Below are 57,671 nucleotides of genomic sequence, written 5' to 3' on the forward strand. Positions count from 1 at the left end.
TCAACCTCTGCCATCTGTGCCAGTTTCTGAGCGCTTTCTGCGAGATGAGACTCTTGCGGCTGCCATCGGGACAGATGACAGCATGCGCCTTCGCAATGACATCCTTGCGCAGGCAATGCTCCTTAAAGCCGAGATTTCCATCACCCGTGAGTATGATGCGGCAATCATCTGCTGAAAAGGATGCGGGGGACGCATCTCCTGCAACAGGCTCTATCCCGATGATGCGATGCACCACCGGATAGCCTTCTTCTACCCTTGCCATCACGATATCGCCCACCTTCAACTCTCCTTCTACCGGATAGAATTCAACGCAATCCCTACCCCCTACGATAAAGGGAAGCATACTGGTGCCCTTGACCGGAAACTTGACAGGACGACCTTCACGGATGAATTGTTCAAGCGCGGCTATTGCCTTATATTTTGAATCGGATGTATTCATCTTTCTGTTGTATGATTGTTTTTACTGACTGATGGTCTGACAGCAAAGGAGGGCTGCACCGGCATCGGGCAGACAGTCGAGCTGATAAAGTCGGGTGCCCCCGATTATCTTCTCTATCGTCTGATGCTGACCGTCAGCAATATTCTTCTCCCACGCCTTGCCGGAAACCGAAGACTTGAGAGACACATAAGCCTCTATGACGGTCTGTTTTCTGATTTTATTCTCTGGTGCCTGTCGCAACTGGACGATTCCCCCTACCGGATATTCCTCGTTCTTATAGCAAGGTGTCTTTCCGCTCCAAGGCGAACCACTCACCATGGGCGTTCCTTCGGGCGTTACATATACCACCGGGTTGTCATCATTCAGCAGTCGGGTTCCTGATATATGCTTGAGCCACAGACCGGAATGCGTACTCTTACCCGTTCCGCTCTTGCCCAGAAAGAGATAAGCCTTACCCTCCTTTACTACGGTAGAAGAATGAAACAGGAGTGTATCTCCGGTTGCCGAACGCATGGCATAGAGCAGCATCAGCGAGGTATCAACAGTTGCCTTGATGGCACCGAAAGCCGACTTCTGACTGAAGATGCCAGCAGGGACCTGAAGACTGGAATGCTGATAATCAAGACCGGTAACCAGTATGGATTTCATATCAGTCATCGCCATCAGAAACGCCTTCTGTGTTTCTCCCAGACTACCGCTGATAATGAGCTGTCCCTCTTCATCCTGTCTGCATTCCTCTCTGAATCCGGCAGGTTTCCTCAGTTCTTCCCCGCTTTCTGACAAGGTAAGCGTGAAGGAGGTTCGGGCAGCAGATGCGACCTGTTCATCGCATTCAAACCCCTGATAAGCCCCCAGCAAAGTATCCATAACCTTCTGACAGTAATCAGGATAAGAAAGGCTGAACCCGACATGGGCTACCTGATAATGCTTTATAATGGATTCCATTTTTATTCTTTCATTTATGCTCCCAATGAGGAGCGGTTCGAGATTTTCATTGCTGCAACGAAGGCCTCAGAACCCGCATTGTCAGCAATTTTGCAACAAAAATACAACTTTTATCTGAAAAAGCCAAATCTTTCTCTATCTTTCTTCAAATTGGAGCATTTGCAGATGGAAACCTGCGCACAAAAAAAAGAGATGAAACATTATTGATTTTGCTTCATCTCTTTTTAGAATCTACTGAACTTTCGCAAGTAAGCTCAGGATTTATAGTTTTGTTTATATTTATATCCCTACTGACGTGCATCAGCCAGTTCATTATATCCCCAAACCATGATGAGGACAACGATGCCAGCCAGCACCATCAGGAGATTCTGAGAGTGGGCGATGGAATCTGCCACATGCGTAAGGGCACGCGAACCGGAGAGGAGGAAATCTATCTTCATAGAGAAAAGCCATCCCTGAATCTGCTCCCATCCCTGACAGACTACTGCTATGATGATGCCTGCTGCCACACAGGCTGCCGTCCATAAATGTTCCAGACGCTGGCGCTTAACCAGCGACATCGCAGTATCAGTTTCGGGTAAAGCCGGCAATGCCTGCATCACCCTGTCGGAGAATCCGTCATCAGGAATCTCAGACATTTGGCAATCGGCAAAGAACATCTGCAAGAGTTCTTCATCCTGAGGGTTCAACGGTTCCCCTTTCATGCTATCCAACTTCTTATCATTTATCTTATCGGTCATAACCATTCTGTTTTAAGTAACTTGCAAGTTTCTGTTTTCCACGAGAGAGATGCGACTTGATGGTGCCTTGCGCCATTCCCGTCACCTCTGCAATCTTATCTATAGAGAGTCCATCCATCAGCTGCAGCGTGATGCATGTACGTTCATTTTCGCCCAATATCTGTAGGGCTTTCATCAAATCCATCTTCAATCCGGCATGGGCGCCCTGTGCATTCTTACTGGAAACGGCAGGCGTATCGATGTCCTGCGTTTCCTTATGGCTGCGGGTATAATCATACCATACATTATAGGCGATGCGGTAGAGCCAGGTGGAGAAGCTGGCTGTACCCCTGAAACCAGACAGATGGGTATAAGCCTTTACAAAGGTATCCTGAGCCAAGTCGTCACTCAGCTGCGCATCCCCCAGCGTCTGCCGTAGGAAGAACCCACGAATGGGTGACTGATACTTCCTGACCAGCAGGTCGAACGACTTGCGGTCATGAAGCATCACCACCTTCGTGACGAGAGAGATATCGGATAACTTTTCCACCTTATATATATTAACTAATAATTGTTGTTCTTTTCCTTGTGACTTCCCCTCCTATTGAGAAGCCATGATATATTGAATGTCGGCTGCTAGACCGGAGTACCATTATATCCCGTGCCCTGGTCGCCGTGACGGTTCTTCCACCAGTCCTTGATGGCAGGAAGCGAACCGATAACGGTCTGACCGATGCCATAGAAGAAGACCAGGGCTCCGATGCCAGCCAGAAAATCAACATCCCACCAGGCAAACATGGCGCATAAGCCGGCTCCCAGGAAGGCATTTCTCAATCCACGCTTTACCAGATACTCATCGCTCTGCTTGTCTATCGGCCGGTCGCTTTCCGGAACATTGATGCCCTTCTCCATCGCCATCTCTGCCAGTTTCATCCGGTCGTTGTGGCGGCGAATCAGATATCTGATAACCAGAAATACGATGATCAGCGGAGCAAAGACAAACAGCAGACCGAAGATGATACAGAAAATGATCATAACAGCCAGCGCTCCGCCACCAAATACCGAACCGATGAAATCGAACGGATCATCATAGTTGTCTAAACTGTATCTAGAATGAACAGACCTATTATCATTCTCATCATAATCATCATAGTTAGCCGAATCTGTACTGGTTGTATCAGAATAAGCCTCCAACGCCTCGTCGTCTTTATCTTTCGAAGCAGATGGCTGTGCGGCAGATGCAGGAGCAGCCTTTGGGTCTACCTGTTGGGTAGTTGGATGATAACGATGTTTTGGAGCAGAAGACGCCAAAGACACTTGGGTGGCTCCGATGCTCATAACGAGCGCTAATGCCAATATTGCTTTCTTCATATCATTATTTTTTTATTGTTTTTACCTTGTTATTTCATAAATTTCTGCTTCTTAGACGCATCTCTTCGCGATTTAGTTGCAAAGAAACGAAATTTTTCTTATTTTTGCAAACAAATTAAAGAAAAAGAGACAGAATGAAGACATTACCTGAAGATTTCAGAACATATACGCAGGCACTGATGGGCGAAAAGCTGTATCAGCGTCTGGAGCATGCTATCCTCGAAGAGGAGGCACCAACCAGTATCCGAATCAATCCTTTTAAATGCAAGGATGCAGTAGGCGAACCGATTCCCTGGTGTCCGGAAACCGGCCGTTATCTCTCTACCCGTCCCGGATTCACCTTCGATCCGCTGCTGCATGCCGGCTTATATTATGTACAGGAAGCCTCATCTATGTTTGTAGATATGGCCATCCGACAGTACGTAAAAGAACCGGTGATGATGCTGGATCTCTGTGCTGCCCCTGGCGGAAAGTCGACTGCCGTAAGAGCAGCCTTGCCGGAAGGGAGTCTGCTCTTCAGCAACGAACCTATGCGCACCCGCTCACAGATTCTTGCCGAGAACGTACAGAAGTTCGGTCATCCGGATATGATTGTTACCAACAACTATCCCCGCGATTACAAGAAATCGAAGTTGCAGTTTGATGTGATTCTTACCGATGTTCCCTGCTCCGGCGAAGGAATGTTCCGCAAAGATGAAGGGGCTATCGGCGAATGGAGTACCCAGAATGTGAACAACTGCTGGCAGCTGCAGCGCGAAATCGTATCGGATATCTGGAACTGTCTGAAGCCAGGCGGTATCCTGATTTACTCTACCTGCACCTTCAATGCACACGAAGATGAGGAGAACGTGGACTGGATATGCGAAGAACTTGGCGCTGAAGTGATGGCACTGGAGGGTGTAGAAGATGCATGGAACATCACCAGCAACCTCACGGGCACCGACTTCCCTGTTTACCGATTTATTCCTGGCGTTTCGCGAGGCGAAGGTCTGTTTATGGCAATTCTGAAGAAAGAGGGCGAATGGGAAGCAGGTTCTTCAGCCAAGGAGAACAGAAAGGATAAGAAGAAGAAAGACAAGAAGGTGGCGAAAGGAAAGGGACTGGAGATTCCGGACGGCTGGCTGAAGGCTGATACGGAATGGATGCCTGCAGAAAGCAACGAGACGGTTTACGCCATTCCGGGCAGATGGAAAGACATCTACGACCAAGCAGAAAAGAACCTGAAGGTGCTGCATGCCGGTGTGAAACTGGGAACAGACAAGGGAAAGGGACTTATCCCCGACCAGGCTCTCGCTCTCTCTACGATGCTCAACAAAGAACACTTCCCTCAGGTGGAGTTATCCTACGAAGATGCCATCCGCTACCTTCGCAAGGAGGCTGTGAATCTACCTGCCGATACGCCTAAGGGTTATGTACTGGTAACCTACAGACAGGTTCCGATAGGATGGGAAAAGAACATTGGCAACCGTGCCAACAACCTCTATCCGCAGGAGTGGAAAATTAAGAGTAGCCACGGGACGGGAGAGCTGTTTATAGTTAATAGTTTATAGTTAATAGTTTACAGCAAGAATGAATAATTCAACATGTAACATTTAACACTTAACATTAAAATAAAAAAATGTTCAGCATCATCGCCTGTATATCAAAAGTGCATAGAGCTATCGGCTATCAGAACCGGTTGCTCTACGCCATCCCATCGGACATGACCCGATTTCGTATGCTCACAACTGGACATACAATCATCATGGGCAGGAAGACATTTGAGTCGCTGCCGAACGGAGCCTTGCCCAACCGCCGCAATATTGTTATCTCGAAGACAAGAGAGCAGATAACAGGGTGCGAAGTATGCAGTTCTCTGGAAGAAGCGCTGGCAGCAAGGAAAGAAGAGGTTGGAAACAAAGAAGAGGTTGGAAGCAAAGAAGCATCAGATGAATGTTTCATCATCGGAGGAGCCAGCATATATGAGCAGGCTTTGCCTTTTGCAGACAAGCTTTATCTCACAATCGTTGAAAAGGAACCTGAACATGCCGATACCTTCTTTCCGGAAATCAATCCGGCAGAATGGGAAGTGACAGAAAAAGAAATGAGGAATGAAAACGGCTTACCGTTCACATTCCTCACCCTTTATAGAAAGCAGTAATCCCGCAGGGAGCTACTGCTTTTTTTCTTTTTATATCTTATTTCTCTGCTGCAGCCTCCTCATCAGTTTCCTCTTCATCATCGTTGAAACTCTTGAGATCCTGCATAGAAAGCTGACGGTTGATAGATGCATTGAAAGAGATGATGGTCTCGCTGCGAGACAATCCCAATGGCTGCAACTTATCATGGATGATTTCCAAGAGATGGTGGTTGTTCAGCGCGTAAATCTTGATAAACATATCAAAGCCGCCTGTAGTATAGTGACACTCCACAACCTCAGGAATCTTCTTCAACTCCTCTACAACCTGGTCAAACTTCTCAGGCTCCTTCAGATAGAGTCCCATATAAGCACAAGTTTCGTAACCTATCTTTTCTGGGTCAATGATGAATTGTGAACCCTTGATGATACCAAGATTTGTAAGTTTAGCAACACGCTGATGAATGGCAGCACCGCTCACATTGCAAGCGCGTGCCACTTCCAAAAATGGAATACGGGCATCCTGAGAAATCAGCTTCAGAATCTGCCTATCTAATGAATCTAAAATTTGTTTTGACATAATACTAATAATTTGGTTGCAAAGATAATACAAAAAATTAATAAAAGCAACTTTTTAAGAGAAAAACATGATAAATTAATATTATTTTCCTTTTTCTGTGGCAGAATAACTGATTTTTAATGCTTTTGCCTGGCGCAAAGCCTGCTTTACGTCGGTTATCACACCCATCTTTGTCTCTTGGTCTGCTTTAATGGATACGGTCATCAGCTTCTGGTCTTCCGGTGACATACGCTTCTTTTCTGCCGAAACGTAATCCATCACTTCGGGAGCCGAAGCAAACTTGTCATTCAACTGAATCTGGGTAGCGGTACCATACTTTGCCTGCATCTCTTTGGTTGGTTTACCTATATAGATATGGCTCACAGCCGATTTCTTGGTCAGGCGGGTGAGTTCCTTACCTTGTGGCAAACGGCAGTCTACCTTCAAGGTAACCTGGCGCATGTGGGTAACAATCATAAAGAAGAACAGTACGGAGAAAATCAGGTCTGGCAGAGAAGATGTATTCAACCCTGGCACTTCATGCGATTTCTTATGAAAATTCATCATTGTTTACCTCCTTTCTGCTGTTCAGTAGCTGTTTCTATAGAATTTTCTTCCCCTTGCTTTTCTTCAGCATTGGCATCAACACGCTGGTCGGCATGAGTCATCGCATTGGCATAAGACTCAGTGATGCGCTGCGGACAGATGTTGCGCACCTGTTCTTTCTGGTCATTGTTCAAGAGGGCATAATCCCTGTGATATTTCTTCTGGGCTGTTTCGTTGCGAAGCTGGCTGTATGCCTCCATCAGCTGGTTTTGCATCTGGAAATAGAGATTGTAGTCGGCATCGCGGTCACTCTCGATAGAGATGAGATGTTTCTTGCCCAAACGGTGAACAAAGCGGATGGTTTCTTCCTTGAGCTGGCTTACCTTCATCGGCTTGTCGTTAACCAAAAGCGTATCGCCAGCTGTCAGGCGTAGCGTCATCAGGTTAGCCTTGTCTACCATCGTCTGTTGCTGCTCCTTCTTCTGCGGTTCAGGTGAAGGGAGTTGGCGCAACAGTCCCTTATCCACATCCATTGATGTGGTGACAAGGAAGAATATCAACAGCATGAACGAGATGTCGGCTGTAGATGTGGTATTCAGTCCCGGGGTTTCGTGTTGCTTCCTTCTAATCAGCATATTTAATCCTTATTTATAGAACAGAGAGCCCAGAGAGCTCTCCTTATTTTTTCTTCCGAATATAACGTGTGGCACCGAAACAGACGGCACCGATTCCTGCCAACAGCATCAGGAGTGATGTGATGACAAACATATCTGAAAGCTTGAGCCAGAGCCAGTCGGCATAATTCTCGCCATTGATGAGCATCGGAGCAGAACCGCCCAAAAGGAAGGTAAGCAGCAAAACTGCCAAAGTTCCAATCCATGTGATGCGGAAGATGCGACGCACGGGAATGCCATTCACTACAGCCTCCGACTTACTGCTGCGATAATCTCTGATCATGGAAAAGACAGCCAGTCCCACACCTCCTATCAGGAAGAGCCACATCAGCAGGATGAGCACATCGGTAAAGAGAGGCGCATTAAAGTCGGGGTTCTCTTCGAAAGGCAAATCGTAGCCTACCAAAAAGAACAGACCGAAAACCAGCACCGCCAATCCTATCATGATATAGAACACCTGCTGCGATATCTTTTCGGCCGACTTCGTCTTCTGCTTTGAAAATTGAAATTTAACCATTTCTCTCTTCGTTTATTTATTCTTGGCAATAATATCCATTAAAGTAACCGCCGACTCCTCCATCTGGCTTGTCAGGTGCTCCACCTTAGAAAGGATGTAGTTATAGAAAACCTGAAGGATGAGGGCTACGATGATACCGAAGATGGTAGTGATGAGCGCCACTTTCATACCCGAAGCAACGATAGTAGGACTGATATCGCCCGCCTGCTGAATCTGGTCGAATGACATGACCATACCAATCACGGTTCCGAGGAATCCGAGCGATGGAGCCATTGCGATAAAGAGTTTGATCCAGGAACATCCCTTCTCCAGGTTAGCCGCCTGAACGGTACCATATCCGCTTACCGAGCGCTCGATGTCATCAAGACTCTCGCTGATATGCATCAGGCCCTGATAGCAGATAGAAGCCACCGGTCCGCGTGTATTCCGGCAGAGCGTCTTAGCCCCTTCCACATCTCCAGCCGCCACTTTCTGGTCGATATCCAGCATCAACTTCTTGGCGTTGATTTCAGAAAGACTCAGATAAATGATGCGCTCGATACAGAAAGCCATACCCACGATGAGGGCGATGGCAACGAGAGACATAAATCCCGCATTACCCTCTATAAACTTTGTCTTAAGAGCTTGATGAAATCCCATGTTCTCTTCTTGAGCCATCATAGGCAGAGAACACATCCAAGTGAAAACCAATATTGCAAAACGTGCAATAGCTGTATTATTCTTCATATACCTTATTATATATATAAAAGCGGAAAGAGGGGGATTCGAACCCCCGAACCGGTTTTGCCGGTTACACGCTTTCCAGGCGTGCCTCTTCAGCCACTCGAGCACCTTTCCATATTCCGAAGAACGATTCTCATTGCCACAACATACCGCTGCAACAATTTCGAAGTGCAAAATTATTGCTTTTCCTCCGAAATACCATAACTTTCATTGTTTTTTTATGTTTATTTAAGGAGTTTTGAACGCTTACTGCCTATACTGGGGATACGGATAGCGGAAAAACACGCTCTGCATTGAGATTGGTCTGCCGGGCAAACTCCTCTTCGCTTACGCCATAAGCCTTGGCGAGCGTCTTCATCACTTCTACCACAAAAGCGCTCTCATTACGCTTGCCGCGATAAGGAACGGGCGCCATATACGGACTGTCGGTCTCCAATACGATGCGATCCATCGGAACCACAGCCGGTAAATCTTCTCTGAGATGGCTGCTCTTGAAAGTAGATACGCCACCGACGCCCAATACAAACTTATCGAAGGAGAGCAGTTCTTCGGCTTCCTTCTGGTTGCCCGTAAAGCAATGGAAGACGCCACCCGGCAGTTCTTTCTCATACTTTCTGAGCAGATGTACCATCTCGTTCTGCGCCTTGCGACAATGAATCATCAGCGGGAGCTGGGTTTCTACCGACCATCTTACCTGTTCCTCGAAAGCCTCGAGCTGCTCGTTTTCGAACTCACGGCTCCAGTAATAATCAAGTCCTACCTCTCCGATAGCAATCACGTCTGAAAACTGAAGAGAACCACCCTCCTGACAGGCATTACCGGTCATGCGATGTTCCTCCAGAATCTTCCGGAGTTCAGCCAGCTGCTCCTTCCAGTCAGCCTTCACCTCTTCAGGATGCAGACCAATCATCGGATAAGCATAGCCAGGATATTCCTTAGCCAATGCCAGTACTGCGTGTGTGGTCTTCACATCGATGGCAGGCAAGAACACCTTGCCTACCCCCGCTTCCTTGGCACGAGCGAAAGCCTCCGCCCTATCCTCGTCAAACTCCTCCGCATCGAAATGCGTATGTGTATCTATTACTTTGAACATTGAACTTTAAAATTAGTACTGTCGCTTCATCATTTTCTGAGCATACTTAGCCAGTTCTTCCTTGCGTTCAGCAGGCACATTCACGGCATCGAGATACTTCTTGCTCTGCTCGAAATAATAAGCTATCTTATCCTGCGCCAGTTTGTCGATACCAATCTCGTTGTAAAGACGGGTAACGGCAGCCACCTTCTCCTTGCGGTCGAACTCCTCGGCATCCACCCATTTCTGCAGTTCTGCACGCTGAGCGTCGTTGGCATGGTTGAAGGCATTGATGAGCATATACGTCTTCTTGTTAGATGTGATATCGCCACCAATCTCCTTACCGAACACCTTGGTATCGCCGTAAACATCGAGGTAATCATCCTGCAACTGGAACGCCAATCCAATCTGCTCGCCAAACTTATACAGGTTCTCTGCATCCTCATCAGAAGCATCGGCAAGGATAGCACCCATCTTCAAGGCACAAGCCAGGAGTACGCTGGTCTTGAGGCGAATCATCTCGATATATTCCTCCTCCTTCACATCGTTGCGGTTTTCAAACTCCATATCAAACTGCTGACCTTCACCAATTTCCAGGGCAGTGGTTGTAAAGAGTTTCAGCACCTTGGCAAGATGCTTTTCATCACACTGTGCCATACGCTCATAAGACAACACAAGCATGCTGTCGCCCGAGAGAATCGCCGTATTGGCATCCCACTTCTTATGAACCGTTTCATGACCGCGACGCAAATCAGCATTGTCCATCAGGTCATCATGCAGCAAAGTATAGTTATGATAAGTTTCCAGGGCAACGGCATTCATCAGAATCTTTTCCGGATTGTCCTTGAAAAGATTGTAGCCCAAAAGCATGAGCGTAGGACGAATACGCTTACCACCCATAGAAAGTACGTATCTGATAGGCTCATAAAGAGACATCGGCTTTCTTTCGTAAGGCAAATTAGCCAGAAACTCATTTACCATACTTAAAATTTCTTCTGCTGTCTTCATAATAATGTATAATTTATAATGTATAATTTATAATGAACAATTTATAACTGGAACACTACCGGGATGGCAATCATCGTGCGACAGACCTTGCCTTTATCGATGCCCGGCTTCCACTTCGGCATCATCTTCATCACTCTCAAAGCCTCGTTGTCGAGCAATGGATCTACCGAAGTGCTTACCTTGATATTTGCCACACTACCATCCTTGTTCACGATGAAGCAAACCACTACGGTACCCTGAATCTTGCTCTTCTGGGCAGCTACAGGGTACTTCAGGTTCTTGGTAAGCCACTGCATGAAAGCAGACCAGCCACCAGGAAACTGCGGTATCTTCTGCACGACCGTCAGTTTGATAGGAGCCTCAGCTCCCGGATTCTCGATAGGAGTTTCAGGAACCGCTTCCTTCACCTCAGCTCCATCCACAACACCCGAGCCGTCGCCGATAACCAGTTCGCTGGTTGTAGAACTGATTTTCGCCGGAGCCTGCTGAGGCTGCTGTTCGGCAGCCTTCACTTCTTGGGTAATCGACTTAGAAGCAGGAGCCGAAACGGCCTCCGCACTCACCATATCTTTCTGGTCGGGACGAGCCGACATTTCCAGATCCTGTGAGAGATCTTCCATCGATTCAGACAAGTCATCTTCTCCCTGCGGACCTCTCTGATATTGGAGTCCTACGAAGATGAAAGTAAAAGCCAGCAGCAAACCTAGCAGGAAAAATGTAACCCGCTTATCTTCCAGTTGTGCGCTATTTGATTTCTTAATTTCCACAATAAATTCCGTTTTAATTCGTTATTTTCTACGAAAACATTGCAAATTTACTTCTTATTATTGAAAAAAGCAGTATCTTTGCCAAAGAATTAGAAAATTTAAATGAAAAAATATGTAATTTCCGCAATATTGACGCTTTTTGCGACAATTATTGATGCTCAAGAGAGCCAAACGGGGTATAATTTCCTTCGCTTGCCGGTGAGTGCTCATGCAGCAGCTCTGGGTGGCGACAACATCACCTTGATAGAAGATGATGAGGCACTCATATTCCATAATCCGGCTCTCCTGGCTTCGGTAAGCGACAAGACGGTCAATCTCAATTATATGAACTATATGTCGGGAGTGAATACAGCTTCGGCTAGTTTCAACCGTACTGTCAACGACAAGGCTTCGTGGGCTGTTTCGGCTCAGTTTGTTGACTACGGCAAGATGAAAGAGACGGATGAGAACAATATCCAGATGGGTGAATTCTCTGCAAAGGATATTGCCGTTGCGGGTTACTTCTCTTATATGCTCGGTGAAAAGTTTGCGGGTGGTATTGCTGCCAAATTCGTCACCTCGTATATTGGCGATTACAATTCTATCGCTGTGGGAGTGGATCTGGGCATCAACTATTACGATCCTGAAACGGAATGGTCGGTTTCATGTGCGGCAAAGAATCTGGGTGGACAGCTGAAAGCCTACGATAATGAATACGAGAAGATGCCTATCGACCTGCAGTTGGGTGTTACGAAACGATTCGTCAACGCACCGTTCAGGGTATCAGCCACACTGGTCAACCTGAACCATTGGGACAGCGGTCTTCGCAATCATGCCGTAGTAGGCGCCGACATTCTGCTTTCAGAAAGCCTGTGGATAGGTGCCGGCTACAACTTCAGGAGAGCCAACGAGATGAAAATCAGCACCTCAGAAGATGAGGAAAGCAGTCATGGAGCCGGTTTCTCTGTGGGTGGCGGTATCAACCTGGAGCGCTTCCATCTGAACGTTGCCTACGGCAAATATCACGTCAGTAGCAGCAGCCTCATGCTGAACGTAAGTTACAGATTATAAATTCTACATTATAAATTATACATTATAAATTATACATTATAAATTATACATTAAAGTTAGTTCGAAATTATGAAGAAAATAACAATAGCAATAGACGGATACTCTTCTTGCGGTAAGAGTACGATGGCAAAGGATCTTGCCAAGGAAATAGGTTATGTTTATGTAGATACGGGTGCGATGTACCGCTCGGTAACTCTCTATGCGCTGCGTCATCAGCTCTTCGAAGCAGATGGAGCCGTAAAGACTGAAGAACTGCAGAAGGAGATGAAGAACATCAGCATCTCATTCAAGTTTAATGCAACAACCGGTCGCCCAGACTGCTATCTGAACGGAGAACTGGTAGAAAAGGAAATCCGTTCGTTAGAGGTTTCCAACCACGTTAGTCCGATTGCCGCCGTTCCTTTCGTCAGAGAGGCGCTGGTAGAGCAGCAGCAGAAGATGGGCGAAGACAAGGGCATCGTGATGGATGGTCGCGATATCGGTACCACCGTGTTCCCAAATGCCGAACTGAAGATTTTCGTAACAGCCAGTTCACAGGTGAGAGCACAGCGCCGTTTCGATGAACTGAAGGAAAAAGGAATGCCAGCCGACTTCGATGCGATTCTGAAGAATGTAGAGGAGCGCGACTATATCGATACCCACCGCGAGACTTCCCCACTCAGAAAGGCTGATGATGCCATCACGCTCGACAACAGCAACATGACCATTCCAGAACAAAAGGCATGGCTGATGGAACAATATCAAAAAGCAATAGCAGAATAAGCTACAGAGAAGAGACTGCCGGGTTGTTTATGTAAAAATACGTTAAAGATTGCATTTTTACCGATAAATTTATTTTATTCGATGAAAGCGATTTGGAAAAAATATTTCAATATAGTATCTTTGCAAGCATATTAACAAGGTAGTAATGATATAGATTATAAATTTTGAGTTAATTACTGTTTTTTGAAGGTGATAGGTCTTCGGGAGAAGATTTATCACCTGTTTTATTTTCAGACAGTTTATAAAAAAATGAACCCACTTGACGTCGTAAAACACGACACCAAATGGGTTAACTAATTAATAACCAGCATATTAAGCTTTCCAATCAATGATAAAACCATTCTATACCCTTGCTACCGCAAAACGCGGTAACAAGTGGGTTAACAAACTAATAGCCAACACCTTAAGCTTTACAGCAAAAGAGCCGAACTATCGTTGATAATCTTCTCCCTGCACTCTTCCATCAACCACTTCGGCGTACTGGTAGCACCACAGATACCTACCGTTTCCACATCCTTGAACCAGTTCATATCTATCTCGTCGGCACTTTCTATCTGGTAGCTGTTGGCATTCACACTCTTGCATTCCTTGAAAAGCACCTTACCGTTCGAACTCTTTCTGCCACTCACAAAGAGGATGACATCATGCTTGCTGGCAAAGGCAGCGATGTTAGGCATGCGGTTAGCCACCTGACGGCAGATAGTATCGAAACTCTTGAAGACAGCACCCTCAACAATATGCTCCTGGCAGTATTCGATGATGCGGTGGAACTCATCGAGGCTCTTGGTAGTCTGGGAGTAAAGATAGATATCTTTCGAGAAATCCAGCTGACCGGTTTCCTTCAGCTGCTTCACATCCTCAAACTTCTCTACCACGATGGCATGACTCTCCGTCTGCCCCACCAGTCCGAGCACCTCAGCATGACCATTCTTACCGAAAATCACGATCTGTGCCTCCGGATTGTTGACATACTGCTTCTTGATGCGGCGCTGCAACTGGAGCACCACAGGACAGGTAGCATCGATGATTTCGATATTGTTCCGTTCGGCAAGGGCATAAGTCTCAGGCGGTTCACCATGAGCACGGAGCAAGACCTTTACGCCCTGCAGTTCCTCCATCTGCTCATGGTCTATCGTGATGAGTCCCGCTTCATGCAGGCGCTCCACCTCCATACCGTTATGCACAATATCACCCAGGCAGTAAAGTTTACCGCCCTTAGCCAACTCCTCTTCAGCTTTCTTGATGGCAGTGGTTACGCCAAAGCAGAACCCACTGCCGTTATCTATTTCTATCTGCACGATATTCGTTTTTAATTCATTGTACATTAATCTTCACCACCACCTTAGCATGGTCAGGATCATTCGTAATCATGAGGATACGAGGGTGTCTGACACGCGATTTCTTCAAGTCGGCAGCCACAGCCGTCACCTTCATCTTAACGGTCTCTCCTGGCTGAATCTTACTCTTCTTCAGGTTCACCTGCAAGCCCATCGTAAACATCTGCATGCTGCGGATATCCAGTTCCGACTTACCCTTGTTGGTAATCAGAATCTCACCCTTCAGCTTCTTCTTTCCATTGAAACTACCCAGATTGAGGTCGGTGGCAGACATCTCTATCTTCGGAGCCAGTGCCTTTTTGGCTGGAGTCATGTTCTCGAAACCAGGAAGAAGAACGGCTGATACCACGATTTCCTTCTCAGGCGCAATCTTATCGCCAGGACGCTCACCGAGATAAATGGATGTCTGGTTCAAGCCCAGGTCACGCAGTTTCTTGGAATCCAGCACGAAACTGATTTCGGCTGAATGACGCGGAGCCACCTTGGAAGGCGATACGAAAGCATGAAGATAGTCCGGAAGATGCATCACTACCGGCTCCAGTAATTCGTCGGTAGGATTGAAGATATGAATGCGCTGAACCGGACGGTCGCCACGGTTCACGTCATCAAACTCTACCTCCTGGGCATCACTCTTGATGGCACCCAGCATCTCATCGTAAGGACCAGCGAAATCTACTACGCTGCCCACTACCTTTCCCCTCATAGAGAGGATGAACGGCTCTTCATCCGCATTGGTATAGAGGCAAACCTGCTTGGTGAAAGTACCCATCTGCTTGGCATCGTATACCGCCTTGATGACGAAACTTTCGCCAGCAGCAATGCTCGTCTTCGGATAATCAACCTCCGTACAGCCGCAGCTTTTCAACACATTGTTGATAACCAAAGGCTTGCGCCCATCATTCTTCAGCACGAATTCGGCAGTTACAGGCTTGCTGAACACCACCTGTCCGCAGTCTACCACCTCGTGCTGGGTTGTAATCTTCTGTGCTGATGCAGGCAGCGCCAACAGCGCTGAGAGCATCCATATATTCATCCGTTTCATACTATTCTATTTTAAATTATCAATCTATAAACTATAAACTTTTAATTGTTAACTCTCAATTCATAAGCCTCTGTGCGGCCACCAAACTCCGGACAGTAGGTACACTCAGCAGTGCAAGTTCCGCTCTGGTAGTCGCCCTTTCTATCCACGTAATACTCCATTTCTACGATGTGCTTACCTTTAGATAAACGATCGAAATAGAAATTTGTTGCATAATCTCTTGGAGAAACATAGCAGCCTATGCCCCACTGATAACCGCTCAACTGGTTAACTGGTTCCAGACATGCCGCACGCTTATCCGTAATCTGCACGAAGTCGTAGTCGCGGTCGGCGGTGATGATCAGCGTTACCTTCACCTTCTCGCCTACCTTCGCCTGCGCCTTGCCCTTGCCCTCAGATTCGGCAGGAACGATGACACGGCGAATCTTGATGCCCGACTCCATGGAACCGATTTCGCTGACAGGCTGCTTAAACTCTGCATAGACAGCACCCCAGCTGGTATAATCGCTCTTTTTGTCGATGCTCAGTCTAGATGCCTTGCCCGTTTTTTCGGTTTTCACATAGCCCAAAGTAGTGGAATCCTGCGGCATCGGCAGCAGCTTGCCATCCAGTTTCAGCACGGCATTCTCAGCCTTCCTGCTCCAGTTGTTCTCATTGCCTTTCATAAAGGCGTAAACAGCATCCACGGTGTTCACCGGCGTATCCCAAACCTGGGTGCGTTTCGACATCAGGAGCCAGCGCTGCAGTTCCTCTATGGTCTGCTTGTCGTTCGGCTTCAGCATCTGCATCGCCTCTATTACGGAAACCTGGGTTGGTATCTTGTAGTTTCTCCAGCTGTAGAGTGCCTTGCGGGTATCGTAGTAGCGGCCCATCTCCTCACGGTAAACGGCATATTCGTTCACGCTCTGCAGATATTCGCCTGCCTTCTCGCGGTAGGCAGCATTCTGCTGGCTGTTCCTGGCGAGCACCACGGCAGCCCGCGCCTTGCCATAGATGGAGAAATCACCGGTCATCTTCGACATCTTGTCCAGGAGATAAGCCTTATCCTGCTCCAGATTCTGCTTCATCTTTCTGCCATCCATCGAAAGAATGTAGAGATAATGCAGCGCCTGTTCGCTAGGATTCACCTTCTGCTTTTTCTCCTCCTGCTTCTTCATTTCTCTTACTTCCTGAGCGGTCTGCAGAGAGAGATAGTTCAGAGCCGAAGTCAGCATCCGGGCGGTTGATTTCTGCACACCTGCGATGGCATTCAACCGAACCATCATTTCGGCTACCGACGTAGTCATATACCGGCTGCCCTTCATGCCTTTCCACCAGGAGAAGGAACCGTTAGGGTTCTGCAAGTTCTTCAGCTTCTCCACCTGATTCTGCAGACGGATGCTCTCCTGAGAGAGATTCTTCTGAGAATGATTATCCAAAGAGAGAGTCTTCTGGATATGGGTGGTGATGGTATTGGCGTAGATGGCAGACATCAGCGAGATGGCGTCCTCCTCATCCGGATTACTGATGGCTGGCAGCGCCTTCACCATCAGCCAACTAGGATTGTTGGTGTACTCGATGGTTACCTTTGCATCTTCAGCGCCCTTCGCCTGCTTGCCCTCCTTGTTCAGGAAGAGTTTGCTCAGGTCGAAGTTCTGCTCACCCTTCTGATGCAGGGTGATAGGCAGGGTGTTCACCACGAGTTCACGGTTGCTCAAAACCGGCAGATAGTGCTGTTCACCATCGCTGTAGCCATTACCGGCAGCCACCACCTTATTAATATATACGCCTTCTTTCAGTCCCTGGACATCAAAGGAGATGGTAGCAGAGCCCTCGGCATCGATGCTGTAGTTCTGCGTCTTCTGCCAAACCACCTTGTTGGTCTCCGGGTCGAGAATCTGCATACGGGCGTTGCCACTCACCTTCTTGTCGGAAGTATTGAAGAGTTTCACCACGATGGTGCTCTTATCGCCCTCACGCAGGAAGCGAGGCATGTTAGGCTGCACCATCACGGTCTTCTGAGCCACAGCCTCATCCACCAGCAAACCGTTGCGCATCTCCTTGTCATGAGCCAATCCCATGAACTTCCAGGTAGTCACGCTCTCTGGTAGGGTAAATCTGATGGCTACGTTGCCATTGTTGTCGCTCTCCAAGGCAGGATAGAAGAAGGCAGTCTCGTTCAGGTTCTCGCGCACCTGCACCTGGTCGAGGAACAGTTCTGCATCAGAGCCAGAACCGCCGGCAAACTGCGGCATCTCCTCTACTACATCAAAAACCTTGTTGGCAGATGGAGCAGCCGCTGCAACACGGGTCATATTACTCCCACGAATTTTCATGACTTTCGCTTCCTCTCGAACCAGCTCGTCTTTCTTTATACGAACAGCCTCTACGGTTCCGCCAAGAGAACGTTCCAACTTGCTCAGCTCCACCGCTTGCATATAAGCATAATAGCTAAAGAATTTGCCATCAAACTTATCCACATCCAATTGCTTCTCATCATAATACTTGGTAGGATAAACGCCATTCAAGTAAAATGGGCGGAAAGTGAGGTTGTGCTTCCAGTAGCAGTCTGGCAAACTCTGATAGAAGCCCAGGGAGAGATTCCAGGAATGCGGGGCTATCTGGTCGAGCGACTTGTCATAGAGTACGCTCATCAGCTGCGCCTTGGCTGGCTTGCCGTCAGGGGTGGTAATCTTCAGCGTCCACTCCTCCTTCTGTCCAGGGGTCAGACGGTTGCGGAAGGTCTTCCAGGCGATATTCAGTTTCTTCTCAGGCAAAGGACGGGCGATGCTCATCATTCGGGTATAGCACTTGCCTTGCTTCACGAAACTATAGTTCAGCACGATGCCCGATGCATATTCCTCCTTGTAGGTGAAAGGCAGAGTCACGATACTGTCGCCCAACTCCCAGGCGCCCTTCTCCAGCAGTTTGTTGCCGGCGATGATGGAATATACGATGTGCGCTCCGTTCTCCGAAGAGCCCACCTGGATATAGACAGGCTTGCCATCACGAGGGAAGGTCTTCGCCGTCTGATAATACCATTCGGTAGTTGGCTCCACCGGATGGGTATCCTTCATACTGAAGAGCGTGAACTTCTGCTGTAGGGTATCCTGTCCGCAGATTGCCTCCAACTGATGAACGCCAGATTTCCAAACAAAGGCAGAAGATGCAGAAGAAGCATATTCCTTGATAGAAACCGGTGCATTCGCCTCGGCATCCTTCCATTCGCCCTTATCAATGCGATATTTCAACCTGCTCGAAATCGGCATACCACTGGCATTGCGGTAAGCGAAGGTAACTGTCTTCAGACTGTCTGCCTCGATACGCTTAGGAAGATTCACCGTGAGGATGGTTGGCTTGGTGCCCAGAGGCAGACTCATCACGCCCTCGTGGCTTTCGCCGCTGATGTCGGTAACGATAGCTGAGACCTCGAAGTTGAAGAAACGGGCGATGCGCATGAAATCGCTCATATCAGCCTCGTCTTTTCCTGACAAGGAAGCCTCCAGCGGAATTTCCACATCGAAGGTTCCGTCCTCACGAGTCACGCAACTGTCTGTCTTTACCAACTGTCCGGCAGAGCCTGCGCCCCACCACCAAAGCTGGTTTCTGCGAGTCACCTGATACTCCACCTTGGCACCCTGCACAGGCACACCAGAGTAGGTCTTGGCTGTAGCCTTCACCACTACAGTATCGCCCCAGTTATATTTCTCGTTCACCTTCGGGAAGGTAATCTCGAAGGTTGGACGCTTATACTCCTCAACTCTGAAATATTCGCTTGCGGTACCATTCACGGAGATGGAATACAGTCCCGTCTGTCCCTCCTTCGGCAATTCGAAATCTACGGAAGCCGTACCGTATTCATCGGTCGTAGCCTTCTGCTCAGCCACCTGCTTCCAGTTAGGATCTCGCAGGATAAAATTCAGTTCCATGCTCTTGCCAGGCACACTGGCATCCAAGCCCTTCTTCACGATGTAGGAAATGGCTGAGGCATGCACGGTCTGACCCGGGCGATAGATGCTGCGGTCGGTAAACAGCTGATGTTCAATCTTATCATCCTTCCGTTCGTAATAGCGGTCACGAGAAAGATAGATGCCCTTGGCAGGCGTAAACTTATCATTGCTGGTGGAAATCAAGATGTTTCCATCCACATTCTTGAAGTAAGCCTCTCCGTTCTCATCGGTCGTCAAGCGGGCATGAACCGTTCGTTTGTCCTTCTTCATGTTGAAACCATACCACTGGTCATAGAGTTCTATCTTCGCCCCAGCGATAGGCTGTCCGTCAGTAGCATTCACCACCACATAGCGATGCTTATCATCAGGCAACTGCTGAATCATCACCGCCAGATTGCTGACATAGAAGAGTTCTCGCTGCGGAGCGATGCCGGTATTATCCGAAGTCACCTCCATCAGATAGGCACCCAGCGGCAGATTGCCACCGATTTCGATGGAATCCTTCACCTCTTCGTAATCCGGACGACCATAGTAGTTGCGGCTGAAATCCTTCTGATGCAGCTTCGTAGTCTTCTTCAGGAGCATCTTATAGGTAGCCTCATTCTGCGCATTATAATCGTTATCTGCCGTAATATTGAGGCGGGAGATGCTGATTTTCAGGTTCTGGAGATTGCGCACGTTCAGCTGTACCCACGCCTTCTCCCCAGGTCGCAATACCTGTGGCATATCCTTCACCCGGAACATCGGTTCGGTGAGTCGCTTCTGCGCATTTCTCAGTTCGTTCATTCTCGACCATCCACCCCAGCGGCTCAGCGCATAGTTGATATAGTTGAGCTTATCCTGCGGTTTGGCATCGGTAGCACCTTCCATGAAGCGGAAATGCTCCACGGCAAGTTCGCCTGCCTCCGGAATATCCTGATAAACCTGGATGAGCGAGTCGATGGTCTGCAGATACTTCGATTTCTTCACCTCTCTCACGTCGTCCTGGCGGTATTTCTCGATGAGCTTATAGGCACAGAGACATGCCGCACCCCTATTTTCCACCTTATTATAATAGGTGTACAGCTGCAGATACGCCTCCTTGCTGTCTGCCTCGAATCCGATGAGATGCAGCAGATCGTTGTTAAAGGAACTGCCATCCACGCCCTTCAGCGTCAATGGAACATACTCTGTAGATGCATGTCGAGCTAGAAGTTCAGGCTGTTCCAAGGCCTTCTTGAAGAACTCCTGGCTTTTCTTTTCGTTCATATCACAATACACCTTACCCAGCACGGCATATCTCACCGCCTTCAATGCCGGGTCGTTCACCTTCAGCACCTCGGTTTCCATCCGCTTCAAGTTAGGCGAAAGCGAGTCAGCAGAAATCTCTTTCCAGAGAGTCATCTGCCTCATCTCAGCCGCCAGCAGCTGCCCGTAATCTTTGGCAGCCGAAGCCTTGGCGATGATTTTCTTCATCACCGCGATTTCGCTCTTAGGCTGGTCCTTCTGAGCAATGATTTCAGCTTGTTTCCACAAGTTGTCGTATGTCTGAGCCGCTACCTGCATCGTAGCAAAGAGGGCTATCAGAAGTGATAAAATGTTTCTTTTCATAAGCCAACTGTATAAAATGTTTATAGAATGATGATAATCATCAAACTTTTCATTGCAAAAATACAAAAAAAAACTGTTTTCTAACCTCGAAACTGAAACTTTTTACTATCTTTGCACCAAATTATTATATTTTACTTAGAAATAAACATTAAAAAAACAATGGCAGAGAAAAAGTACGGTCATTTTGATGACGCCAATCGCGAGTACGTGATTACTGACCCAAAGACCCCATGGCCTTGGATCAATTATTTGGGTAACGAGGATTTCTTCTCGCTCATATCCAACACAGCAGGTGGTTATTCCTTCTACAAGGATGCCAAGTTCCGTCGCATCACACGTTACCGCTACAACGGTGTGCCGATGGATAACGGCGGTCGCTATTTCTATATCAAGGATGGTGATACCGTATGGAACCCAGGGTGGAAACCTTGCAAGACACCGCTCGACAGCTACGAGTGCCGCCACGGCATGAACTATACCCGCATCACGGGCAGCAAGAACGGCGTAGAGGCAAGTGTGCTCTTCTTCGTTCCGCTCCATACATGGGCTGAGGTGCAGAAGATGACGCTGAAGAACCAGTCACAGGAGGTGAAGACTCTCAAGGTGTTCTCCTTTGCAGAGTGGTGCCTCTGGAATGCTGCTACCGACATGGAGAACTTCCAGCGCAACTTCTCTACGGGCGAAGTAGAGGTAGAAGGCTCTACCATCTATCACAAGACCGAATATCGTGAGCGCCGCAACCACTATGCTTTCTATACAGTGAATACCGAGATTCAGGGCTACGATACCGACCGCGAGAGCTTCATCGGACTCTACAACGAGTTTGCCGAGCCGGAAGCCGTGATGGAAGGCAAGCCACGCAACAGCTTTGCCCACGGCTGGAGCCCTATCGCATCTCATTATATCGAGGTTACCCTGCAGCCAGGCGAGAGCCGCGACCTCATCTTCCTGCTGGGCTATGTGGAGAACGAGCAGGACAAGAAGTTCAGCGCCAAGAAGGTAATCAACAAAGAGAAGGCTCATCAGCTTATCGCCCAGTTTGATACCACCGAAAAGGTGGATGCTGCCTTTGCAGAACTCAACCAGTACTGGGATAACCTGCTGAACATCTTCACCGTGAAGAGCGGCAACGACAAGTTAGACCGCATGGTGAACATCTGGAACCAGTATCAGTGCATGATCACCTTCTGTATGTCGCGCTCGGCAAGTTTCTTCGAGAGCGGCATCGGTCGAGGCATGGGCTTCCGCGATTCCAACCAGGACCTCGTAGGTTTCGTTCATCAGATACCTACCCGTGCCCGTCAGCGCATCATCGATATCGCCAGCACCCAGTTCCCTGACGGTGGCTGCTACCACCAGTATCAGCCGCTCACCAAACGCGGCAACAACGATATCGGTGGCGGTTTCAACGACGACCCATGCTGGCTCATCTTCGGTACCGTAGCCTATATCAAGGAGACGGGCGACTTCTCTATCCTCGCTGAGCAAGTGCCTTTCGACAACCAGCCAGGCACAGAAGTAAGCCTCTTCGAGCACCTCAAGATTTCGATGAACCATGTTATCAACAACCTGGGTCCACACAAGTTGCCACTCATCGGAAGAGCCGACTGGAACGACTGTCTGAACCTGAACTGCTTCTCCTGGGACCCTAACGAGAGTTTCCAGACCACCGAAAACAAGGGCGAAGGAAGCAAGGCAGAGAGTCTGATGATAGCCGGTCTGTTCGTGGTTACCGGCAAGGATTATGTGGCTCTGTGCAAGCAGCTTGCCAAGGAAGCTATGGAAAGCAAGGAGGGCGAAATAGCCGGTCTTGCAGAGGAAGATTATTTGACAGAAGCCGAGCGCATGCAGCAGGCTGTAGATGAGATGAACGAGGCTGTGAAGCAGCATGGATGGGACGGTGAATGGTTCCTCCGCGCTTACGATTTCTTCGGCAACAAGATTGGTAGTGATGAGAACGAGGAAGGCAAAATCTTCATCGAGAGCCAGGGCTGGTGTACGATGGCTGGTATCGGTCTGGAAGAAGGACTCTGCGATAAAGCACTGGATAGCAGCAAGAAACGACTGGAATGCGAGCACGGAATGGTGCTGAACAACCCAGCCTACACCACCTATCATGTAGAAATGGGTGAGATTTCTTCTTATCCTGAAGGCTACAAGGAGAACGCCGGTATCTTCTGCCACAACAATCCTTGGGTCATCATCGGAGAGACTGTAGCCGGTCGAGGCAACGATGCCTGGAGCCATTATACCAAGATTCTGCCTAGCTATGTAGAGGAAAAATATCAGACACTTCACAAGGTAGAACCTTACGTAAACTGCCAGATGGTAGCCGGTAAGGATGCAGCCAAACCGGGCGAAGGAAAGAACTCCTGGCTCACCGGTACAGCGGCATGGATGTGGTATACAGTATCAGAATTCATCCTCGGCATCAAGCCAGATTATGAAGGTTTGCTCATCGACCCTTGTCTCCCAAGCACCGCTAAGGAGTATGAGGTAACCCGCAAGTTCCGTGGTGGCGAATACCATATCACAGTAAAGAATCCTAGCGGAAACCAGAAGGGTGTGAAGCAGATTACAGTGGATGGCACTCCTATCTCAGGCACCATCATTCCTTGCTCTGAAGGCAAGCATGAAGTAGTGGTTGAGATGTAAAATCAGCCAAATTTCATCAAGTTACGATTTGAAAGTTCAATGTAACGAAACTCCTTTTCACACCCATGCCCCCTGTTTTAGGGGGCATGGGTATCACAATAAACACTTGACGCCCTAAAACAGGGCGTCAAGTGTTTTATTTATCTGATAATCTGATACTTAACTTTTAACATAAGCACATATCCAACACTATTAAGAGAAAGATTCAAAGTCCCTATCATTGACTCAGTTCCTCAGTTACTCAGTTCCTCAGTTTTTTTCTAGGGGGTATATAGCCCTTATAGTTCAAAATTGTTTTAAATTGTTATATATTATATATTATTATATATATATTTATATATATATAATAAACTTCTAAATAAAGGAAAAAGTGAAGGGTCAGAGAAAAACTGAGGAACTGAGTAACTGAGGAACTGAGTCATTGCAGTAAAAACATCATAATCCTCGTAAACACCTGATTTACTGCTTAACTCTATACTTTAAGAGAGCAAAGCTATGAGTTGCTACCCGTAAAACTATGAGTTGTCACCCCGAAAACTATGAGTAAGGAAGTTTAACGACTTTCAATCTGAAAGCACATTTCAAACATTTTCTTATCACACCCCCAAATTTGGCAGTATCAGAGAAAAGTTGTATCTTTGCACGGAATTCCATCCATTCCTTCCATTCCATCCATATCTACCATACCTTCCAACTCCTTCCATACCGTTCCTTCCATACCGCTCCTTCCATGCTATCCCCACAACTCCTTCCGCCCAGCTTCAGCACGCGTCTCTCCATCCGAAGTATTAAAAGGAAAAAGATAAAAAAGGTATGGCTTTTCGAGTTATTTTTTGTACTTTTGCAGCCGATAACGCATTTTGCGAACAAAACAGGATTCTTTAAAGAAAAGAAAGGAAATAACAATGAAGAAAATATTATACTTTGTGGCAGTCCTGGCTGCTGCATCCTTTATCACTACGATGGGTACCAGCTGCAAGTTTGCACCCGATCAGCATGACGGCGACACGGTAGCTGCCAGCGAGTTTTACCCGATAGATACCTCTGCGGCTCATGCCAAGAAGATGGCGAAGATTGCTGCCATCAAGAACGGAAAAGACAGTGTAGGCATCTATTATGTGGGCAGCAATTCTACCAAAGACCTCATCGAGCTCGTATCCTATCCTTCACGCCGCGACACGATGATGTACAGCAAGACCCGACACATCAAGGTGAAAGGCAATGCCGACATCAACCACGTGGTTCGTGTAGACTTCTATCTGCATAACGGCAAGGATTCATTAGTGAAGTATGTGGAGGAGGTTAAGGCAAAGAATTAACCTCAAACGCCCTATAAAGCCCTTATAACAAACAAGTAGCCTACCCATGTACGGCAAAACGCCGTACATGGGTAGGCTACTGGGAATTCAAATAAAACAAGCAAAAAAAGCTAGCATGCACGAAATGCATACTAGCCTATTTAAAAATATCTAACCTGAATTTCAAATCACTAATAACTAATCACTAATCATAGAATCCCGGCTGCTTATACTCAATGCCCAGTTCATCATCTACTGTTGCGATGACACCCTGAATCTGACCCATGGCAAACATACGGCCGAGGAGAGTGTAACCGGCATTGTGACCATGATTGCTCTCATCGAATACGCCACCTGGCTCATCAGTGAAGGTCATACCATGGTCTACTCGCATTGGCAGACGACGGCCGGAATTGCACTTGCCTTCCTGCTCAGCCTTCTCGAAGATGCGGCAAAGTTCAATGAGATGGCCGCGACCACCCAAGTGAGAAGCCTCTGTAAAGTTGCCGTTAGGGAAGATGTAGCAAGAGCGCAGATGAACAAAATGAGTGCGGTCAGCAAACTGCTTAGCCATTGCCACACAGTCGTTGTGCTCGCCGGCAGAGAATGAACCTGCACAGAAAGTCAGACCATTGTGCTTGTTTGGCACAGCATCGAGCATCCACTGGATATCCTCGGCACGACCGATGATTCTTGGCAAGCCGAATACAGGATAAGGAGGATCGTCTGGGTGAACACACATGTTGATGTCGTACTCATCGCAGATAGGCATGATAGCCTCCAGCCAGTACTTCATGTTCTCCTGCAACTTCTTCTTGTCGATGCCATCATAAAGCTTCAACAGGTCGCGGAACTTCTGGACAGGAGCCGAATCGCCCTCGCTGAAGTTACCCGATACGAAGCCCTGGGTCTTGATGATGATATTCTCTACCAGGGCATGATCCTGCTCTGGTGTAGAAGTCTTCTTGATTTCATCAGCCTCAGCCACGAGGTCTCTGCCCCACTTGTGCTCCTTAGAGAACTCAGCCCAATCCTCACGAGCGCCTTCACGCTGCAGGATATAGATATCAAAGTAGGCAAATTCGCCCCAGTTCATATAGAGGTTGTTGGCTCCGTTAGGATTCTCATGTGCCAAATCGGTACGAGCCCAGTCTAATACAGGCATGAAGTTGTAGCAGATGCACTTGATGCCTTCTTCGCCCAGGTTGCGGAGGCTCTCCTTGTAAACCTCAATCTGATGATCACGGTCAGGACCACCATATTTCAGGGTTTCAACAACAGGCAAAGACTCTACCACGCTCCATTTCATACCATAAGACTCGATGTACTCCTTGAGTTCATGAATTTTCTCGCGTGTCCAAACCTCACCCAGAGGAACATCGTGCAATGCTGTTACGATACCCTCAACACCTATCTGTTTCAACTGTGCAAGAGTGATCTTATCTTTCTTGCCAAACCAGCGCCATGTTCTTTCCATATATATTATATAATGTATAAGTTTAAAAATGAATTATCTTGCAGCAACATACTTATGCAATGTCGCTCTTACTGCACCCTTACCGGCAAAGAGTTCCTTCACCATGCCCTCAATCTGCTCGCCGAAGCCAGCCTCATAGAGATCGAGACCGAACACATCCTTGCGGGAATAGAGGTTCTTGAGGCAAGAGTAGTCCTGATCAGCCTTGCCTACCTCAAGAGGAGCTACGATAGCCTGGAGCTCTGCCAACAATGGGTCAGAAGATGGCTCAAATGGCTTCAGGTTATCATCCAATGCCTTGAGATAACGGGCATAACCTGCCAATACCAGAGGAATCAACACAAGGTTGCTCTTGTCGAGACCGCGATCGATATACTTCTTGATAGTCTCACCGAAACGGATAGAGAGTTTCTGGCTGGTATCGGTAGCGATACGCTGAGGAGCATCTGGCATGAATGGGTTAGGCAGACGCTTGTTGATAACGGTGCCGATAAACTCGTATGGGTTCAATACACCTGGATCTGTCACTACTGGCATTGCCTCGATATAACCGATCTTCTGGATGAATGAACGCAAATCCTCATCAGCCATCTCGGCAGAAATCAAGGTATAGTCGAGCATGCAACCATAGATTGACATCGCTGTATGGAGAGGGTTCAGACAGGTGGTTACCTTCATGGTCTCAACCTCATCTACAGTCTTGCGGGATGTATAGAGCGCACCGCCTAACTCCAATGGCGGACGACCGTTGGTATAAGTATCCTCGCAAACGAGATACTGCACTTCCTCGGCATTTACGAAAGGAGCGGTGAAAGTATGCTTCTCGGTGATAATCGTATTGTTATCCTCGAAACCATCCTCAGCGAGCATCGCCTGTACCTTCTCGTGTGGACGAGGAGTAATCTTATCAATCATAGACCAAGGATAGGTAATCTTGCTGCTGTCATTGATATAATCTACGAAACCAGCCTCTACGATACCATCCTGTGCCCAGCGCTCAGCATAAGCCTTTACGCCAGCCTTCACATGGTCGCCGTTGTGAGAACAGTTGTCGGTAGACTGAAGAGTAAGTGGCAACTTGCCTGCCTTATAACGCTCATAGAGAAGAGCGGTAAGCTTACCCATAGCAAATACTGCATCAAGACCACGTGCCAGATCAGCATCATTATAAGAATATCCCTTCTCGGTGATGGTGAAAGTAACCATCTGCAAAGTTGGAGCCTGGAAAATCTGAACCAGACGCGCCCAGTCGTCAGCAAACTGCTTGTCAGCCTTGATACTTTCGGTAATAGATGCGATAACCTTCTTTTCGATAGTACCATTAGACTGGAGGCTTACGAGAAGAGAAAGATTATTGTAAGGACGATAAACCTTATCGATAATTTCGTAGTCGAAGCTTTCAGCAACAATAACACCACGATCGTACTTGCCGGTGTTAAGTGCATCGTTAAGAATAGCAGCAGGGAACGCACGGAAGATGTTACCTGCACCAAAGTGAACCCAAGTAGGTTCATCATGTGTCTTCTTAGCTACAGCAGCAATATCATACTTAGGGAGCTCATAACCTTTGGCTTCCCATTCTGCAGCTTGAAAGTTGTTAGAAAGAATGTCATTCAGTTTCATAATTAATAATTATTGATGTTGTTTTATGTAAATTATTACCTTTTTATAAGCAATACAATGATTCCTCTTCTGTTGAGTCGGGGCAAAATTACGAATTTAATCTGAAATACCGCTCCTTTTTAGAGATTATTTTAAAATATTGAACAATCAGAAACACAAATTGAACAATTAGAAATGTTACGGTAACAAAAAAAAATACTTTTCGCCCTGTTTCCATTTTAACCGGTAGTAGACTATTTGTATACATTTTACAGATTATCCAGTTCCTTGATCTGCTTTTTCGGTGTCACTCCAAGTCCCTTCAGGCTCTCTACCCTTCTCATCACATTGCCGGTGCCGTCATAGAGTTGCTTCTTAGCCTTATCAAAAGTACCCGAAAGGCGGGTTATCAGATCTCCGATGCCCAGGAAAGTATCTTCGAAGCCTGCCACCTTATCATACAGGTCAGCAGCCGTCTTCACGATTTTCTCCACATTCTTGTTCTGCCGGTCATACTGCCAGAGATTATACGCCAACTGGAGCGCCATGAGCAGATTGCTTGGTGAGATGATGATAATCTTCTTCTGATAAGCATAACGGCTGAGATCAGGCTGCTGCTTCATGGCTGCGATATAGCTGGTCTCGTTAGGAATAAACATCAGTACGAAGCCGATGGCATCATCCACCAGTTTGGAATAGTCTTTGGCTGCCAGTTCATCGATGTGCTTTCGTACGCTCAACGCATGTGCCTTCATCAGGCGTTCCTGTTCAGCCTCATCTTCAGCTGCCAGAGCATCGGAATAGGCGGTAAGCGAAACCTTGGAATCGATGACCACACTTCTGCCTTCCGGGAATCTGACGATGACATCCGGACGGTAGTTCTTTCCCTCTTCATCTTTCGTATTCTCCTGAATGAAGAATTCCTCATCTTTACGAAGTCCGCTGTTCTCCAGGATGGTTTCCAGCACCATCTCGCCCCAGTCGCCCTGCATCTTGCTGTCGCCCTTCAATGCCTTGGTCAGGTTGGCAGCATCGGAGCCAATCTTCTCGGTCTGCTCCTTCAGGTTCAGTACAGCCTGCTGCTGTTCCTGCTGGAAGAGTTTCATCGTTGCCTCGAAGGTGTTCTGCAGTTCTTTCTTGTTCACTTCGTTCTGGGTCTTGCTCTCCTCTACCGATTTCTTGAAATCAGCAAACTGTTCCTTGATAGGTTTCAGGAGTTCATCCATCTGCAGACGGTTGTTTTCCTGCAGAGCCGACTGCTTGGCAGCCAACTGCTCAGCCGCCACCTTCTGCTGTTCTATCGTCATTCGCTGCATTTCCTGCTTCAGGCTCTCGAGTTTCTGTGCCCACTGCTGGTCGCTTTCCGCCCTGAGTTTCGCCGCATACAGCCGCTCGTTCTCCATTTGAGATTTCATTGATTGAACCTCAGAAGCATGATGCAGTTTTATCTGTTCGATGTTAGCCGCCAGCACCTGAGCCTTCGCTACGAGCTGGGTTTTCTCCTCTCCCGCACTTTTTGCTTCCATCAGTTTCCCCACGAAGAATCCGATGGCAAGCCCTATGATGATTCCAATTACTATTTCCATTTATCCTTGTTTTGAATGATTCTGTAAATCTGCAAAAATTATGATTTGCAAAAGTAATCATTTCAAGACATAACACCAAACATCATAGGGGATTCTTGTAGATATTTAACTCTTCTGCATTTAACTATGCAAACAAAAAGAGCGCACCACTATTGGCACGCTCTTTTCTTTAACTCATCTTTTAAATATACATTATCGGTTGGCAGTAGGCCACTGATAAGTATCAGTGCAATGGATATCAGCACTCTGGTCGGCAATCATCAACTTGAAGTCGCCTTCCTCCAATCTCCATTTGCCATTCCAACCTACGAAGGCCAAATCGTCTGCCTTTAATTCAAATGTCATGGTCTTGGTCTCACCAGGCTGAAGTTCCACCTTGTCGAAGGCACGGAGACGACGGCCATCAGGCACCATACTAGCGATGAGATCGCTACTGAACAGGAGGACACTCTCCTTGCCTGCCACCTTTCCCGTATTCTTCACATCCACGCTCACCTTGATGATGTCGCCGTGGCGGAAATCAGACTGAGAAACCTTCAGGTTGCTATATTTGTAAGAGGTATAACTCAAACCATATCCGAAGCCCCACTGCTGGGTAATCTTCGCATTGTAGTCGTAAGCACCTTCCATCGTACCTACCTCCTCACTCTTCTTGAAGTCATAGTTGGCGAGTGAATTGATTTCCTTAGGATAGGTGTAAGGCATCTTACCACTGAAGTTTGACTTGCCCGATACCAAGCCTACCAAGGCATCTCCGCCCATGTTGCCAGGAATAAGGATGTCGATGATACCCTGTGCCAATGGTTCGATGTCAGCGATGAGACGAGGGCGACCTTCATTCAATACCAAAACGACAGGCTTACCGGTCTTGGCGAGTTCCTTCACGAGATTGCGTTGGTTCTCTGAAAGCCAAAGGTCGGTCAGGTTGCCCGGAGTCTCTGTGTAAGAGTTCTCACCGATGCAGGCAACGATAACATCAACATTCTTTGCTGCATCAACTGCGCCCTGAATCTGAGGTTCGTTCTCCTCCCAGTATTTTCCCTTCTCATTATAGGTAACACCCTGGTTCAAGATGACATTCTCCTTGCCATACTCATTACAGAATGCCTCATAGATGGTATTGTACTTGCCGGCAAACTCATCGGCACGATGTCCCTGCCAGGTATAGCTCCATCCACCGTCCAGACAACGCATCTGATTGGCATTAGGACCCGTGAGGAGAATCTTCTTGCCATGCTGTAAAGGGAGGATATTACCCTCGTTCTTCAGGAGCACCATACTCTCGGTAGCTCCCTCCAAGGCGAGCTTGGCAAACTCCTCGCCACCAAACTTAGGATAATTCTTCAGTTTCTGGGTTGGGTTCTTGAAGAGGTCGAGACGGTACTTCATGCGAAGCACACGACGACAGGCATCGTCGATGCGACTCATCGGAATCTTACCTTCCTTCACCAATTCTATAAGATAGCCACAAGCATCGCAAGAATAAGGTTCCATAATCATGTCGATACCGGCATTGATGGCGATGCGGAGCGCATCCTTCTTGTCCTTTGCCACCATCTCACGAGTATAGAGATTGTTGATATCTGCCCAGTCGGTGATGAGCACACCATCCCATCCAGTCTCTTCCTTCAGCCATCCTGTCAGGATGTCCTTGTTGGCATGCATCGGCATACCGTTGACGGAAGCGGAATTCACCATCACGGTTAAGGCTCCAGCCTGCAGACCCGCCAGGAAAGGAGCGAAGTGCTTCTCTCGCAAGTCGGCTGGAGAGATATAGGCTGGCGTACGGTCTTTACCAGTCCAAGGCACACCATAGCCCATGAAGTGCTTCATTGAAGTGGCAATGTGATACTGGTCGATGTTGTTTGGGTCCTCGCCCTGGAAACCATAGACCATCGCCTTGCCCATCTCTGAACTGAGGTAGCAATCCTCGCCAAAGTTCTCCCAGATGCGAGGCCAACGGGCATCACGACCGAGGTCAACGGTAGGACTGTAAGTCCAAGGCACGCTCACCGCACGAGTCTCATAAGCGGTAGCCTCAGCCGAACGGCGAGCAATCTCACGATTGAAGGAGGCAGCCACATTGATGTTCTGCGGGAAGAGGGTTCCGCCCTGTGTATAAGTAGAACCATGGTTCTGGTCGAGACCGAAGACACAAGGGATGCCGATGCGCTTCATCGAGATCTTCTGAATCTGAGAGATATACTTCTCCCACTGCTTGGCTGTAGGAGCGCAGGTATTTGGAGCGTTGAGGATAGAGCCAATCTTATAGCGGGAAAGGATAGAATCGGTCTTGTGCTCGTCGATATAGAACACACCGTTCTTGTCGTTGGCACCAAAGAGGTCGGTCACCAATTCCATCATCTGGCCTATCTTTTCCTCCAAGGTGAGTTTCTTCAGGGTTTGTTCTACCTGAGCCTCTATCTTAGGGTCGCTCTTGATAACCGGAACATTGGCACTGGCTGTATAAGCCAATGCCAACATTGAAATAGATAATAATATTTTCTTCATAAACAGTAAAGGTTTGACGTTTTATGATAAAAACGGAAATCTTTCTAATATATTATTCAATAGTTACTTTATCTACATAATAGCCATGTCCCACACAGATGAACCCATCCTCGGCAGCCATCTTGTCGAGTGCATCCTGGGTCAACTCAAACTTCACGACATTGCCCTCACCAAACTCGTATGGAGAAGTCAAGTCGGTCCACCAGGTGGTGGCAAGCTTGATCTGATGGTAAGTATCGTCATCCTTCATCGAGCAGTAAACTCGGAGGGTCTGCCCCTCCTTCCACTTAGCTACCTGGTCCTTGGTGATGAGGTTGAAGCTCTTGTTAGGGTCACCATCTCCCAAGTCCCAAGATACATAGTGATGACCTTCCCAGAGGGTATTCTCCATAGATGGCTTAGGCTCGGAGGTTACCTTGATGGTGCCGCCAGGGAACTCCACTCCATCGCCATCCACGAGCATGATATCATAGTCGCCATTCTCCAAATCGGCAGGAGCGGTGAGCTTCATGGCTGTGCCCTCTTCCAAGATTTCGAAGGCCACTTCCTTGCCACCTACCATTACTTTAGTAACTGTACCGAGATTCTTGCAATTATGGATAGTGGTCTCAGCACCCGGAGCTACCCAAAGCTCGACGGCATTGGTACCCAAGGCTGGATCATCGGCAGCAGGAGTCACGGTAACGTTTAAGGTGCGGGATGTGCTCTTGCCCTTGGTGGTAGTTGCCACAATCTTCAGTTCATGATTACCTATAGGCAAAGTTTGGTCGATGGTGGTACCTTCATAAATCTGAGTGCCATCGAGCAACCATGTCACATTGGTGTAGTGAACAGGAGTCACCTTGATTTCCAACTTATAATTAGTCTTGCGGTCTATCTTGGAATCAGCCAAGTCGGTGTTCAAGATACGTGGTGCGTCATCTTCGCTGACGGTGAAGTATGGATCATCGTCAGAAGAGCAAGAAGACAAGGTAGATGTACCAGCCAGTGCGAAACCCACGGCTAAGAGCATCATCATAGCCTTCAAGACTTTTCCCTTATATTGTTTCATTGTCTTATTCATAATTAATTATTCTATTCTATTGTCCTATAAGACTTAACATTTAACACTTAACATTAAACACTACTTGCTATATCCCTTTCCGAATGGAGGATTGAAGTCTGGCTGAAGGTTTACATCAGCCTTGTCCCACCAGAGGCGCTTGTGCCAATCGTCTGTACCACCCATGCGGTCGATGGCAGCCTTGTAGTTGGCATTGTTGTACTGAGCTTCCAACTCAGGATACTGCAAGCGGACAGGCATTGACCAGTTAGAATCCGTATAAGTGAAACCATTCTTGGTCAAGAGATCACGATTCAAGATGGCAGGATAGTCAGAGCGGCGCATGTTAGCCCAACCCTCAGAAGGGTTCATCATGTGGAGAATCCAAGCCTGGGTGTTGATGGTCTCCTTAGGATTGTCACCCAACTTGTTGTTGGCAATGAACTCATTGATTTCATCCTCAGAAATCTTGTTGGACGTGAGATAATAGTTGTTGAGCAACTCCATGCTGGCACGAACACCAGCCTCGTAGTGACTCTCAGCATCACCACCACCTACATTCCAACCCTTGGTGGCAGCCTCAGCCTTGAGGAACTCCACCTCAGCATAGCTCATCAAATCGCCAGGACAAGAAGGCATCTCGAAGTCGATGTTCAGGCAAGGACGACTAGCTCGGGCTATATAATCAGAGTTGGCATAAGTGTTCTTGTCTATCTCTGCATACTTCTTCAAGGTAGGAAGGTCATCCAACGTAGCTGGATTCATCCAGTCTGTGTACCAGGCTGCACCAGGGTTGCAAGGCTCCTCACCGAGGTTCTTGCTCTGGAAGTAAGCCAGGAAATCATCGGTCAAGTCGATGTTCTGCTCCTTATCTGGCTTCACCTGACTACGCTTGATATTGTAGTAGTGACGGCAGATGCGATAGAGACGAGGGTCGTTGGTATTCTGCAACTGATAGAACAAGGTAGAGCATACCATGGTAGGCGATGTGGCATCCTGACCATAGAGAGTCTCGCTCAATGCATTGGCACGGAAATCGTAATCGTTGGCTCCATCATAATAGGTAAATGGAGCATCAGCATACTTGATATAAGCATCATCTGCTGCACTGGCGATGGCACCGGCAGCTACAGCCTTCTCAAACTCCTCCTTTGCCTTCTGTGGATTAACATCGGAAATGCGCATGGCATAGCGCATACGGAGTGCATTGGCATACTTCTTCCACTGAGCTACATCACCACCCATGCTGGTGACATCACCAGAAATGTGGTCGGTACCTGTGCCAAGCTGCTTCTCGCAAGCGTCAAGTTCATCGAAGAACCAGCTGTAGAGTTCCTCTACGGTATCATACTTAGGGGTGGAGATACCTGAGATATAACCCAGACCTGCCTCCGAACAAGGCACATCACCGTAGGTATCTGCCAAAACTGCCGTGATATAGACACGATGGATACGAAGTGCTGCATTCAAGTTTGCCTTGTCAGCAGAATTGTGGATGGCATCCACAAGGTTCTTGATACCGATTTCATAATAGCGGTCCCAAACTCGACGGGTCATATCATCTTCTCTGAAATTAGAACCAGCGTAATTGGTTACATTCCAACCACCAGCGAAATACTGTGGAAAACCAGTTATATAGTTACGGTAGGTATCCATCAGACTGAAGTCACCGTAAGTCTGCAACAAAGCTGTTGTCAACTGTGCGTTAGGGTCGAGCTCGCTCACCTTGGTCTTGTCGGTATTGATGTTGCTCAAGGTATCATCAGAGCAAGAAGTCATCGCAGTGCCGGTTGCCATCAGGGCAAAAGCCATCATCAGGCTGCTCTTACCTATATATTTCTTGATTATATTGTTCATTTTCTTACCTTATTATATATTAGAACTCTTCTAAAGAAATTGATTCATTTTTTCGAGACTAGAACTTCACGTTCACGTTCAAACCATAACTCTTGCGAGATGGCAGGGAACCATATTCCAAACCGAGACCTGAGGTGTTGTAGCTGGAGTCTGGGTCGATGTTAGGAATGTTCTTCCAAACAATGAATGGGTTACGAGCCACGAAGGATACGGTCAAGCCTTTGACATACTTGCCCAGGATGCTCTCTGGGAAGGTATAGCCGAAAGTAATCTCACGACACTTCACGTAAGAGTTGTCGTAAACGAAGGCACTCTGCACGCCATTTGCCACATGCTTCCAGTAATCTTCAGGGTTCACGGCGATGTCGTTCTTGCGATAAGTACCGTCGCCATTGTCGATAACACCCTCTACGACAAGTCCTTTGCAGTTACCAGTCTCACGCCATGCGGCAAGATCCATCCCCGAAGCCTTGCGAGCCTCCTCGGAAGTGTACCACTCCTCACGGCCTGCCAATGTTCCCTTTGCCTTACCTGTCTGGTATGCAGAACGCATGGACATAGAGTAGATGTCGGCACCTACCTTCACATCGAAGGATGCAGAGAGGCGGAAGTTCTTGTAGCTGAAGGTTGAGTAGAAACCACCTGTCCAGTCCCAAGTAGAATTGCCGATGGTCTTGACCTTCTGGTCAATCTTTGGAAGACCAGTAGCTGCATCGACAACCACCTGTCCCTTGTCGTTGTAGAGGAAGTCGTGTCCACGGATAGCTCCATAGTTCTCGCCAACCTGAGCACCTACTGATACACCACACCATGTGGCCTTGGCAAGCTCAAAATAGTCCATGCCATCGGTGAGCGACTTCACCTTGTTGGTATTCTTCGAGAAGTTGACACCCAAGTCCCAAGCGAAGTCCTTGATCTGCAAGGCACGGGCATTGAGGGCAATCTCGACACCCTGGTTCTGAATCTCACCGGCATTGATGAGGCGGTAAGCATAGCCAGAGGTGGTGGTTGAAGCCAAACTCAAAATCTGGTTCTTGGAGTTCTGGTTGTAATAGGTGGCATCCAAGCCCAAGCGTCCGTTAAGGAACTTCATCTCCAAACCTACCTCGTAAGAACCTGTCATTGTAGGCTTCAAATCCTTGTTTGGCTGTGTTGAGTTGGCTATCATACCGATGGTATAACCCGAGTAGCTGTACTTGCCCGTGGTATAGTTGAGTGCCAACAGGTATGGATCGGTATCGCTACCTACCTTTGCCCAAGATGCGCGAATCTTACCATAATTGATGAACTTCTTGTTCTTGATAAACTCAGAGAAAACCAAGCTACCAGATACAGAAGGATATACGTATGTATTGTTATTTGTAGGGAGCGTAGACGACTTATCGCCACGGAGGGTTCCCTCCAAATAGTAAGTATGCTTGTAGCCGAGACTTGCGCTGGCATAGAGAGAGCTGATCTGTTTCTTGTACATGCTCTCACGAGTATTCTGTTCCTGATAGTTCATGATATTCTGGATGCCATTCATCTGCTGGTTGAGACCGATGTTTGTAGTGGTCTTGTTGTTCACCTTGAAGATGTTACCACCAGCGGTAGCGTTGACATCGAAGTCGCCCCATGAGTTGTTATAGAGGGCGAGTATCTCGGCGTTGAGTGTGCGGTTGTTGAAGATTTGGTCGGTAAGCTTTCCGGCAGGAGTTCCTGGAGTTGTCTTGGCGATGAAGTCCTCGAAGTTCATGCTGTTGATGTCGGTACCAATAGTACCCTGCAACTTGAGGTGCTTGTTGATGTTCCAGATTGCCTTACCCGTAAAACGGAACACGTCCTTGTCGGATGTATTGCTGTTCTTATAGAGATCCCAGTATGGGTTCTTGTTATACTGATCATTACCATTCCAGTTGGAGTAGTTGCCGTCGGCATCCTCATAGTGCTTCAACCAAGCCTGGTCGTAGGTACCCACCAAGGTCATGAGGTTCTTACCCACGTTGCTCTGGGAGTCACCAAGGGCAGGACGGTTCTTTACCTTCTCACGAGTATAGTTGGCGGTGAAGTCGAAGTCAACAGGACCGGCAGAGGTATTCACACGGAGGTTGAAGTTGTCACGACTCATATTGGTATTTGGCAAGATATCCTTGTTGCGCATATCGGTAACAGAGAAACGCATACCCGTCTTACCGGAATTTACTGAGAGGATGGCAGAGTTCTGGGTAGTGAAACCTGTACGGAAGAAACCAGAAGCATTGTTAGGATGCATCATGAATGGACGTTCCTCGCCATCGAAATATTTGAACATGAAGTCATCGGCCTTAGGTCCCCAACTGGCATTGGTACCAGAAGTGCTCGAATTAGGAAGCTCACCATTGTAGCCAGCACCATATATCTCCTGGATGTCGTCCCATTTAGCCAACTGAGTATCGATAGTATAAGAACCATTGTACTCCACGGAAATTTTATCCTTCTCCGCCTTCTTGGTCGTAATCAAGATAACACCATGGGAAGCACGGCTACCATAGAGGGCAGAGGCAGCAGGACCTTTCAATACGGTCATCGTCTCGATATCGTCAGGATTGATGGCAGAGATACCATCACCGAGGTCATAACCACCAGCTTCACCAGCACTGCCAAAGTTGGTATTATCCAAAGGCACACCATCCACCACGTAAAGAGGCTGGTTATTGCCTGCCATTTCTGTATTACCACGAAGAAGCACGCGGGTAGAACCAGAAGCACCGCCAGCGGTGTTCTGCACAACGAGACCAGCCACCTTACCTGAAAGAGAGTTGATGACGTTGGTTTCCTTCGCCTTGGTAAGTTCCTCACCTTTAACCTCCTCCAAGCCATAGCCCAAAGCCTTGCGGTCGCGCTTGATACCAAGGGCGGTAACAACGACCTCATTCAAGGCCTTACCATCTTCCTGCATCTGTATTTTCATGCCATTAGCAGCTTTCACGGTCATCGTCTTGTAACCGATGTAGCTCACTTCGAGCGTTGCTCCAGGCTTACAGTTCAACGTAAAGTTACCATCAATATCGGTAACGGCACCATTGGTTGTACCAGCCACCTTCACGCTAGCGCCAATCAAGGTTTCGCCAGTGGCATCCACCACTGTACCCTTGATGCCTTGGTTCTGCTGAACGCTCATCGCTGCATTGTTCATCTGGGCAGCGAGAATGGCAGAAGTAGGCATCCACATCAAACCTGCACCGAGCAGGCCGAGAAACATAGTTTTCTTTCTCATAATTGATATCTAGTTTTTAATTTAACATTATTCTTTCCCAAAGATTCCTTCGAGAATCCAAGGAGCATTCACCTTCATACTCTTGAAACGGTCGAAGATGCCATACTTCTCAGAGCCGTTGCCGAAGTGGTTGTTGTCCCAAACGAAAGTAGAGAAGCCTCGTTTGCGAGCCTCCGTAGTCAAGAACTTACAGTAGTAGGTCATGTTTTCATGCACTTTCTCTGAGTTTGACTTATAGTGATCGGTTACTCCCCACTCTCCTATTACGATACCCAGTCCTTTGTTGCTCCAGGTATTCACCGCCTTGTCGAAGAAATCCGTCATCGTCTTCTCGTTTTCTGCAGGTATCTTGCCAGCATCCTTGTAAGCATCCCCCCAGTAATCGTAGGTGCAATCGCCGGCGTAGCTCCATGGCTGATAGTAGTGAAATTCCACACTCATATAGTTGTTGCCATTGCCTTCGGCATCCTTCGGAATGATGAAATCTCCATTCTCGATGCCAAACCATGGGTTACAAACGTAAGTCTGTAAGATGAGGTGGCGCTTGGCATTGTTGCCGCCTGTAGCACGAACCATATCCACGAATATCTGATTGTAAGCATTCTGCACTTCGAGGTTCTCGGCAGTAGGTTTGCCCCAGTTATCTTTGATATGCACTTCGTTAGTTCCTGCGAAAGCAAGACGATAATCATAATTGGCAAACTCAGAGGCGATATTCATCCAGAGGAGCGCAAGCTTCTGGCAGTTTTCTTCCTTATATTGATAGGTAGGACGACCTTCGAGCCATTTTTCATGATGCACATTGATGATAACCTTCAAACCGTTGTCAAGGCACCAGCCCACCACCTCCTTGATGCGAGCAATCCAAGCCTTGTCGATGCTCATCGCCTGAGCGTTGGTAATGTGGCACTGCCAACGGATTGGAATACGGATGGCATTGAAACCTGCCTTCTTCACGGCTTGTATCATCTTCTTGGTAACAACGGGATTGCCCCAGGCTGTCTCTGCATGGATAGAACCATCAGGGTTGCCAATCTGCATCGACTCACCATCCTGACCAGGAGCAGAACACTCAAATTCGTTGCCAAGATTCCATCCCACAACGTCTTTATTCCATTGCTGGGCAGTAGGCATGGATTCACCTACACCATCTGAACTGCTGGATGATTGCAACGTACTTGCTTCGCATGAGAAACATGTGAAGACGCCTATTAAAAAGAGGCTAATTTTCAAAAAGTTCCTTTTCATTTTTATGTTTATATTGTTATTGTTTCGTTTTTTAAATAACTGTTTAACTTACGTAACAGAATCTGGCTGCAAAGATAAAGAAAAGGAACTTTCAGAGGGTTAGATAACAAACAAAAAAGGTTTCGATTCAGACATATTATCTAAACAGAAACCTTTTCTTTGAATTTAAAACTCTAATTTACAGATACTTACTTGGAGAGACTCCAAAGTGCTTTTTAAATACAGTACTAAAGTACTTCACATTTACAAAACCGGCTTTCACAGAGACCTCCAGCACACTATCCCCCTGTTTCAGGAAGATTGCAGCCTGCTCCAGACGTATCAAACGCATAAAATCCTGCGGACTTTGACCCGTAAGAGTCTTCAGCCTACCATAGAAAAGCGTTCTGCTCATCGCCATCTCTCTACAGAGTCGGTCGATATTAAAGTTTGTGTCGCTCAGATGAGCCAACACCAAACGGGTCGCTTTATCTACAAAAACCTGGTCTTGCGGATTCAGAACAGCTTCTGCCACATTTTCGAATGTCTGGCCTTGCTTATTCAAGACAGTATCATCCTTTTTCTCTTCAGAAGCTCCAGTAGGTTCCAAGAGTTCATAGGAAGAATCAGAACCCACAATCTGCTCGGAAGAAGCAGACTCAGAAGCAACCTCTCCTCTAACAAGAGCAAGGCTTCTGTCCATATAATACTGACTCAACCGGCGACGATTCTTCAAAATACTGGCAACCTTACTCGCAAGAATAGCAGTATCGAATGGCTTGGCTATATAGTCATCAGCACCCAGTCCGAGTCCCTCTATCATAAAGTCACGACCAGCCTTAGCAGTCAGCAGGATAACAGGCAGCCATGATGTTTCCTTATTTTCCTTGATGCTGCGACAGAACTCATCTCCGTGCATTCCCGGCATCATGACATCAGAAACAACGATATCACATACTCCGCCCTCTTTCAAATATTTCAAGGCAGCCTCTGCACTCTCCACATCAACTACCTGATAAGAATCACCAAAAGTCATTCTGATATATTTGCGAAGATCCTCATTGTCATCGACAAAAAGAAGTGTATCCGTTGAAACGTCAGCATCCTGCAGAACCGCAGAAGACACAGTCTGGCAAGTCTCATCATGCTTATCTTCAGCTAAAGAAGATTCAGTTGCAACATTTTTCTTTTCTCCAACAAGCCGGACAGCAGAATCTGTTACATGACCTAATGGCATCTTCACACAGAAAGTAGTACCCTTTCCTTCCTCACTTACGAAACTAAGCTTTCCTCCTAATTTCTCTACGAGCTTTCGTGTAAGCATCAGTCCTAATCCACTTCCCATTTCCTGAGAATTTATCGCATTAGAAGCCCTGAAGAAGGTCTTGAAGATACTCTTAATTTCGGCCTTTGGAATACCTATACCTGTATCACATACATGAATCATAGCCATCTTGCCTTCAACAGAAGCCGACAACGTAACCTTTCCACCTTGAGGTGTATATTTGATAGCATTCGAGAGAAGATTTTCCAATATCAGATCCATCATTTTGACATCAGAATGAATCTGTTGCTGCGGACACGTTTCAATACACAGTTGAATATGCTTCTCCTGAGCAGCCAATACAAACTTTTCCAACTGCACACGTAAAAGCATCGGCAATTCTATATCTTGCAGGCGAACCTGTTCGGCAGACTGCTCTACCTTTTGGAAGTCAAGCAATTCTGTAACCATCTTCAATAGTTTGTTGCCGTTGCGATGCGCCATATCCAAGAATCCACGACTTTTCTCACTCAAGTTGGAATCATTAGCCAAATTATCAAGAGGAGCCAACACGAGACTCAAAGGAGTACGTATGTTATGGGCAGTATTAACGAAGAAATTGATTTTTTCATCATAATACTTTCGCTGTAAGCGCTCTTTGTAATACTGCCAGACAAAATATAAGATGGCAGCAAAAATACAGAGATAGATAATCCATGCCCACCAGGTATTCCACCAAGGTTGGGCTATATGAATTTCCAAAGTTGTTTCTCCCAATTCTCTACCATTACTTCTGCAGATAGCCTTTACATGAAGCACATAGCTGCCCGAAGGCAAATTTACAAATCGTGCCAACTGATTAGAAGATGGTTTACTCCAATTACGGTCGTATCCTTCCAAATAATATTGATATTGAATATCATACTGGTATTGATAATTGATACTCTCGAAAGAAACAACCAGCGTATTCTCATTATGGCTAAGACTCAATTTGCCTTTCTTCAACATTTCAAAGAGACATTCATTCCAGTAATCGGAACGTTCGACACCTTCAACCTCAACACTATGAATACGAAGTGGAGCGGCATAATTCAAACCTTTGGCAAACATAGGAGCCAAAGCGACAACTCCATCGTTGCTGCCAAAAAGCACCCTGCCATCTGAAGTACACGCAACAGACATTCGGTTATACTCACGTTCCATTCCCTTAAAGATGTTGAGGTTTACTATCTTCCCCTGTTTCATGAACGCCAAACCTTTATCCGTACTTATCCACAAATTGCCATTAATACCTTTTATAAGTCCATAAACAGTATTAGAAGGCAAAGCGTCCTGATTAGTATAACGCTTAAACTTCTTTGTCAGTAAATCATAATCATAGAGTCCTCCTCCATCCGTTCCAATCCAGATATGACGGGAATCCTGAAAAGCCATACTGTTGACAAACAAATTAATGTCTTTATCGGGATACTGTTCAGGATAAAAGAAATGACGAGGATGCAAAGGTTCGCGCTTATCAATCAAATAGCCTCCATGCGAAGTTCCTACAGCAATAAAACGCTTATCCAGTGATTCCGTGATGCATTGCACTTCGTTGACTGGCAGATAGAATACCGACTTTCCCGTTCCATTCAAATTATATTTATCTGAAGGGAAACAAGCCATATCTCCATCCAAACATCCCACCCAAACATTACCATCGCTATCAGTTAAAAGACTGAATACGTAATCACTCTTCAACATTCCTGTTTCCACAGAATAAGCAGGCATACTAGTGCCATCAGCATAAACCTGATATACGCCATTACCATAGGTACCAACCAGAATTCTGCCGTCTATAGTCTGACAAATCGTAAGCGCCACTTTATTATATAATCCATGATGCCAAAGACGAGTCTGCGCATCATAAACACTTACTCCTTTATCTGTGGCATACCATATTTTCCCATCACGGCTTTGGAAAACATCGTTCACACAATTATCTATCAGTGATTGATTGTTGAGATATTCATGTGTGATATATTCCAAAGTATGTTTCATCGGTATTGCCAAATCTACTCCTCCCGAGTAAGAGCCTGTCCACAAATCGCCAAAACGATCGCAGCACAAGGTATATAATCCATTACCATTCAACACGTTACCCGGACGTCCATCTGTATCAAGCAAGAGCTTGGTTTGTTTATTCGAACTGTCATAAGCATATATTCCAGCTCCATCTACAGCCATCAGAAGAGTCTGCTTATCATATAAAATGATTGAACGTACGGGAATTTTAGGAATGTTTTGCAAAGATTGGAAATCAGCAGATTTTATCAGCTTCCAAGTACGATCATCCAGCACTTTAACTCCTTCGTGAAAAGTACCCAGCCAGATACGATGTCCCACAATATCATGATAAGAGGATACTACAGAACTGCCACTAATCTTCTTTTCTAACTTCCGGGCAGACATCGAATAGCAATAAACATCTTTAAATGTTCCTATCAAGAGTTTCTCACCTATAAATTGGATATGATTAATATAGGTATTTTTCAATACAAACCTACCCTTAGCTGTCTCCCGAACTATCTCCTTTCCATCAGTAGCTGCTGATAAGCAATAAATGCCTCTATCCATAGCTAACCAGAAATTGCCCTTTTCGTCTACCAACAGTTCGTTCAACACGATACTTCCACCTAAAATATTCTGAAGATTACATTTCAAGACAAATGCATCTTTCCTCCTATCATATATATACACCTTTCCCTTGTTGTCGTAGGCGTAAATCAGATGTTGCGCATCCTTAGTCAGTTTAATACTTCTACCACTAGCATCACTATACGGCATCTCTGTGTATAAAGTATAATTGGTTACCTGTTGCCCATTATATCGGTCAACTCCACGCTTAGTACTTATCCACATGGCACCATCCTCTGCCTCGACAATAGAATAAACTCGAGGGCTGGAAAGACCATTGTCAGCATTGAGATTGGAAAGCATGAACATATTTCTGGAAATATGCGCATATGCCTGAAGAGCCGATGCCAACAGCAGCAATATAATGAGAGTGCAGGATTTATATCGTTTCATAATTCTTTCATTGATATAATTTGGGGACAAAGATAATACAAAAAAATGAAAAACAAATAGAATAATGAGATAAAATGAAAAAAATCTATTATCTTTGCAAGATATTAATATAAAGATATAGACTATGATCAAAAGATTATTATCCTTTCTAGACGCATCGCCAGTGAATTTCCTGGCAGTAAAGAATATCTCCGAGGAATTGGAGAAGAACGGGTTCCGCCGTATGAACCCACAGGAGCCTTTGGGCAAGATTGAAGCGGGTGAAAAGTTCTTCGTTACCAAGAACGACTCTTCCATCTACGCCTTCCAAATCGGAAAGAAGCCTTTGGCAGATGCCGGTTTCCACATGATCTGCGCCCACTGCGACTCGCCTACCTTCCGCATCAAGCCAAATGCTGAGATGCTTTGCGAGGGCGGTATCGTAAAACTGAATACCGAGGTTTATGGTGGTCCTATCATGTCAACCTGGTTCGACCGTCCGCTCACTTTGGCAGGTAGAGTTATCGTGAAGGGCGAGAATGCGATGAATCCCCAGACGCTCCTTCTTCATGTGAAGCGCCCATTGCTGCAGATCAGCAATCTCGCTATCCACTTCAACCGTCAGGTGAATGATGGCGTGAAGTTGAGCAAGCAGAAGGATGTGCTCCCTATCCTCGGCATCATCAATGATGAACTGGAAAAGGGCAATCTGCTGATGAACGTGATTACCAGCGAACTGAATATCCAGAAAGAGGATGTTCTTGATTTCGATCTCTACCTAGCTGATGCCACTCCAGCCTGCACCTTCGGTGTACACGATGAGTTTATCTCTTCAGGCAGACTCGATGACCTGTCTATGTGCTGGGCTGGTGTAGAGGCGATGATTGCATCTGATGCCAATGATACCACCCAGGTTCTCGCCATCTTCGATAATGAAGAAACGGGGTCTCAGACCAAACAGGGAGCCGGAAGTCCATTCCTTTCATATATGCTCCAGCGCATCGCTCTGGCACAGAGCCATACAGAAGAGGCTTATTATCAGGCAGTAGAGCGTGCCTTCATGATTTCAGCCGATAATGCGCATGCCTGGCATCCTAACTATAGCGAAAAATTCGACCCTACGAATCATCCTAAGTTGGGCGGTGGTCCGGTCATCAAGTTCAATGCAGCCCAGAAGTATGCGAGCGATGCTGTATCAGCAGCCATCTTCGCCAACATCTGCAATGCTGCCAGTGTACCATGCCAGCGTTTCGTAAACCACAGCGATGTGGCAGGTGGCAGCACACTGGGCAATATCCTCGCCTCTTCCATCCCATTGAAGGGTGTGGATATGGGCAATGCCATCCTCGCTATGCACAGTTGCCGCGAAACCGGTAGCGTTATCGACCACGAATATTGCGTGAAGGCTTTCACCAAGTTCTATCAGTTGTAATAAAAAACAAAGAGGGTGTGTCTGTATTTATGACACACCCTCTTTGATTTTATATATTAACCTTTTCCTTTTATCGTTCCTAATTCTTTCACATTTTTCTCAAATTCATTTCTTTCACCAATAGCTCCATTACGCAGTTTTGCCCGATAATTATATATCGTATTAACTGCATAATGCAGGAATTCTGCTATCTTCGTACTGTCATCAATACCCAGTCTTATCAAGGCGAATACCCTCACCATTGCCGGTAACTTTGTTGCATCGGTAAGATGGATTTGTGCCTCCGGCTTCAGAAGGCTATTGAGGTCTTCCACGAAATCAGGGAACAGATGCAGGAAGACCTTATCGAAATTTGCATAGAGTTCTCCCAACTCGTGTTCCTTCAGTTCACTGCTTCTCGTCATTGAATAAAGTTCCTGATATTCACGGTTCTTTACCATCTTATTGACATGGAGACGCAACTTATCCAGTTTGTCTATATAATGAGAACATGCTCCCAGGAACTGGCCTATATATTCTTCCTTCACACCATTTGACTCATTCAGTTTATCATTCGAAGTCTTCAACATTTCGTTGGTAGCAGAAAGTTTCTTATTCAGTTCCTCCAATTGTTCATTCGTTTTCTTCAGTTCATTTCTCGCTATGGTAACATATTTCTTCTGCTTATTGACATAGAAAGCCAGAACACCTAAAGAAAGAACCAGAAGACTGACACAGATGATGGCAAAGACAAGACGCTGGTTTGCCTTCTTGAGCTGTGCCTGATAATTATGATCGATGGTACCAAGCACTGGCGAAATCTGCCAACTGCGAATACGCGTACTAAAACTCTTATTGGCATTCCAAGAGAAGTTGATATATTTATAGGAACGCTCAACATCTCCCTCCTGACTCAGAATATCGGCAAGCATCCAGAGCGAAGCCTGATCATTGATAGCACACTTCACATCACAAATGGCAGATTTTAGCAACCAATATTTCTTCATTTCTTCGTTTTTCAGAGAACGGTAAATCAGATAGCGATAGTAGGCTACGATGCCGTATTCATGACTCCCCTCCTTACATAAATTCAACCGTTCATCATTCACCTTCAATGCTTCATCCCATTTATTCTGACTGGTAAGCATCACCTCTTTACGCATGAGATAATCTTCGCTATGATGTGGAAGGATAGCAAACAAAGTATCCCGATATGCATTCTGACGACTAAAGAATTTCTGACTTAAATCAGTATCTACATGAATATTAGAAAAGCCCAACTCACCATAGACATGGTAATAGGCGATGAAATAATCTTTCCGGTTCGATTCATCCAATGTCTTTTTATCTATATGATTGAGCACCTCCAAAGCCTCAGCAAAAGCTCCGGCTGTAGAATACTGTAAAGCTAACTGACTTTTCAATCCAGCAACTTCAGCCGGCAGTCCTTCCTTCTGAGCCAATACAATGGCTTTCTGAATATAAGCCACAGCAGAATCGCTCTGGTAGGACTTATATTCAGAATAAATCTTGCGATAAGTATTGATGAGCAATTTCGGATTGTTCTCCTGATGAATCAATTCCTTCAACTGAGCGATGCTACTTTCTTTCAGTTTGGTATAGTGCTGGGATTGCTCTATAGCCCGATCAAGTTGGACATACAGTTCACTGATGCTTTCCTTTTGAGCAAAGCATGATGTAAGTGTAGCGAAACACCAGATATACAATATAGATAATAATCTTTCTGTCATTAGTTGATAATAATTTGATGTATAGGTAATCATTGAATCCAGCCCTTACTGCTGTATAGGACATTCAAGAGACAAAGGTATAGCTTTTTGGGTACATTTCCAAATTTTCAAGCATTTTTTTGATATTCTTTTTTATTTTTGTTGTTCTTACATCCTTGCACCTCTCAAAAAAAAGGCTGCCCCAAAAAGTTTGGAGCAGCCTTAAACAAAGCTTTATACCTAAATTATCAAACTAAAACCTAAAATGCTTATGAATGATTATAAACCTACAACTTATTTCTTTTCTACTTTGAGAACAGCCTTGTCTACACCGGCAGTCAAGTCAACTGTAAGAACGTATGTCTCGCCATCCTTCAGTTCTACTCCATCTTTCAGATAAACATTGCCGTTGTCGTGACCGTTACCGTCACCGATGCCGAATACCTCGCTCTCAGTTGAGATGAGATGGCTGTTATCCTTACCCTTGAACTCAATACCCCAGTTTGCCTGACCGAAGAACTTGAAGTTTACGTCAGTAGCTCTGAGCTGCTTACCAACGGTGAGTGTAACCTGATATACCTTATCCTTGATTGGAGTGAGGCAGACGTCAGAGTCAACACCTGTCCACCAGCCATGATTTACAGCGTCCCAAGTTGGCTTGTTGACACCTTCATTACCGATGATCCAGAGTGCACCAGTACCATCGCCATTCAGTGACATAGGCTCACTTCCATTCATTGTCCAGATACGGAATGACTTATGGGTGAAGTCTGCCAAAATAGTATATCTGCCGGTAATAGCCTTGAAAGTATAGCTTCCATCATCTTCTTTCTGGAACCAGTCGCTGTCATAATACCAGTCATCTGGTAGATTATTGCCGTTGATAGTAAGGTTACAGGTAGCACCTTGCTTGATATCACCCACCCAAGTCTTGCCTGCATCAGAATCGGCAAAATCGAGGACAGTAACCGGCAATACATCGGTAGGACCAGCCGTATAGTTCTTGGCATCGAAAGTGACAACTACATCGCTCATATTCCCAGAAGTGAAGTTGAAGTTGCCTGTTTCTCCCAAACTGATATCCTTACCTGTGCTGGAACCGAAGACAAACTTTCCATCCTTCGTTGCAAAATATCCCTTGAAGGTCTTCTTGCTGCTAGGAAGAACAGCCTGATAAACAAAGTCGCTTTTCTCTGTCATGTCATATTTAACACCATCAGCACTCACAAACTGCAGATTGTTGAAGTGAGGGCGCTTGATATCAAACGACAAGGTCTCTGTATTCGATTTGGTTGATACATTCTGCAGAGTAAGTTGAATATCCACCTTTCCATCAGGAACATTCTGTGCATAAGGCACTTTCAGTTTGACTGTATATTCACCAGCCTCCTTGGTACGGATGGTAGTTTCATCTACACTCTGCCCACTAAACAGGAGGTTTGCTTTCAAGGTAGAGAGAGCCACGCCTCCCTCATCCTTGCAGTTTACTTTCACCTCCACTTCATCGCCCATCCATACAGCTGTAGCAGGAGCCGTACAGCTCATCACAGGATTACCGGCAGGAGTAGGCGCACTGTAATCATCATCGCCGCAAGATGCCATCAGTGGCAGGGCGAGCAACGCCATGATATAATATTTGATATGTTTCATAATGATCGTATCTTTAATGAATCATTTACTATAGTTTATGGATTACTTATTCCACTTGCAAGAAATCACACCATTAGCAGGAACATTGCAGGTAAAATTATGAGTTCCATCACTGAGGTTGATTGACTTAGCCTCATCTCCCTCGTTGATAATGACAGCAGCATAACTACCATCAGGATTAACAAACTCAGCATGTGTAATCTTACTGTCATTAACGGTTCGGGATGTATTACCAATGCGAACCGCACCAGGAGCAACGACACTAGACATGTGGTTGATGATGTAATAATGAGAATTGTAGCTCAACTGGTTGTAACCATTCTGATTGATATCAATAGCACCATAGCAGGTCTGGCATCCACCATCCAGATTAGGTCCCATCTTATTGTCAAGCATCAGATTCCATACAAGCACAGCCTTGCAATTCTGGTTTACCGTAGCGAGCGCCACATTCTTCATATCCGCCATCAGTCGTTTACTCAAGTCACGTCCGTTATTCCAGGTTCCGATACTGGTTTCCGAGAATATCAGTTCCTTGTCAGGACGCTGGTTGTGGATATCAGTCAACTCGCTGTTGTTGCCGCCATAATCATGATAAGCAGCACCTACAACCAGTTCTGAGCCCTCAAAGTTATCACCGATAGCATTGTAGAGTTTCACAGGATAATCTTCCTGATCGGCAATATTGTCATAGTTGTAGTTGTGATCGAAGACATAAATCTTGGTCTGCAGATTATTCTTCTTAAACTGTGCGGCCAACTCCTTCACGAAAGGAGCCTCTTCCTGCCAAGGCATATAGAGTGAAGCACAGTTTGCTTTGTTCAATGGCTCATTCTGAGGACTAACAGCATAGATATTGATACCTTTCTCCTTCATCACATTAATAAACTTCACGAAGTACTTGGCATAAGCCTCGCGATAATCCGGATTGAGATGACCATCTGTCCATGAATCCTTAGGATTCTTGGTATTAAGGTCTGTCACCTTCATCCATTTTGGACAAGTCCAAGGAGCTGCGATAATCTTCAGATTTGGGTTGATGGCAAGAATCTCCTTCAATACCGGAATCACATAATCGTTCTCATCGCTATAGAGCGCGAAGTTGCTGATAGGGTCAGATTCGCTGCCCTTCTTGTCGCAATAGGTATACTCAGTACTTGAAAAGTCGTTGCATCCCAAAGAGATACGGGCATAACTTACGCCATAACCCTCTGTGGTAGAGTAAATACGCTTCAAGAGAGCCAGACGCGCCTCTGGGTTCATCTGCATCAGATTATAGCAGGATGAATAAGTGATGGCATAACCGAATCCATCAATCGTCTGATACTTCTTATTTAAATCGAGTTCGATGGTGGTTGGTGCCATAGATACTCCATTATACAACTTTACCTCACCCTGTGCCAATGAATAGACTCCATCGGCTGTGGTAATGAAAGTTTTGGCTGTTCCTTGTGCCGGTACCGGATTTGGTGCCTCACTAGGAGTATCAAAGTCTACAGGATCTGAGAATGAGTTACTGCTGCTGCAAGCTGTCACAGAGAAAGCTGTTGCGCAGACCAGCATCATCAGTTTACTGCTATAGTATTTCATATTCGTTTCTTCTATTATTTGTTAATAACGGTTTGAGTTGAAAGCTATCCAGGTTAGCTTAGTAACCTGGATTCTGCTCTAGATTGGTATTCTGGTCAAGAGCGGTCTGTGGAATTGGCAACAGGTATGAATTGCTGTCAAACTGTCTTACCTGTCTGATGCGTCCGCTGTCACGGTTGTCTATTCCGTTGAGATATTGCTCCACCTTGTTGTTGCGGCAGAGGTCGAACCAGCGTTCTCCCTCAAAGGCAAGTTCCAGACGGCGCTCATGGAGCACAGCCTCTATCATAGATTCCTTGCTGCCAGTCTTGTCGGATGTCAGTTCCTTCAGTTTGGCACGCTTGCGAATCTGGTTCACGAGTTTCGCACTCTCGGCAAGATTGCCCTTATAGGCTTCTGCCTCAGCCTTCATCAGGATAATATCAGCTAAGCGAACCCAGTAAATATTATTGTATGAAGAGCGTAACTTATACATGAACGGATAGTTGGAAGCCGGATAATAGTTGCTCCAGGTACAGGCATAATATACGATAGCCTGATTCTTACGTACCTCATCACCCTCCTTGTCAAAGTCATTGATGATGTCTCGTGAAGGAGTAATCCACTTTGCCCAGGTAAAGTAATAATCCCAGTTGTCTAACTGACGGCCGTACATCCAGGTTTCCCAGTTTCCGCTACCGGTTGTCCAATGCACCTCCAGAATACCTTCTTTGGTATTGCGTTTCATGCAGTCTTTCGCGGTCTCATCATAGCCCCAAAGAGTTTCATAACTATCTTCCAGCTCTACACCGGTTGTATTCATCACCTTGTCGGCATAAGCGATTACCTTGTCATAATCCTGCACTTCCTTTTCGGCATAAACCTTGGCAAGCATAGCCTGAGCTACGGTCTTGGTCATCTTGGTGCGGTCGGAATTGTCATTATCCGGTGCATACTGCTCAGCATCCGTCAAGTCGGCAATAATCTGCTCATAACATTCCTTCGGCGTCTTGCGAGGTGGATAATAGGTAGGATATACCTCATTGATATTCTCGGATGTAATGGTCTTGGCGATGGTCGTGATGACAGGGAAAGAACCCCACAGACGAGCCATTCGGAACATCATCAGGGCACGGAAAATTTCGCCCTGTGCCTTATAGGAATGATATTCTGCTTCTGATATCTGACCATTCTCCTTCAATTGCTCAACACCATTGATCAGCACATTTGCCTGGGCGATATCCTCCAGATAGCGGTTCCAGTCACGGCTCAATACCGAGTTGCTGGCATCGATAGAGTTGGTTTCATAAGGTACCACCTCGGCACCGGTAGTTCCGGCATAAGCATTGTCGCTATGTGAATCGCCTATCAGAAGATAGTCGAGATGGGTATGCTCCTGACGGTTGCGGAACAACTCATAGAGCGATTTGAGCTGTGCATCAGCAGCAGCCTTGTCCTTCAATACGGCTGTTGAGGTCTCTGTCTGACCGCCCTGTGTTATTTCTGATGGCTCTGATAATGGCTCGTAGTCGAGAGAGCAACTTGCCAAAGAGAACATTGCGATGCCACCGAGCGCCAATGTCTTGATTGTATGATATGTTTTCATTGTTGTCGATGTTTAGAATTCTACTTTTACACCTAATACTACACTCTTATTGAGTGGATATGTACCCCAGTCGATGCCCTGTACACTACCACTGTTGCCATACTGGTTAACCTCCGGATCCATACCTGAATAGTCGGTCAGGGTAAGCAGGTTGGTTGCTGATACGTATGGCTGCAGACGGGTCAGGCCGAAGCGTGAAATCAGTTTGCGAGGCACATCGTAAGAGAGAGAAATATCCTTTACACGGAGATAACTGCCATCTTCTACGAAGTAGGTTGAGTTGCGGATATCCCACTTAGCCTTTGGCACATCGGTAATCTGACCAGGAACTCTCCAGCGGGCCAGCACCTTGGTGCTTTGGTTCTTACCATCATACATTCCTTCGGTTTCCATACGTGAAACGTTGTAGATATCGTTGCCATAGCTTCCCTGGATAAGAATACTGAGATTCAAGCCTTTATAAGAGAAGGTATTGGTCAAACCGAATGTGAAGTCTGGATTCGGATCACCGATATAAGTACGGTCACTGGCAGATACCAGACCATCACCGGTCACGTCCTTATACTTCATATCACCTGTCTCGGGATCCACACCTTCTGCTACATATCCCCAGAAACTGCCCAATGGCATACCTGGCGTATTGCGAACCACCTGTTCGTTGACGAAATCGGTAGTCGTGGCTTCATAATATACCTGAGTCAGAGACAGGCTCTCCAACTTATTCTTGTTGAATGAGATGTTGAAATCTGTATTCCACTTCAAGGTGCCTGTCAGATTCTGTGAAGAGATGGCAAACTCCCAGCCTTTGTTGATCATCGAACCGCCATTATAGGTCAGGTTACTTGCAGCAGCACTACCTGCCGGCAAGGTGATGTTCATCAACATATCCTTGGTCTTCTTATAATAGTAATCAGCATAGAAGGTGAGGCGGTTGCCCAGTATGGTCAAGTCGAGACCGATGTTGGTCTGGGTTGTTGTTTCCCAAGTAAGCTCAGGGTTACTCAGGTTGCCCTGTGAGAAAGTAGGAGTAGAATTGGCATCATTTCCCTCGCCAAACCACTGCACACGATTGATATTGTATCTTGCCAGATAGCTGTAATCGCCCAATCCGCTCTGGTTACCGGTCTGTCCCCAGCCTCCACGAATCTTCAAGTCGTCAATCCACTTGATATCTTTCATGAATTTCTCATTGCTTACGCGCCAGGCACCAGAGAATGATGGAAAGTAACCCCAACGGTGATGCGGTGCCAACTTGGAAGAACCATCGGCACGCATATTGGCGGTTACCATATAGGTATCATTCCAGTTGTACTGCAAACGGGCGAAAGTAGAGAGAATAGCCCAATCAGAAGCTGACGAACCGGTTCCTGTCCAGGAAATCTTATTGGCTGCATTCAAGGTTGGGAACAGATCGTTGGCATAGTTGCTACCATTGATATAGTTCTGGCTCCACTTGCTCTGTGTCCAGGAACTACCAGCCATCGCATCCAGACTGTGCTTTCCGAATGCCTTCTTATAGTTTAATACATTGTCCCATACGATAATGCTGCTGATGTTTCTACCATCATATCCTGTACCGAATTCCTGACGGCCGATGGTAGTAGATATCGGGTCAAGGAAGTTGGTGGTTGTTCCTTGTGTACGGTCGAACGAGAGAGATGTGTTATAAGTCAGTTCAGGTATAAAGGTGACAGTAGCCTTTCCTGTTGCCAGCAATCGGTTGTAAGCAGACTTATTATTCTGTGTACGAGCAATATTCTCTGCTGGCGAGGTAATGTTCACGCCATAGAAGTTGTTGTAGAACTGGCTAGGATTCTCCGGGTTCCATACCGGTGCATAGGTTGGCGTATTGACGATAGCGGTTACTACGCCGCCTCGGTTAGAACCGGCACCCGAGATGATACCTGTACCCTTGTTGGTATAATCAGAATAAGTTACACTGGCATTGAGTCGCAACCACTTACGTATATCGTTCTCTACAGATGCTCGGAAGTTGTAACGCTGATAGCTTGACTTCTTGATAACACCATTTTCGCCTGTATAGCCACCCGAGATAAAGTATCTCAGTTTATCGGTACCATTGGTGATAGAGAGCTGGTAGTCCTGTACATTACCCGTACGGAACACCTCGTCTTTCCAGTCGGTCTGGTCTTTCAAGCCTTCCGGCAGTTTCACCAGTCCTATCTCATCCATCAGTTCCTTATACTGAGCCGCATTGAGAGATTCCTGGTTGTCACGTACAGTATTAAATGCATAATGTGCATTCAGAGATACCTTGGCAACGCCAGCCTTACCCTGCTTTGTACCTATAATAATGACACCATTGGCTGCACGGGATCCATAGATTGCAGCAGAAGAGGCATCCTTCAATACCTGGATATTATCAATATCATCAGCTGCCAGGAAGTCGATATTAGTCATTGGCACACCATCTACTACATAAAGTGGATCATTACTACCATTTAAAGAGGTGGTACCACGCACACGTATGGTTGGTGAAGCACCTGGCTGACCGTTGGCTTGCGAAATCTGCAAACCGGCTGCCTTTCCCTGCATACCTGCTGCGGCAGATACGATAGGACGGGTATCAAGATCTTTGGCTGACACACTGGATACGGCAGTAGTTACATCCTTACGCTTGACAGAGCCATAACCGATAGCCACCACTTCGTTGAGCATATTAGACTCCTCTTCGAGCATAATCTGTACGCCGTTAGAAGCTTTCACTTCCTTATTCTTATAACCTATATAAGAAATTTTGAGTCTGGCACCTGGCTGTACTTCGATGGTGAAGTGACCATCCAGGTCTGTAGCAACACCATTTTTGGTACCATTCTCCAGAACCGAAGCTCCGATAACGGGTTCATTGGTATTGTCGATTACAGTACCCGTAATCTTCACCTTCTGTCCCCAAGCTGTCGCCGAGACCATTAGGACGAGTGCTGAGGCTGCTAGTCCTCGCAACATCGCATTACTTTTTGATTTTCTCATAATAGTTATTCTCATTTATGTTTAAAATTGTTTTCTGATAGTCGGGAACCCATCCATGATTGGTTTCCGATTGCAAAAGTATATAAAATGTCTGATATTTGTTGGTTGATTAAATAATTAAGTGGTGAAAATGACCACCTATTTTCACCACTACATCTGATTATCAGGACTTTACATTTTTCATAGTTCTAAATATAAGTGGTAGATTTATAATGGTAAAAGGTACAATTATAGAAGAAAAAAATGGTTTTATTTAAATGTATCTTCGCTTGAGGCATCCGCGCTTGAGGTATCCTCGCTTGAGGCGGATTGCAAATCCGCAGGAACGCCTAGCGGAATTGCGTATCTCCCTAACGCCTAGCGGAATTGCGATTCTTATTACGCCTAACGGATGCGCTGCGAAACGGGAACAGCTGACTAGTGAAACTAGAACAGCAGACTAGCGAAACTTGAACAGCAGACTAGCGATAGGCAGAACAGTGGGCTGTCTGAGCCAAACAGCGAATGAAAACCGGTTTGACAGGTTTTTAAATAACCGAAATATCACACCGGTTACGGCTGATATCAGAAAAGAAGAAGAAAAATTGATTTTACTCTTCACTCTTCACCTAATCGCTGGGAATGCCTTTATATAAAGGGGATTCGAGAGGTGAAGAGTGGGTGAAGAGAGGTGAAGAGTTACAAAAAACTCTTCACCCTCCGCAACACCTTTATACAAAGGGGATTCGAGCTATCGGGTGAAGAGTGAAGAGTTTTTGGCTATTCCATTGCCTCATATCCTTTGTTCTGAACCAGCTTGCCATTGAAGGCAAGACTTCGCTGAGGTATCGGAAAGACGATGGAACAGGACGTAAGAGCGGACTGAACAGAACGGCGAAGATGCGAGGACTTGAGAAACTTGCCGAAACGGATAAGGTCCTGACGATGACAGGTCTCACCCGCCAGCATAACCTGACGGTCTTCCAGAATATTAGCAAGCGAAGACTTGCGCGCAGGCAAACCGGCATGCGCACGAACCATATTATACTCTGCCCTGCCATCCCCATCGTTGCGCTCCATCGCCTCAGCCTTCATCAGCAAAACATCGGTATAACGGAAACGGAACAGAGGTTTGGCTGGCCGTGGATGCTGAACAGAATCAGCCTCATCCATCACCAGCGCATCCTTCGGCATCAGATAACGCACAGAACTGTTGAAGATTTCATCCTCCTCTAAACTGCAGCCCTCATCAGCCAGTCTGTTGCAATAGAAGATACAGGTTTCCCATGCATTCAATATCTTGCTGCGGTTCTCACTCGCCTTGCCGCCCGTAATGAGCGAGGCACCATCGGCTGTACGCACCATAAATTCCAGGTCCCTACCCTTCGGACGTTTCCTGTAACCCTGCGCCCAATCGTTGTACATATAGATTTCAGCATTCAGCGCCAGTTTAGCCAGCAGGAAGTTAACCACAGGCTGCGTGATGCGCCCATAATGAGAGCCTTCCTCCAAACTGGACGTCTGAGGAAGATAAGGCAACACCTGCTGCAATTCGCTGAAGATGAAATGTAATATTTCGCTCCGTTCGCTCTGAGCCGACAGCTTTTCATCGGTAACCGAAGAGCCCGATGCCGGTTCATAGATGAGAGATTCTGCCGCAGACAGGAGTACTGGAATCCTGCCATACAAATCCATCGCCTCATAATACATCATGGCTCTGATGGCACGCACCTCAGCCTTGAACTGTGCCTTCTGGTTATCGGTAAGCCGTACTGACTGTAAATCAATCATATCCAGCGACTTGTTGCACATACCGATAGCCCGATAAAGATATTGCCAGGAAGAATAAAGCTGCTCATCATCAGGAGAAAGAGAAAGCAGACTGTCAAGACGCTGAATATCGCGGATGCCTTCCCCATCTATCGTTCCACCCATAAAATCATATAAAGGAGCTATGGTCGTATCGAATATTTCAGACGCAGAACCATTGCTGCCACCCCCATCGAGCTGCTCCTTAGGATGCTCATTCAAGCACGATGAGAATGCCAACAGGGTCAGGAAAGAGATGACCCAAGTGAACAAATGTGAAATATACCGTCTCATAATCCTATCACATGAAGTTTAGGTTTCAAACTGTAAGGACTGCGAATAACAGCAATCCGACTGCAAATATAAGAAAAAAGAATGATAAAAGGACACAAATATAGTAAAAATCTACGCAAATTTTGCGGTTATCAAATTTATTTGTACCTTTGCACCCGGTTAGCAGAGAGCTAACTAAGGGGTGCTACCGCCGGAAAAGAGAAAAAAGCGGATGCTGAGAATATACCCATCGACCTGAACCAGGTAATGCTGGCGTAGGAAAATAAGGCACATTCCCCCCTTATATGATGTTTTTAATTTAAATAAATGAAAAGATTCAACGGGATCGCACTCAGTGTAGCGTTTTGCTCTTTGGCAAGCCAGGCTGCACTGGCACAGACAAAAATCGACACCTTGAAGGTGCAGAATTTGAATGAAGTGATTGTAAAAGGCGTACGTGCCACAAAAGAAGCTCCATACGCCGTGGCTAACATCAGGAAACCAGAACTCAAACAATTCTCTTGCTCAGGTCAGGAATTGCCATTTCTCCTTTCTCGTACACCGGGCATTCTCGCCTGGAGTGAGAACGGTATCGGCACCGGTACTACCTATATGCGCATTCGTGGCGCTGCCGGAAGCCGCATCAATGTAACACTCGACGGAGTGGCTCTCAACTCACCGGAAG

At 46.5% G+C, this 57,671-nt stretch carries 39 protein-coding genes and 1 tRNA gene (1 of these 40 running past the window's edge); 8 read left to right on the forward strand and 32 right to left on the reverse strand.

The features are described 5' to 3' along the window. The 5 genes from KSW37_RS04945 to KSW37_RS04965 all read right to left on the reverse strand — a co-directional run. The coding region (locus KSW37_RS04945; protein ID WP_217313538.1) for a S24/S26 family peptidase at positions 1-439 on the reverse strand (439 nt) is incomplete at its 3' end. A gap of 21 nt (positions 440-460) precedes the next feature. Beyond that, positions 461-1,384, reverse strand: a complete 924-nt coding sequence (locus KSW37_RS04950; RefSeq protein WP_217313537.1) for a hypothetical protein — start codon at positions 1,382-1,384, stop codon at positions 461-463. 287 nt (positions 1,385-1,671) lie between these two features. Then, positions 1,672-2,124, reverse strand: a complete 453-nt coding sequence (locus tag KSW37_RS04955; protein ID WP_217313536.1) for a DUF5056 domain-containing protein — start codon at positions 2,122-2,124, stop codon at positions 1,672-1,674. Next, a complete protein-coding gene (locus KSW37_RS04960; protein ID WP_217313535.1) occupies positions 2,114-2,653 on the reverse strand; it encodes an RNA polymerase sigma factor in 540 nt (179 codons plus the stop codon). The genes KSW37_RS04955 and KSW37_RS04960 overlap by 11 nt, the downstream gene beginning before the upstream one ends. Positions 2,654-2,739: 86 nt before the next feature. Continuing rightward, positions 2,740-3,474, reverse strand: coding sequence for a DUF6249 domain-containing protein (locus KSW37_RS04965; RefSeq protein ID WP_217313534.1), 735 nt, complete (start codon positions 3,472-3,474; stop codon positions 2,740-2,742). Positions 3,475-3,608: 134 nt separating this feature from the next. On the opposite strand from KSW37_RS04965, the gene KSW37_RS04970 reads away from it, so the two are divergent. Continuing rightward, the gene (locus KSW37_RS04970) at positions 3,609-5,024 is read left to right on the forward strand and encodes a methyltransferase RsmF C-terminal domain-like protein (RefSeq protein WP_217313533.1); all 1,416 of its coding nucleotides are present in this window, start codon (positions 3,609-3,611) and stop codon (positions 5,022-5,024) included. Between the two features lie 68 nt (positions 5,025-5,092). After that, positions 5,093-5,614, forward strand: a complete 522-nt coding sequence (locus KSW37_RS04975; protein WP_217313532.1) for a dihydrofolate reductase — start codon at positions 5,093-5,095, stop codon at positions 5,612-5,614. A gap of 37 nt (positions 5,615-5,651) precedes the next feature. Here the strand turns inward: KSW37_RS04975 and KSW37_RS04980 are convergent, their stop codons facing one another. The 9 genes from KSW37_RS04980 to KSW37_RS05020 form a co-directional block, all read right to left on the reverse strand. Continuing rightward, positions 5,652-6,170, reverse strand: a complete 519-nt coding sequence (locus tag KSW37_RS04980; protein ID WP_006847783.1) for an Lrp/AsnC family transcriptional regulator — start codon at positions 6,168-6,170, stop codon at positions 5,652-5,654. An 81-nt stretch (positions 6,171-6,251) separates the two neighbouring features. Then, the gene (locus KSW37_RS04985; RefSeq protein WP_217313531.1) at positions 6,252-6,716 is read right to left on the reverse strand and encodes an ExbD/TolR family protein; all 465 of its coding nucleotides are present in this window, start codon (positions 6,714-6,716) and stop codon (positions 6,252-6,254) included. Next, entirely contained in the window at positions 6,713-7,330 is a 618-nt protein-coding gene (locus KSW37_RS04990) for an ExbD/TolR family protein (protein ID WP_217313530.1), read from the reverse strand. The genes KSW37_RS04985 and KSW37_RS04990 overlap by 4 nt, the downstream gene beginning before the upstream one ends. A 43-nt stretch (positions 7,331-7,373) precedes the next feature. Then, the gene (locus KSW37_RS04995) at positions 7,374-7,886 is read right to left on the reverse strand and encodes a hypothetical protein (protein ID WP_217313529.1); all 513 of its coding nucleotides are present in this window, start codon (positions 7,884-7,886) and stop codon (positions 7,374-7,376) included. A gap of 12 nt (positions 7,887-7,898) precedes the next feature. After that, on the reverse strand, positions 7,899-8,561 hold the full coding sequence (locus KSW37_RS05000; protein WP_217313542.1) for a MotA/TolQ/ExbB proton channel family protein: 663 nt from the start codon (positions 8,559-8,561) through the stop codon (positions 7,899-7,901). Positions 8,562-8,635: 74 nt separating this feature from the next. Next, positions 8,636-8,723: transfer RNA gene (locus tag KSW37_RS05005), tRNA-Ser, on the reverse strand. A gap of 139 nt (positions 8,724-8,862) precedes the next feature. Beyond that, positions 8,863-9,702 (reverse strand): TatD family hydrolase, encoded by an 840-nt coding sequence (locus tag KSW37_RS05010; RefSeq protein WP_217313528.1) that lies wholly within the window; start codon positions 9,700-9,702, stop codon positions 8,863-8,865. A gap of 12 nt (positions 9,703-9,714) precedes the next feature. After that, positions 9,715-10,689 carry a polyprenyl synthetase family protein gene (locus KSW37_RS05015; protein ID WP_217313527.1) on the reverse strand — a complete coding sequence of 325 codons (975 nt, stop codon included), beginning with the start codon at positions 10,687-10,689 and terminating at the stop codon, positions 9,715-9,717. A 41-nt stretch (positions 10,690-10,730) separates the two neighbouring features. After that, positions 10,731-11,456, reverse strand: coding sequence for an energy transducer TonB (locus KSW37_RS05020; protein WP_217313526.1), 726 nt, complete (start codon positions 11,454-11,456; stop codon positions 10,731-10,733). A gap of 102 nt (positions 11,457-11,558) precedes the next feature. On the opposite strand from KSW37_RS05020, the gene porQ reads away from it, so the two are divergent. After that, on the forward strand, positions 11,559-12,506 hold the full coding sequence (gene porQ / locus KSW37_RS05025; RefSeq protein WP_217313525.1) for a type IX secretion system protein PorQ: 948 nt from the start codon (positions 11,559-11,561) through the stop codon (positions 12,504-12,506). A 69-nt stretch (positions 12,507-12,575) separates the two neighbouring features. Beyond that, positions 12,576-13,268, forward strand: coding sequence for a (d)CMP kinase (cmk, locus tag KSW37_RS05030; protein ID WP_117727261.1), 693 nt, complete (start codon positions 12,576-12,578; stop codon positions 13,266-13,268). Between the two features lie 410 nt (positions 13,269-13,678). Here the strand turns inward: cmk and KSW37_RS05035 are convergent, their stop codons facing one another. The 3 genes from KSW37_RS05035 to KSW37_RS05045 are packed head-to-tail and all read right to left on the reverse strand — an operon-like array spanning position 13,679 to position 21,166. Then, positions 13,679-14,569, reverse strand: a complete 891-nt coding sequence (locus tag KSW37_RS05035) for a 4-hydroxy-3-methylbut-2-enyl diphosphate reductase (protein ID WP_217313541.1) — start codon at positions 14,567-14,569, stop codon at positions 13,679-13,681. A 13-nt stretch (positions 14,570-14,582) separates the two neighbouring features. Continuing rightward, positions 14,583-15,647 (reverse strand): DUF1573 domain-containing protein, encoded by a 1,065-nt coding sequence (locus KSW37_RS05040; RefSeq protein ID WP_217313524.1) that lies wholly within the window; start codon positions 15,645-15,647, stop codon positions 14,583-14,585. A gap of 41 nt (positions 15,648-15,688) precedes the next feature. After that, positions 15,689-21,166: an alpha-2-macroglobulin family protein gene (locus KSW37_RS05045; protein ID WP_217313523.1), complete on the reverse strand. Its 5,478-nt coding sequence runs from the start codon at positions 21,164-21,166 to the stop codon at positions 15,689-15,691. A 159-nt stretch (positions 21,167-21,325) separates the two neighbouring features. On the opposite strand from KSW37_RS05045, the gene KSW37_RS05050 reads away from it, so the two are divergent. Both KSW37_RS05050 and KSW37_RS05055 read left to right on the forward strand, forming a co-directional pair. Continuing rightward, on the forward strand, positions 21,326-23,821 hold the full coding sequence (locus KSW37_RS05050) for a GH36-type glycosyl hydrolase domain-containing protein (RefSeq protein ID WP_217313522.1): 2,496 nt from the start codon (positions 21,326-21,328) through the stop codon (positions 23,819-23,821). 905 nt (positions 23,822-24,726) lie between these two features. Next, a complete protein-coding gene (locus tag KSW37_RS05055; protein WP_217313521.1) occupies positions 24,727-25,140 on the forward strand; it encodes a hypothetical protein in 414 nt (137 codons plus the stop codon). Positions 25,141-25,324: 184 nt separating this feature from the next. On the opposite strand, the gene uxuA is transcribed toward KSW37_RS05055, so the two are convergent. The 9 genes from uxuA to KSW37_RS05100 form a co-directional block, all read right to left on the reverse strand. After that, positions 25,325-26,596, reverse strand: a complete 1,272-nt coding sequence (uxuA, locus tag KSW37_RS05060; RefSeq protein ID WP_022121373.1) for a mannonate dehydratase — start codon at positions 26,594-26,596, stop codon at positions 25,325-25,327. Between the two features lie 33 nt (positions 26,597-26,629). Beyond that, entirely contained in the window at positions 26,630-28,219 is a 1,590-nt protein-coding gene (locus KSW37_RS05065) for a mannitol dehydrogenase family protein (protein WP_217313520.1), read from the reverse strand. Between the two features lie 248 nt (positions 28,220-28,467). Then, the gene (locus KSW37_RS05070) at positions 28,468-29,784 is read right to left on the reverse strand and encodes a DNA recombination protein RmuC (RefSeq protein ID WP_217313519.1); all 1,317 of its coding nucleotides are present in this window, start codon (positions 29,782-29,784) and stop codon (positions 28,468-28,470) included. A 192-nt stretch (positions 29,785-29,976) separates the two neighbouring features. After that, positions 29,977-32,295 carry a glycoside hydrolase family 3 N-terminal domain-containing protein gene (locus KSW37_RS05075; protein WP_217313518.1) on the reverse strand — a complete coding sequence of 773 codons (2,319 nt, stop codon included), beginning with the start codon at positions 32,293-32,295 and terminating at the stop codon, positions 29,977-29,979. 52 nt (positions 32,296-32,347) lie between these two features. Further along, complete coding sequence (locus KSW37_RS05080) at positions 32,348-33,346, reverse strand: hypothetical protein (protein ID WP_254368555.1); 999 nt, start codon at positions 33,344-33,346, stop codon at positions 32,348-32,350. Between the two features lie 72 nt (positions 33,347-33,418). Continuing rightward, complete coding sequence (locus KSW37_RS05085; protein WP_217313516.1) at positions 33,419-35,194, reverse strand: SusD/RagB family nutrient-binding outer membrane lipoprotein; 1,776 nt, start codon at positions 35,192-35,194, stop codon at positions 33,419-33,421. A gap of 58 nt (positions 35,195-35,252) precedes the next feature. Then, the gene (locus KSW37_RS05090; protein ID WP_217313515.1) at positions 35,253-38,429 is read right to left on the reverse strand and encodes a SusC/RagA family TonB-linked outer membrane protein; all 3,177 of its coding nucleotides are present in this window, start codon (positions 38,427-38,429) and stop codon (positions 35,253-35,255) included. A gap of 27 nt (positions 38,430-38,456) precedes the next feature. After that, positions 38,457-39,677, reverse strand: a complete 1,221-nt coding sequence (locus tag KSW37_RS05095) for a glycoside hydrolase family 5 protein (protein ID WP_217313514.1) — start codon at positions 39,675-39,677, stop codon at positions 38,457-38,459. A 178-nt stretch (positions 39,678-39,855) separates the two neighbouring features. Then, entirely contained in the window at positions 39,856-43,989 is a 4,134-nt protein-coding gene (locus tag KSW37_RS05100; RefSeq protein WP_217313513.1) for a hybrid sensor histidine kinase/response regulator transcription factor, read from the reverse strand. Between the two features lie 124 nt (positions 43,990-44,113). Here KSW37_RS05100 and KSW37_RS05105 point away from each other — a divergent pair, with 124 nt between their 5' ends. Continuing rightward, positions 44,114-45,400 carry a M18 family aminopeptidase gene (locus KSW37_RS05105; protein WP_217313512.1) on the forward strand — a complete coding sequence of 429 codons (1,287 nt, stop codon included), beginning with the start codon at positions 44,114-44,116 and terminating at the stop codon, positions 45,398-45,400. 56 nt (positions 45,401-45,456) lie between these two features. Here the strand turns inward: KSW37_RS05105 and KSW37_RS05110 are convergent, their stop codons facing one another. The 6 genes from KSW37_RS05110 to KSW37_RS05135 form a co-directional block, all read right to left on the reverse strand. Next, positions 45,457-47,130 (reverse strand): DUF6377 domain-containing protein, encoded by a 1,674-nt coding sequence (locus KSW37_RS05110; RefSeq protein ID WP_217313511.1) that lies wholly within the window; start codon positions 47,128-47,130, stop codon positions 45,457-45,459. A gap of 273 nt (positions 47,131-47,403) precedes the next feature. Beyond that, entirely contained in the window at positions 47,404-48,759 is a 1,356-nt protein-coding gene (locus KSW37_RS05115) for a DUF5121 domain-containing protein (RefSeq protein WP_254368554.1), read from the reverse strand. Between the two features lie 42 nt (positions 48,760-48,801). Continuing rightward, a complete protein-coding gene (locus KSW37_RS05120; protein WP_217313510.1) occupies positions 48,802-50,349 on the reverse strand; it encodes a glycoside hydrolase family 30 protein in 1,548 nt (515 codons plus the stop codon). A 58-nt stretch (positions 50,350-50,407) separates the two neighbouring features. Next, complete coding sequence (locus tag KSW37_RS05125; RefSeq protein WP_217313509.1) at positions 50,408-51,934, reverse strand: RagB/SusD family nutrient uptake outer membrane protein; 1,527 nt, start codon at positions 51,932-51,934, stop codon at positions 50,408-50,410. Positions 51,935-51,946: 12 nt separating this feature from the next. Further along, entirely contained in the window at positions 51,947-54,925 is a 2,979-nt protein-coding gene (locus KSW37_RS05130; protein ID WP_217313508.1) for a SusC/RagA family TonB-linked outer membrane protein, read from the reverse strand. Positions 54,926-55,684: 759 nt separating this feature from the next. Further along, a complete protein-coding gene (locus tag KSW37_RS05135) occupies positions 55,685-57,007 on the reverse strand; it encodes a RagB/SusD family nutrient uptake outer membrane protein (RefSeq protein WP_217313507.1) in 1,323 nt (440 codons plus the stop codon). A gap of 306 nt (positions 57,008-57,313) precedes the next feature. Between KSW37_RS05135 and KSW37_RS05140 the strand changes: the two genes are divergently transcribed. Next, positions 57,314-57,671, forward strand: the 5' end (the start) of a protein-coding gene (locus KSW37_RS05140; RefSeq protein ID WP_217313506.1) for a TonB-dependent receptor. It continues 2,003 nt past the right edge of the window; 358 of the gene's 2,361 nt are visible here — the first part of the coding sequence; it begins with the start codon at positions 57,314-57,316; its stop codon lies off the right edge, out of view.

This window comes from Segatella copri, assembly GCF_019127135.1.
GTDB lineage: Bacteria > Bacteroidota > Bacteroidia > Bacteroidales > Bacteroidaceae > Prevotella.

Coding starts and splice junctions, on each gene's coding strand:
- cmk (WP_117727261.1), top strand. CDS start 12,576: ATGAAGAAAATAACAATAGCAATAGACGGATACTCTTCTTGCGGTAAG.
- porQ (WP_217313525.1), top strand. CDS start 11,559: ATGAAAAAATATGTAATTTCCGCAATATTGACGCTTTTTGCGACAATT.
- KSW37_RS05080 (WP_254368555.1), bottom strand. CDS start 33,346: ATGAAACAATATAAGGGAAAAGTCTTGAAGGCTATGATGATGCTCTTA.
- KSW37_RS05050 (WP_217313522.1), top strand. CDS start 21,326: ATGGCAGAGAAAAAGTACGGTCATTTTGATGACGCCAATCGCGAGTAC.
- KSW37_RS04970 (WP_217313533.1), top strand. CDS start 3,609: ATGAAGACATTACCTGAAGATTTCAGAACATATACGCAGGCACTGATG.
- KSW37_RS05095 (WP_217313514.1), bottom strand. CDS start 39,677: ATGAAAAGGAACTTTTTGAAAATTAGCCTCTTTTTAATAGGCGTCTTC.
- KSW37_RS05120 (WP_217313510.1), bottom strand. CDS start 50,349: ATGAAATACTATAGCAGTAAACTGATGATGCTGGTCTGCGCAACAGCT.
- uxuA (WP_022121373.1), bottom strand. CDS start 26,596: ATGGAAAGAACATGGCGCTGGTTTGGCAAGAAAGATAAGATCACTCTT.
- KSW37_RS04985 (WP_217313531.1), bottom strand. CDS start 6,716: ATGATGAATTTTCATAAGAAATCGCATGAAGTGCCAGGGTTGAATACA.
- KSW37_RS05130 (WP_217313508.1), bottom strand. CDS start 54,925: ATGAGAAAATCAAAAAGTAATGCGATGTTGCGAGGACTAGCAGCCTCA.
- KSW37_RS05105 (WP_217313512.1), top strand. CDS start 44,114: ATGATCAAAAGATTATTATCCTTTCTAGACGCATCGCCAGTGAATTTC.
- KSW37_RS04980 (WP_006847783.1), bottom strand. CDS start 6,170: ATGTCAAAACAAATTTTAGATTCATTAGATAGGCAGATTCTGAAGCTG.
- KSW37_RS05075 (WP_217313518.1), bottom strand. CDS start 32,295: ATGAAGAAAATATTATTATCTATTTCAATGTTGGCATTGGCTTATACA.
- KSW37_RS05045 (WP_217313523.1), bottom strand. CDS start 21,166: ATGAAAAGAAACATTTTATCACTTCTGATAGCCCTCTTTGCTACGATG.
- KSW37_RS04975 (WP_217313532.1), top strand. CDS start 5,093: ATGTTCAGCATCATCGCCTGTATATCAAAAGTGCATAGAGCTATCGGC.
- KSW37_RS05040 (WP_217313524.1), bottom strand. CDS start 15,647: ATGAAACGGATGAATATATGGATGCTCTCAGCGCTGTTGGCGCTGCCT.
- KSW37_RS05055 (WP_217313521.1), top strand. CDS start 24,727: ATGAAGAAAATATTATACTTTGTGGCAGTCCTGGCTGCTGCATCCTTT.
- KSW37_RS05010 (WP_217313528.1), bottom strand. CDS start 9,702: ATGTTCAAAGTAATAGATACACATACGCATTTCGATGCGGAGGAGTTT.
- KSW37_RS05110 (WP_217313511.1), bottom strand. CDS start 47,130: ATGACAGAAAGATTATTATCTATATTGTATATCTGGTGTTTCGCTACA.
- KSW37_RS05125 (WP_217313509.1), bottom strand. CDS start 51,934: ATGAAAACATATCATACAATCAAGACATTGGCGCTCGGTGGCATCGCA.
- KSW37_RS05015 (WP_217313527.1), bottom strand. CDS start 10,689: ATGAAGACAGCAGAAGAAATTTTAAGTATGGTAAATGAGTTTCTGGCT.
- KSW37_RS04955 (WP_217313536.1), bottom strand. CDS start 2,124: ATGACCGATAAGATAAATGATAAGAAGTTGGATAGCATGAAAGGGGAA.
- KSW37_RS05070 (WP_217313519.1), bottom strand. CDS start 29,784: ATGGAAATAGTAATTGGAATCATCATAGGGCTTGCCATCGGATTCTTC.
- KSW37_RS05085 (WP_217313516.1), bottom strand. CDS start 35,194: ATGAACAATATAATCAAGAAATATATAGGTAAGAGCAGCCTGATGATG.
- KSW37_RS05100 (WP_217313513.1), bottom strand. CDS start 43,989: ATGAAACGATATAAATCCTGCACTCTCATTATATTGCTGCTGTTGGCA.
- KSW37_RS05135 (WP_217313507.1), bottom strand. CDS start 57,007: ATGAGACGGTATATTTCACATTTGTTCACTTGGGTCATCTCTTTCCTG.
- KSW37_RS05115 (WP_254368554.1), bottom strand. CDS start 48,759: ATGAAACATATCAAATATTATATCATGGCGTTGCTCGCCCTGCCACTG.
- KSW37_RS04995 (WP_217313529.1), bottom strand. CDS start 7,886: ATGGTTAAATTTCAATTTTCAAAGCAGAAGACGAAGTCGGCCGAAAAG.
- KSW37_RS04990 (WP_217313530.1), bottom strand. CDS start 7,330: ATGCTGATTAGAAGGAAGCAACACGAAACCCCGGGACTGAATACCACA.
- KSW37_RS05000 (WP_217313542.1), bottom strand. CDS start 8,561: ATGTGTTCTCTGCCTATGATGGCTCAAGAAGAGAACATGGGATTTCAT.
- KSW37_RS05065 (WP_217313520.1), bottom strand. CDS start 28,219: ATGAAACTGAATGACATTCTTTCTAACAACTTTCAAGCTGCAGAATGG.
- KSW37_RS05090 (WP_217313515.1), bottom strand. CDS start 38,429: ATGAGAAAGAAAACTATGTTTCTCGGCCTGCTCGGTGCAGGTTTGATG.
- KSW37_RS04965 (WP_217313534.1), bottom strand. CDS start 3,474: ATGAAGAAAGCAATATTGGCATTAGCGCTCGTTATGAGCATCGGAGCC.
- KSW37_RS04950 (WP_217313537.1), bottom strand. CDS start 1,384: ATGGAATCCATTATAAAGCATTATCAGGTAGCCCATGTCGGGTTCAGC.